Consider the following 57671-nt stretch of genomic DNA (forward strand, 5'->3'; position numbering starts at 1 on the left):
CACTTCTCTTTATAAACAAAAAGAGAAAGTGGCGTCCCGTAGGGGGTTCGAACCCCTGTTACCGCCGTGAAAGGGCGGTGTCCTAGGCCTCTAGACGAACGGGACACAATTAGCTTTTTTAGTGCTACAACTATTTATCATGACACTTTGTCAGTCACATCCTCTATTAAGAAGATGGAGCGGGAAACGAGGCTCGAACTCGCGACCCCAACCTTGGCAAGGTTGTGCTCTACCACTGAGCTATTCCCGCATTATGTACACCCTACTCTTTATTCGCATAAAGCAGTGAATGACAGCATTGCTTAACTTCACGTTTCAATACACTTCTCTTTATAAACAAAAAGAGAAAGTGGCGTCCCGTAGGGGGTTCGAACCCCTGTTACCGCCGTGAAAGGGCGGTGTCCTAGGCCTCTAGACGAACGGGACACAATTAGCTTTTTTAGTGCTATAACTATTTACCATGACACTTTGTCAGTCACATCCTCTATTAAGAAGATGGAGCGGGAAACGAGGCTCGAACTCGCGACCCCAACCTTGGCAAGGTTGTGCTCTACCACTGAGCTATTCCCGCAAAACACTTTTCACAATCAAGCTTTTCAAAGTAAACTAACCGTCCGTTTGAAAGGATGGCGTCCCGTAGGGGGTTCGAACCCCTGTTACCGCCGTGAAAGGGCGGTGTCCTAGGCCTCTAGACGAACGGGACAACGTTTTAAACTTGCTGTGTGAGCGGGTGCGTATATTACTGTTACTATTCTGAAAATCAACAGTTTTTTTAATTTATCTGTTAAGTTAAGCTAACAACAACTTGTTTTACAAAGACATTGTCTAATTTGGAGCCACTTATGTTTAAAGTTCGCCTTTTATTACCTTTATCCTTCGCAACTGTTTTGCTCGCTGGTTGTACAACAACACACTACATTCAAATCGAACCAACGGCATCAGTAAAGGAAGCTCACTTACAAAATGACAGAGCAATCAAAGTCACCACCAGCACGCAATTAGGTAATCATATAGGTGCTATCAAAACCGGATTAAATGAGCGAGCAGATATATTCACCACTAACGATGTCAAAGAAAGCGTCAATAAAAGTATTATCAATGGATTAACGCAATTAGGCTTCACACCAGATCAAGGCGTTTATCCACCAGCCGAGCTTAATGTTGTCATTACAAAGATGAGCTATACAACACAAGCAAAGAGCATCAAAACAACGGCCACACTTAATTTTCAATTAACCGCTACGGTAAATGCTAAAGGACAAACCTATAAAGCAAACTTTGGTTCTCAGAAAGTGGAGCAATACGGCACCCTTCCTTATCAAAGCGCCGTTCAAAATGACATGAACGAGTTAGCCAGCAAAACAGTTAACCGCCTGCTAAATGATCAAAATATTATAGCGCTGCTTAAAAAGTAGTTTTTAGATAAAAAAAGGCGCTCATCATGAGCGCCTTCTTATATACAACCATATTTCACTCCGATGTTTAACTCTCCTCTTCTTTAAAGAGTAAAGACGCAGAGTTAATGCAGTAACGCAGCCCTGTCGGTGGCGGGCCATCCTCGAAAACATGCCCTAGGTGTGCATCACATGTCGCACAAACGACTTCTGTTCTCTGCATTCGCCAAGAATTATCACTACGCTCTTCGATATTTTCCAAATGGCCACTTGAAAAGCTTGGCCAACCACAACTTGCATTAAATTTTTCGCCCGAATCAAACAACAAGCTACCACAACAACGACAACGATATTCCCCAGGCTCATAGAACTTATCGTACTTACCGGTATGGGGACGCTCTGTTCCTTTTAATCTAACAATATTAAAAACTTCCTCTGGAAGCTCTTCACGCCATTCATCTTCAGACTTAATGACTTTTTTATTACTATCTTTATCACTCATCTTGAATGCTCCAAAGTAAGGTGTAGAGTTAGTATATTCGCCTACCCCCCTGTTATAACAAGGAAATCCAGTGCAAATTCGCAAATCCAATAAATTGGCAAACATCTGCTATGAAATTCGCGGGCCTGTTTTAAAAGAAGCCATGCGCATGGAAGAAGAAGGCCAACGCATACTTAAACTCAATATCGGCAACCCTGCAACGTTCGGTTTCGAAGCGCCCGATGAGATTTTAGTCGACGTTATTCGCAACTTACCTACAGCACAAGGCTACTGCGAATCAAAAGGACTTTATTCTGCTAGAAAAGCCGTCATGCAAAAATACCAAGCCCTCGGCGTGAAATCAGCCGATGTGAACAGTGTCTGGATGGGGAATGGTGTTAGCGAACTTATTGTTATGGCCATGCAAGCATTATTAAATGACGGTGATGAAATACTTATACCCGCCCCTGATTACCCGTTATGGACCGCTGCTGCCACATTATCTGGCGGATACGTAAAACACTACCATTGTGATGAAGGTGCTGGGTGGCAACCAGATATACAGGATATTCGCTCGAAAATATCAAATAAAACTAAAGCCATTGTCATTATAAATCCAAACAATCCAACCGGTGCCGTGTACGAAAAAGGTATTTTAGACGCCATCATTGATATTGCCGAAGAGCACAAACTGCTCATTTTCTCTGATGAAATTTATGACAAAATCCTTTATGACGGCGCGCAACACATCCCTACAAGCACGCTCACAGAAGGTCGTATGCCTTGCGTTACTTTTGGTGGATTATCTAAAGTCTATCGCACCGCTGGTTTTCGTTCGGGCTGGATGGCAATAACAGGGGATAAAAGTGGCATCAGTGATTATATTGATGGGTTAGATATTCTTAGCTCCATGCGTCTGTGTGCGAATGTGCCTGCCCAACACGCCGTTCAAACCGCTCTTGGTGGCTACCAAAGCATTAACGACCTAATCATCCCTGGCGGGCGCTTCTATGAACAGCGCGCGGTGGCTTGGGAGGCGCTCGACGCTATTCCAGGCGTAAGTTGCCATAAACCCGAAGGCGCGCTGTACCTTTTCCCTAAACTTGATCCTAGTATGTATAAAATAACAGACGATATGAATCTAGTATTACGTTTCTTACAAGAAGAAAAAGTACTCATTGTTCAAGGCACTGGCTTTAATTGGCCTACACCCGACCATGTGCGCTTTGTCTTTCTGCCCCATGTTGAAGACTTGACACCTGCTATGGAGCGCTTTGACGCCTTCCTAGGACGATTAAGAAAACGCTAACACGCCGCTTGTAATTGAACTTTATGCCACTATCATGCTCCTAACAGTATTTCTAGGAGCATGAGCATGCGCATCATTCTATTTTTGTTGACCAACATCGCCGTTATGGTGGTTGCGGGGATTATTCTCAGCCTATTAGGCGTAAACGGCTATATGACAAGTAATGGGCTGAACTTCTCTTCCTTGCTCATTTTTTGTGGTGTCTTTGGTTTTACTGGCAGCATCATTTCACTGCTACTTTCCAAATTCATGGCTAAGCGTGGTACTGGTGCTGTTATTATCAAGCAACCTAGTAATCACAAAGAAGTTTGGCTGATTAATACAGTCACTGAACTTGCACGTGAAGCTGGAATTAAAACACCTGAAGTCGCTATCTTCCCTTCTCATGATGCCAATGCGTTCGCGACAGGCTGGAATAAAAACGATGCGCTCGTTGCCGTTTCTAGCGGCATGATGGATCGTTTCCCACCCGACGAGATCAAAGCAGTAATGGCTCATGAAATAGGCCATGTAGCCAATGGCGATATGATAACACTGAGTCTAATACAAGGTGTAGTAAACACCTTCGTTATGTTCTTTGCTCGTATCGCTGCCTACGCGGTTGATCAATTCCTACGCAAAAATGATGATGAAGGATCTGTCGGATGGGGTTATTACATTGCCACATTTATTTTTGAAATCATCTTTGGCATTCTAGCCTCAGTGATTGTGATGTGGTTCTCACGTTTTCGTGAATTTAGGGCAGACGAAGCCGGCGCTAAGTTTGCTGGCAAGGGCGCAATGATTGCTGCGCTGGCAAGATTGCAGCAAGAGCATGAAGAAAGTCATATGCCTGATTCCATGATGGCCTTCGGCATTAACAGAGGCAAGAAGCCAACGTTAGGTGAATTGTTCTCAAGTCACCCACCCATTGAAAAGCGCATTCAAGCCCTACAGGCACTGTAAGCGTTAACTATATAGCCAAGTACATTTGTCGAACCACAAAAAAACCAGCTAACTAGCTGGTTTTTTTACGCATATATAAATGGCGGTTTTGACGAAAAATATGCTCTAGAAAAAGCTTAACGAGCTTTTTTCTTGTGATTCTCTAAAATAAAGGCCGTTAATGGAATGACAGTTTCTTTATTTAGATCCTCAAACCTAAGCCCATAAACATAGAAATATTCTGAGTCCATTCTCGATAAGAAATCATTGTCGACAAGGGTTGCTTGCAATTGCTCGAGCATCTGAATTTCCTGTGAGCGAATTTCACAACTAATCTTAAAAAAGTGATTGTAACCGCTAATTTCTACATTCATTGCTAATCGCATTTTTTGCTTTACGGCACCAAAATCCTCTTTAGAAATCAACTTAGCGCCGCCCGCACTCATATCAACAATAATCCCAGAAGTGGCCTCGGGGATTGTATTCAGGGACTGATTCGGCTCAAGACTACAAATAAGCCTTGTTTCTACGCGAACCGTTTCTCGAACAACAGATGTTTCCACATAGGCAGGATAAGACAAATGAAGATGTGCCGCTGGCTCAAGATAGCTTTTAGCAACACGACTAGAGAAAGCACATACCGCCGTGCCGAGCATCAATCTAACATTGACCGCCTGCCCTTCACGTACAAATATTTTACGCCCTTTAGATGTAGGGCAAGAGACAATCAAAGATCGCCCAGGAATTGCCCCAAGCACTTTCACCATATGTCTTGCTGGAGGCGTAATAAATTCCAATTGAACGATCGTACCAATCGGTACATCTAGATCACCTAAGTCAACCTGTATAACGCCAGCCATCAGCAGCCCATTTTTTTGTTAAAATTATTATTTCACTTTAAAGCCAATGGCTTGCAGTGTTTTAATTGCAGCTTGCCCATCGTTAAGAATAACACAAGTATTAAACTCATCTCTTTCGACATAATGTTTTCTAAGCCAGTCAAATGTTGACTGATCCGCATTACCACGAAATTTACCACGCAGCCTAGCGTCGTCTCTAGCAACATCATAAATGGCATGCATCGAGCGAGCCAGCAACTCTTCGGTTATCAGATCTTCTTTTATATTGATGGATCGTATTCGCCCATCTGTAACCGCATCGTTAAGGCTAAGGTATTCAGTAAAGCCGAAATGCTCACAAAAAGCCTTATAAACCATCCAAGTACCCTTTTCGCGCCCTTGCTTACTGTAACCCGCAATATGCGGTGTCGCAATATCAACAATCGCTAATGTAGCTAAATCGATAATAGGCTCACCGTGCCATACGTCGAGTACCAAATTAAGATTGCCATTCAGTCTTGTATGAAGATCTTTCAGCGCTTGCTCATCAATGACACCGCCCCGCCCCGCACTGACTAAAGTTGTTCCTGCACACACACGCGCCAATAAACTCGCGTTAATCATACCTTCTGTTGGATGCGCTCCTGTTTTAGTTAATGGAGCGTGCAAAGAAACAACCTCACAACTTAATACGGCCTCTAACGAAACAAAGTTAGTCTGTGAGTTTTCTGAGTCCATTGCAGCGGCCTGCTTAAATGGATCATAAACACACACATTGCACCCTAACGCGACAAATCGATCATAAACAATTTTGCCAACGTTGCCGTAACCGATCACACCAATTTTTTTATGTAACCAAGTAAGTTCTTTGCTCAGGGACAAATACCCAAGCGCACTAAATACATAATCTGCTACCGCTTCTGCATTACAACCAGGCGCACTGGTAAAGGCGATATTTTGACGCGCAAGATAGTCTGTATCGATATGATCAACACCAATCGTAGCACTGCCCACAAACCGTACGGAGCTGCCTTCCAATAGCGCTTGATTTACCTTAGTGACTGAACGCACCAGCAGCGCATCAGCGTCTTTCACTTGAGCATTAGTCAGTGTCCTGCCATTCACCAATTCGACATCAGCAAAAGAAGAAAAAAGTTTTGCCACATTGGGCATATTTTCATCGGCTATTATTTTCATATTGTTTCTTTATAAAGTGATTGAAATCGGTATCAGGTAAGCGCTGGGCATGGAGATACTTGGCAAAAGTGAGCGCCCTTTCAGGTAGGCCAGAGCCAATATACTCAGCCACTTGACGAGAAACTTCTCGCTGAAAAGGTTTTGCGTCGTATTCGGGTAAAGCAAGATTGTCCACACTAACGCGAAAAGGCAGATTAGCCGCCCAGTGAAAAATACATTCAATTGCCTGAGGTTTAACTTCTACGCGCTCAAACAGCTTTTGCTGCTCCAGCGAACGCGAGTCGGTCTCATACCAGTAGCCATAATCTTCAAGTTGACGACGTTGCTTCCCCGCAAGGCACCAATGACTAATTTCATGCAATGCACTGGAAGGGTAATCAAATCGAAAATATAGAAAAGCGGGGGTATTTACATCCTTTGAGGGTACGTAAAGCGGCTCATCCGCATCGCCAATTAATTTGGTGTGGTAACTGGAAAGAAAGCAGGCGTCAAACGCATCAATCAGCTGTGTAGCAGTAAACAACGCTAATCCCCCAAAAAGACGGGATTATTACATATCTGTAAAAGTGGCGCTATGTAAACGCCACCGTCGCGACATTTACATAGCAGCTTTTACTGGTTAGCCGCGAAAGTACCCAGCAGGGACAAATGGCATTTTAGTTAATATAAGAGGAATGTTTTTACCTCGCACCAAAGCAAACAAAGGTTCTTCACTAGCAAGAGCCTCAGTTGACACATAGGCCATGACGATAGGCTGAGATAAAGAAGGAGAAAAACCACCGCTTGTTACCAACCCTTTTTCGTCGCCTGCTTGGTTAACAATTTGCACACCTTCGCGTACTGGCGCTTTACCATCGACCAAAAAGCCAACACGCTTACGAGCGGGTTTATTAGCAAACTGTGTCAAAATGATATCTGCACCGGTAAATCCCCCTTCGCGAGCGCCGCCTAAGCGACGAATAGGCTGAATCGCCCAATTCAAAGAGGCTTCAATAGGAGTCGTCGTGGTATCAATGTCATGACCGTAAAGACATAAACCCGCTTCTAGTCGTAAAGAGTCTCGTGCCCCCAAGCCAATCCATTCAACTTCTTCAAATGCCAACAAAGTCGCAGCAAAGGCTTCCGCTTGATCATTTGGCACAGAGACCTCATAACCATCTTCGCCAGTATAACCTGAACAACTCACCCACAACTCCACGCCTTGCCAATCAAACTTAAGGCTCTGCATAAACGTCATGTTGATCGCCTCTGGAATCAAACGAGCAAATACTGCTCGTGCTTTAGGGCCTTGGATCGCTAACAAAGCGCGATCATCTATTACTTCTACTTCGCACTCCGACAACGATGCTTTCAAATGAGCAATATCTTGGTCTTTACAAGCCGCGTTCACGACCACAAATAAATCGTCGCCCCAGTTGGCAAACATCAAATCGTCGGTAATGGTGCCTTCTTCCGTAGTGAACAAACCATAACGCTGCATATCCTCAGGCAAGCCCAAAACATCTACGGGTACAATTTTCTCAAACGCTTCTTTTACCTTATTACCTTTTAAAATCAACTGCCCCATGTGTGAAACATCGAACAAACCGGCATTTTCACGCACCCATAAATGCTCTTTTTTAACGCCTAGTGGGTATTGAACTGGCATCTCATAACCAGCAAACTCAACCATCCTGGCGTTCGCTGCAATGTGTTGTGCATAAAGAGAAGTACGTTTCATAAGATAAACCTTTGATTGGGTCGATGAGTGGAAGTTTCCGATTGGAAACAGATTATCTAAATTACAACCGAATTGACAAGTCATAAGGTCATTTAAATTTATAAAAAATCAAATTATGAGCGTTAAATTAACTAAAAACCTAAACAATCGGTCAAATATAATACTTATATTCTACCGTAAGATATTAAAATACATCTTTTCCAAATGTTTCCAATTGGAAACTTTTTCGATATGATACGAAAAATTGGCGCGAAGCAGACAATTATCGACGCTCTTAGAAAGATGATCTTTTTTCATCATCTTAAACTGCCCTAGTGTTATTATATAAAAGACTCTGCGTTTTTAATTGGGCAATACTGTTTATTTAAGAGGAATACACCATGGCAAATACCGAAGCCTTTTTCAGTCAATCTTTGGCTGATCGCGATCCAGAACTTTTCGCAACCCTTGTTGAAGAACAAGAGCGTCAAGAAACTGGTATCGAATTGATAGCTTCTGAAAACATTGTTTCTAAAGCTGTCTTGGAAGCTCAAGGCTCCGTACTAACGAATAAATACGCTGAAGGCTATCCTACTCGCCGTTACTACGGTGGTTGTGAAGCAGTCGACGTAACAGAACAACTTGCCATTGATCGCGCTAAACAATTGTTCAACTGTGAGTTTGTTAACGTTCAACCTCATTCTGGTGCTCAAGCGAACGGCGCAGTAATGCTTGCATTGCTACAGCCAGGCGACACCATCATGGGTATGACCTTGTCTTCAGGCGGTCATTTAACGCACGGTGCTGCGCCAGCGCAATCAGGCAAATGGTTCAATGCCGTACAATACGACGTTAACCCTGAAACCCTATTGATCGATTACGATGCGATTGAAGCACAAGCAATCGAATGCCAACCTAAAATGATCATCGCGGGTGGTTCTGCTATTCCTCGTGAAATCGATTTTAAACGTTTCCGCGAAATCGCAGACAAAGTCGGCGCTTACTTGTTCGTAGACATGGCTCACATTGCTGGCCTAGTAGCGACTGGAGTTCATCCATCGCCACTACCACACGCACACATAGTAACAACGACGACACACAAAACATTACGCGGCCCTCGTGGCGGCATGATATTGACCAATGACCTTGCTCTTGGCAAAAAAATCAACTCTGCTGTTTTCCCAGGCTACCAAGGTGGTCCATTGATGCACGTCATCGCGGGTAAAGCTGTAGCGTTTGGCGAAGCTCTGAAACCAGAATTCACTGACTACATCAAGCAAGTAGTCGCTAACGCAAAAACGTTGGCTGCTGTAATGATGGAACGCGGTTGTGATGTTGTTACTGGCGGTACGGATACTCACCTGATGCTGGTTGACCTGCGCCCTAAAGGCCTTAAAGGTAACGTTGCTGATCAAGCGCTTGAACGCGCGGGTATTACTTGTAACAAAAACGGCATTCCATTCGACACTGAAAAACCAATGGTGACTTCTGGTATCCGTCTAGGAACACCAGCCGCAACCTCTCGTGGTTTCGGCGAAGAAGAATTCCGCAAAGTGGGTCACTTAATCAGTGATGTTCTGGACGGCCTTGTGGGCAATCCAGACGGTAACCCAGAAGTTGAAGCTCGCGTTTTAGCTGAAGTTAAAGAACTTTGTAAGCGTTTTCCACTGTACCGCTAAAATCATCTACCCGAGGGCAACCCCCTCGGGTATTTTTTTAAAAAGAGGCATCATTCATGAACACAATTCCAGAAAATCTTAAATACGCTGACTCCCATGAGTGGGTTCTTGATAATGGAGACGGTACTGTCACTGTTGGCATTACAGATCACGCACAAGACCTTTTGGGCGATGTAGTTTATGTCGAATTACCTGAAGTAGGATTAGAAGTCACTGCGACTGAACAATTCTCTCTTGTTGAGTCTGTTAAAGCAGCCTCTGACATTTATGCACCAGTCTCAGGCGAAATCATTGAAGTGAATACTAACCTTGATGATGCACCAGAACTTATTAACGAATCACCTTTTGAAGGTGCTTGGATAGCGAAAATCAAGCTAGCTGAAGGCACAGACCTTAGCAAACTACTTGATGCTGATGGTTACGCTGCCACAATCGAATAACACAGTTCATTACTCTCTTGCTGAGCCCACAAGGCGCTAGCAAGAGAGCCTACTCCTTCATGTTTTCTTAATAGGTGATATAAATCATGACTTCGTGTATCCGTGATTTGCTAAGCAATGACGAATTTATCGCGCGCCATATTGGCCCAGACGATTCAGAACGTACCATCATGCTCAACACCATTGGCATTGATTCTCTTAACGCTTTGATTGAAAAAACCATTCCTCAAGCAATTCGCCAAGTAAACCTTGACCTTTCTGCTAAGCCTTCTAGTGAAAGCGATGCATTACGCCAGCTAAAAGTCATAGCGAGCCAAAACAAAGTAGCTCGTTCTTTTATTGGCATGGGATACCACGACACACTTGTGCCATCACCTATTTTAAGAAACTTACTAGAAAATCCTGGTTGGTACACAGCGTACACGCCTTACCAACCAGAAATATCTCAAGGTCGCTTGGAAGCACTACTTAACTTTCAACAAGTCATTATCGACCTAACGGGCATGGAAATCTCGAACGCCTCTTTGCTTGATGAAGCAACTGCCGCAGCTGAAGCCATGACGCTGATGAAGCGTTCTAACCGCAAAAAGAGCAATGCCCTGTTTGTTTCCGATCAACTATTACCTCAAACGATTGACGTGGTAAAAACCCGCGCCGAACTTCTAGACATAGACGTGATAGTGGATGCCAACGACAACCTTGCAAGTCATGATGTATTTGGGGCTATTTTCCAGTACCCAGGTATTAATGGTGAAGTAACCGATTTAACCGATCTTGTGGCACAAGCCCATGAACAAGGCGCATTAACCAGTATTGCCGTCGATATGCTTGCATTAGTATTATTGAAATCCCCTGGCGATATGGGTGCTGACATTGTATTCGGCAATACTCAGCGCTTTGGTGTTCCAATGGGCTTTGGTGGCCCTCACGCTGCCTTCTTAGCAACCAAAGACGCATTCAAACGCTCTATGCCGGGCCGCGTCATCGGTGTTTCCAAAGACAGCCACGGCAAACCTGCGTTACGCATGGCGATGCAGACTCGCGAGCAACACATTCGCCGCGAAAAAGCGACGTCGAACATTTGTACTGCTCAAGCCTTACTTGCCATGATGGCCGGTTTCTATGCGGTCTATCACGGCCCTGTAGGCTTGAAGAAAATCGCTTCTCGCGTAGCCGCTTATGCCAATTGCTTTGCAACAGCCTTACAAGCCAATGGCTTTACAACCAATGCCAACTACTTTGACATGGTCGTAGTAGACACCAATGAAAAAACCGCAGACATCATTGCTGCAACTCAGTCTAAATTAATAAACTTACACCACACGTCTGCAAGTCGTCTTTCTATCTCCTTTAGCGAGACAACCACCAGCGAAGATTTAATCGACCTTGCTGACTGTTTCGGCTTCTCTTTGTCTCAAGAAGACATTGACGCGACGGCGGCTAGCACAGGCTTTGATGCTGCACTATTACGCCAAGACGCTATTTTAACGCACCCAGTATTTAACTCTCACCATAGTGAGACTGAGTTGATGCGCTACATGCACCAACTTGAAGTGAAAGACATTGCGCTTAACCAAAGCATGATTCCGCTTGGCTCTTGCACGATGAAGCTGAACGCCGCGTCTGAAATGATTCCTGTGACTTGGGCAGAATTTGGTGGCATTCACCCGTTCGCACCAACGGAACAAGCCGCTGGCTACCACGCATTGCTTACTGAATTGATCGCTATGCTGTCAAAAGCAACAGGCTATGACACAGTATCATTGCAGCCTAACTCAGGTGCCCAAGGAGAATACGCGGGTCTTATCGCCATTGATAAGTACCACAAATCTCGTGGTGACCACGGTCGTAATATCTGTTTAATCCCAAGCTCTGCACACGGTACTAACCCTGCTTCTGCGGCATTGGCTGGTATGAAAGTCGTCATTGTAAAATGCGACGAAGATGGCAACATCGACCTTGTGGACCTCGCTGCCAAAGCAGAAAAACACGCAGCTGAACTAAGCTGCATCATGGCGACTTACCCATCCACACACGGTGTATTTGAAGAACACATCCGTGAAGTGTGTGACATAGTGCATAACTTTGGCGGTCAAGTGTACATCGATGGCGCCAACCTAAATGCCTTGGTAGGCATTGCGCCTCCTGGTGCGTTTGGTGGAGATGTGTCTCACCTTAACCTACACAAAACCTTCTGCATTCCACACGGTGGTGGCGGTCCTGGCATGGGGCCAATTGGTGTCAAATCTCACTTAGCGCCTTTCTTGCCGGGTCATGCTGTAGCACCTGTTATGGGCATGCAAGAGCAACATGGTGCTGTTTCTGCTGCGCCTTATGGCAGTGCAAGCATTCTTGTCATCACTTGGATGTACATCAAAATGATGGGCGACCAAGGGCTGCGTGATGCGACCTTTAATGCCATTTTGAATGCTAACTATATTGCCAAGCGCCTAGGCGAGCATTACCCAGTGCTGTACACAGGCAAAAATGGCACGGTTGCTCACGAATGTATTATCGACATTCGCCCGCTAAAAGCAGAGTCCGGCATTAGTGAAGAAGACATTGCAAAACGCTTAATGGATTTCGGCTTCCACGCTCCGACCATGTCTTTCCCTGTAGCGGGCACCTTGATGATCGAGCCAACGGAATCTGAAAATCTAGAAGAGCTAGATCGCTTCTGTGATTCGATGATTCAAATCCGCAACGAAATCAGCCGTGTACAAGATGGCGAATGGCCAGTGGAAGACAATCCATTGGTTAACGCACCACACACAGCAGACTCTTTGCTGGATATGGAATGGACTCACGCCTACTCTCGTAAAGACGCGGCCTACCCACTTCCTTGGATAAAAGCGCGCAAATACTGGCCACCAGTGGGCCGCATCGACAACGTTTACGGCGACCGTAACTTGTTCTGCGAATGCCCACCAATCGACAGCTACGAAGACTAAGTTGCTAACAATTAAATCGTTAGCTGTTAAGTCATTCGTCGTCACGGTATAAAACAAAAAGGCGACCCAGATTTGGGTCGCCTTTTTTAATGTTTATAAATTTAAAGGCATCTAGATTAATTGCGTTCGTTCTTGGTGGCACTTTTCTGTGTGTTTCTGTTCTTTTTTCAGCAATAACTGTTTTCGTTCTAACCCCCAGCGGTAGCCCCCTAAGCCACCGTCGCTTCGTAACACTCGATGACAAGGTATCAACACCCCGAGCAGGTTTTTTCCGCAGGCAGTGCCCACTGCCCGCACTGCGTTAGGGCTGTCGATGCGCTCTGCTACTTGCTTATAACTCATCACATCCCCTTCTTTAATGCTCAACAAAAATTGCCAGACTTTCATTTGAAAAGCCGTGCCTTTAATGTCTAACGGCAAATCCGGTCTAGGCGCACCAAGACTGACATGCTGATCTAGGGCTTCCATCCAGCGATCGAGCTCAGGACTTTCTTGTGCTGATGACAGCATCAATTCCGCATTAGGGTATTCCTTGTGCAGTGCCGTCACCAGCTCACTTTCAGTGTCGCCAAACTGAACACTACAGACCCCTTTATCCGTCGCTGCCATTATCATTAACCCCAGTGCTGTTTTACGGCACGCGTAGCTAATACGCTCTCCTTTACCACCAGTTCGATAAACCTTTGGGGTCATACCTATATGGCGATCTGCTTCGCCATAGACTCGACTAATAGAACCAAAACCCGCACCGTAAATGGCATCGGTTACCGCGTCACCGTTTTTAAGGGATTGCTTGAAACACCGCAAACGAACCGCATCTTGATACGCTTTTGGCGAAATAGAAAAAGCTTCTTTAAACAGCCTTTGCAATCTTGAGGCGGAGACACCAACAACCTCCGCCAAACTTGAAAGGGTTATCTTCTCATCAGAATGGGACTCAATATAGCGAGCGATTTCAACCAACTGGTCGGTACGAGTACCTTTATCGACAAAATAACAACGTTTGCAAGGTCGAAATCCGGCCAACATAGCAGCATCAATGTCCGCAAAAAAACGCACATTTTCAGGCTTAGCCGCCTTAGTCGGACAAGAGGGCAAGCAGAATACCCCTGTGGTGATCACACCATAAAGAAATTGCCCGTCAAAGGCTGGATCTCTTTCCGCTATGGCTTTTTTCATCTCAGTTTCTGAAGGCATTGGCATGATGGCTATCTCGATTAAACAATTGAACGGCTTAATAATTAAAGAATTGAGTTGAATCTATTGGTTACATTTCAGCATTTTTTAATCCGCGCAACCATCTGTTTATTGCTAACTTATTTGATTGCGTTGTCGGCCGAACAGAAAACGAGCAATATAGCGGAAAAGATCTGATCAAAAAAACAAAATACTGTATATTTATACAGTATTTAATAAAGCCCCACAAAAAGCCAAGTTTTACGAAGCCCTCCTTCCCAACCGCTTATGTGACGCACCCCAAAACATCAAAGTGACATTCGCATCAAAAAACCTTTGGTAACTCTTCCCATCTGGTTGTGTACGCTGGCGATAGGTACTCTCTCTTCATTGACCACTGAGCTGACACGCCTTGAGAGGCAAAGAAAACGTTGCCGAGGCCGCTGTGGTTTATTTTGTCCACGACGCCCATCAGGGCTTTTGAATTGGCCTTATTGGTTGATGGCCTAAAGAGATCTTCTTGAACGTCACCGTGTTCGTAGAAATCCGCAAGCATCACGCCAGCTTTTGCGTAGCGAAAGCCTTCTTTATAAAGTTGTTGAAAGATAGCATCGGTTACCTCTAATAAATTTCGTGTGTCGTCCGTTGGGCTGGGTAACTCTGCCGATTGAGTTTGTGAGTATTGCGGTTCACTGGGAATAAACGGACTGGTACGGACAAACACGCTGACCACGCGACAAAGGCGCCGCTCGCCTCGTAGCTTTTCGGCCGCTCTGGTGGTGTATTTGGCGATAGCCTCACGCAGCGCTTGCTTGTCTGTCACCTTGTGACCAAACGATCGACTACAAATGATTTGCTGCTTGGTTGGCCTTATACTTTCTAAATCCAAACAAGAGACACCATTCAATTCACGAACCGTGCGCTCGAGCACAACCGAGAATCCAGCTCGTATTTCTTTTGGGTTCGCATCGGCCAAGTCTAACGCAGTATGAATGCCCTTTGCTCTCAGCTTCTCAGTGGTCCGTCGACCAACACCCCACACATCACTCACATCGACCAGCGCCATCAATCGTCGTTGTCGGTCGCTATCCATCAAATTCACGACAGACCCAGTGGCAGGGTATTTTTTCGCGGCATAATTGGCTAGCTTTGCCAGTGTTTTAGTCGGCGCAATGCCAATACCCACCGCAATCCCTGTCCATTTGTCTACTTTGGCTTTTACCTGCCTCGCGAAGGTGAGTAAATCCACCACATGATCCACACCAGTTAAATCCATAAACGCCTCATCAATGGAATACACCTCCACTCGTAGCGCCTCTTCCTCAATGATCGTCATCACCCTATTCGATAAATCCGCGTACAAAGCGTAATTCGACGAAAAGCACACAATGCCGTGCTTTCTTATCTCGTCTTGAATCTGAAAGACCGGCACCGCCATTTTCAACCCCAGCGCTTTCACCTCCTTAGAACGCGCTACCACACAGCCGTCGTTATTCGATAACACCACCACAGGGGTATGTTTCAGATCGGGTCGAAACAGCTTCTCGCAACTCGCGTAGAAGTTATTGCAATCGACAAGCGCAAAGACAGTTTGCATTAATGACGATCATACTTACGAACCACACCCGCCACCACACCAAAGATTTCCAGCTCGGATTCCTCGGTAATAGGAATCGCCTTATAGGCCTTGTTCTTTGGGCGAAGCAATACGTTTGGCTTTAACTCCAGCATTTTTACCGTCATTTCCCCATGAATGCACGCGATCACAATATCCCCATGGCGCGCCGTTAACGACCGATCCACCACTAACACATCGCCCGACAGGATACCCACATCGATCATCGAATCCCCCTGAGCGCGCACGTAAAACGTCGCAGTTGGGTGAGCCACACAGAACTCATTTAAGTCTAAGGATTTTTCGACAAAGTCCTGAGCAGGCGATGGAAAACCCGCCGACACAGAATCCACATAAAGCGGAATTCGCACACTGTTACCAGCAATAAAAGAAGCAGACTCTGAAACACCAAGATAAGAAACACGCATAGGTCATCCTAAATACTGTATATATATACAGTATAGTTTCAGAGAAGACGAAAGACCAAGCGAATTTTTGTGAAAGGCAGGATTTCTGATGCTTCGGCGAGAAATGAGGCGCAATTAACTCTGTTGTCGATGTAGCGCAGCCCCAAGCCTTGAAAAATAGGCTTTAAAAGCAGCGCTTATGTGTTCACGCTGCTCACCTTGTGGGTAGAGTCCGGCTTTGGCTTCGTCTGAATAGCGACTGCCTTTCACAAGAAAACGACTTTGGGGCTTTTCATCTTCAATAAAGGCTTCAAAGGCTCTGGCGCACAATTCTTCTGGCTTGGCGTAATAGACAATATTTAATGTCTGGTCTGTTCGTTTCGAAGCATCAAACAGCGCACTTGGCGCGGTTCCCTGCGCATTGAGCATAATCACTTTAAAGCAATTTTCTAATAGTGTGTTTAGCGGATGAGGCTGCATCTTAGTCGCGGTTAACCAGTTGGATGAGGCAAAAGATTGCGCGCCCAAAACAGGAAACATTTTGTCCCCCATATAATGATCGAATGCGTGGTACCACTCGTGCGCGAGCGAACCCGCTCCGGCATTTTTTGCTAACGCTAACTGCCGTGTGGCTGGCATATAATGGGCCGCCACGCCGGGGCGTCCACCTTTACCAAATTGAAGCCCTAGGGTGCCACGCAATGAAATCAGTGTTTCAGGCCCCTGCAGCACGTCCATCAAGTCGCATAACGCTTGATAAAAATTCACTGCCGCTCGATCGCGCTCATCAGGTTTTACCCAGCGACCCATTTCAATACCACGAAAATCAAATTGACGACGAATCATCACAAAATTAGGCCGATCAAACTCCGAACTCATGTACAAACACCCAACATATTATGAAATATATCCCGCTAGATTATCACACCTAGCGCGCCCTCTCTCTTTTCTAACTCTCAGACTATTTCATTGATCTGACATAAAAAGATCATTTTGCTGTCACGAAAGCGTCATGGCCGACGTGATTTACTGCACCGGCAGTTATGAACCACTACTTTTGTGCTTTTTACTTTATTACGGGCAAACCCTGAATACAGAAAGGAATAATAACCATGAGTCAGTCAATTGATAACACCCGTCGCCGAATGCTGAGCTTTATGGCTGGCGCGCCATTGCTACCACTAGCTGGTGGCATGTTTAGCGCGAAAGCGTTTGCAGAAAACATGACAGAGGCGCCTTTATCTTCCGTCAGCTTTGTTCCTATGACAGCGCCCTCTCTTAGTAATCCCGCTGCCATGGCCACCGCTTACACCAACGCCGCCATGCAGTTGAAATTTGAAGATGGCTCTAGCCGCTTAGTGAAATTGGATTATCACGCTTTCTTTGTATCGGGTGACCGCGTGCCAGATGGTCAGGGCAATACACTCGTTGCGGGTGGTTATTATGATATCAATAATAAACCCATTACAGATCCTACTTTTAATAATCGTCAGTTCTTCTCTGACTGTCCCGATGGTTCTAGCCTACTGACCGTTAAAGACGCAAAGGTCGCTGGCGTATACGGCAACCACGTTTTTGCCGTGGTGCAGTTTGAATACACCAGTCGCGATGGCGCTGGCAATGAAATGTACGGTCGCCTACCTTCTCCTGTTGCCATCCTGACCTTGGATCAAAATCCAGAAACCGGTGAACTAAAGCTGGTTAAATACCACAACGTAGACACTTCAAACGTTGGCGGTTTGTGGATCACCTGTGGGGCGAGCTTGTCTCCTTGGGGCACCCACCTTTCCAGTGAAGAATATCAGCCAGATGCTTCAGACCCAGATAACAAACAATTCAAAGCCTACAGCAAAAATTTATTTGGCGATGAAAACAAAGCCAAACCTTACAACTACGGCCATATGCCAGAAGTTACCGTTAATAAAGACGGTACTGGCTCTGTCATAAAGCATTACTGCATGGGACGACTTTCTCACGAGCTTGTGCAAGTCATGCCAGATGAGCGCACCGTATTGATGGGTGACGATTTCACCAACAGCGGCTTGTTTATGTTTATTGCGGACAAACCACGCGACCTGTCAGCCGGTACATTGTACGCCGCAAAATGGCATCAAACGTCTGGCAAAGGACCGGGCGCAGGCAACCTAACGTGGATCAAGCTCGGCGAAGCAAACAGCGACGAAATCCAACGTCTTGTAGACGCCGGTATCAAATCAAGCGACATCATGGAAATCCATAAAAAAGACCCTAAAGACGCCAGCTTCACCAAGATTGGCTACAGCGGAAAAACCAACTGGGTAAAATTGAAACCTGGCATGGAAAAAGAAGCCGCTTTCCTAGAAACTCACCGCTATGCGGCTTTGATTGGCGCGTCTCTAGGCTTCACTAAAATGGAAGGCACGACCGTTAACATCAAAGATAAAAAAGCCTACTCGGCGATGTCTTACATCTACAAAACCATGACAGATGGCAGTACAGACATTCATGTAGAAGGCCCAAAAGCCGGTGCGGTTTATGAACACACACTAACCGGTGGTCAAAAAGACAATCATGGCCACGCCATTGACAGCGAATGGGTATCGGTTCGTATGGAAGCGCCAGCGAACTTGATCGGTGAAGACCTAGTGGTGCCTGATGCACTTGGTAACACGGCGCATGCAGACCGCATTTCCAACCCAGATAACCTTAAGTATTCTGAAGCATTGCGCACCTTATTTATCGGTGAAGACAGCGGCAATCACGTGAATAACTTCTTGTGGGCGTATAACGTTGACAGCGGTGAACTAGCGCGCATTTTATCTACCCCAGCAGGCGCAGAATCAACCGGCTTGCACGCCGTCGATGAACTCAACGGCTGGACTTACATCATGAGCAACTTCCAACACCCAGGTGACTGGAGCAGCCCACTGCATGATAAAGTAAAAGACGTATTAGACCCGTACATTCGTGCCAATTACAAAGATCGTTACGGCGCAGCGGTTGGCTACCTAACCGGCATTCCTAAATTGTCGTAAGGTAAACAAAGCATAAAAAGGGTGACCTCGTGGTCACCCTTTTTATTGAATCTATTGTTAGCCAGTTACTGTCCGTCATTAACCACTGACTGTATTGATATTACCAATACCCTAAGACTTTCCACCAAAGTCCACCAACGATTCCCCAAACGGCTAAATTCACGACACTCATAATAAAGCCCATGATCCACCAATCTTCCATGGAAACATAGCCTGACCCAAAGATGATGGGCGATGTGCCGGTGGCATAATGAGTCAAAGACATCATTAAAGAAGATGCTCCCGCAAGTAATAAACCAAGATATAAAGGCGGTGCGCCTAGAGCCAACCCAGCGGCATAAAAAGCGGCAAACATGGCGGTGATATGAGCGGTCGTACTGGCAAAAAAGTAATGCACATAAAAATACACCGCGACTAAGATGACGACAGACACTCCCCAACTCAGATTGAATTGCTCAATATTGCTTTGCACCACGGTCGAGAACCAATGCACCAAGCCAAGCTTGTTTAAAAAAGTAGCCATCATCACCAAAGCGGAAAACCACACTACTGTGTCCCAAGCGGATTTTTCTTTCAGTACATCCTCCCAACTCAAGACGCCGCTAATCAACAGCACAGACAAGCCTAAAAAAGCCACCGCCGTCGTGTTTACCGCAAACTCAGGACCCAATAACATGGCCGGCACGCCAGCCCACAACAAAAGCAGCAGCGCAAATACCGCTACCATAACTTTTTCGCCGTAACTCATGACCCCCATCTCTGCCAACTTGGATTTTGCGTAACGACTGGCGTCTGGCGTACTTTTGATTTCAGGTGGATAAATGGCGTAAATCACTAAAGGCACCAAGGCTATACACACCAACCCTGGCAACAAAGCAGCCAACGCCCAAGTTCCCCAAGAAATACTAATACTGGCTCCGGTCGCATCGGCAATCAGTTTTACAATAAGAGGATTTGGCGCGGTCGCGGTAATAAACATAGCCGATGTAATCGGGTTTATATGGTAATTCACCAAGGCAAGATAATGGCCTATTTTACGAGAGGTGCCGTCTTCTGGAGAAGAGCCAAAACTACTGGCAATGGATTTCATAATCGGGTGAATTATACCGCCACCACGTGCGGTATTGCTTGGCGTCACTGGCGCAATCACCAATTCAGACAATGCCAGCGCATAACCAATGCCGATGGTTTTTTTACCAAATAAAGAAATAAAATAATAACCAATTCGGTTGCCCAAGCCTGTTTTAGCCAACCCACGCGAAATAACAATCGCAATACCGATCAACCAAATAAGAGAATTGGAAAAGCCACTTAGCGCATCTTTAATAGCGCCTGAGGGGCTGTCATTCGTCACCCCCGTTATCGCAACCAGCGTGATGGCTAAAATCGCCAACGCACCAATCGGCATGACCTTCCCGATAATGGCAACCACAGTAGCAACAAACAACGCCAATAAATGCCACGCATTGACTGACACACCTTCAGGGACTGGCACGACAAACCAAATTAACAACGCCAAGCCAACAGAGACAATACCGGGAACAATTTTGACACCACCCGCCTTCATACATACTCCTACACCAAGATGACCGTCAAAAACGACGAATACCGTCGTTGAATGTTAGCGATTTTTCACCATCATGGCGCTGACATGCATCACTCAAACGAGCATCGCTCAAACGAAGGGCAGAAAACACAAAGCAAAAAAAAGAGCGGGTAATTATCTGGTAATAATTATCCGCTCCTTTGATCAATTTTCGTTAGTCAGACGCTTTATGGAAACACCGCGTCTAATTTTTCATTCATTAACGCCTGCCATTCTTTGTCCAATGGCGCTTCAAACAACATGCGTTCGCCATTAAGCATGATGTCCAAGCGCGTTGCGTGCAGGCACAATCGTTTAAAGCCAAGGGCTTTAGTTTCTTTCAATGATTCAACCGGCGAATATTTATCATCACCGACGATCGGATACCCAGCGTGCAAAGCATGCACTCGAATTTGGTGAGTACGCCCTGTTACTGGTTCACACTCGACCAAGCTGTAGCCTTCAAATTGACGAACCAATTTAAAGCGCGTTAAACTTTCTTTGCCGTCAGTATGAACTTTCACAACACGCTCACCGGATTTCAGCTCGTTTTTCAGCAACGGAGCATTCACCTGAAGTTTGCGTTTTGGCCAGCTGCCATACACCAACGCAAGATAGGTTTTTTGCACGCCTTCTTTTTCACGAAGCGCCGTATGCAGTTCTTTCAGTACGCTGCGTTTTTTGGCAATCATGATCAAACCAGACGTATCACGATCTAATCGATGAACAAGCTCAGTGAACTTTTCTTGTGGCCGCATTTGACGAATCACTTCGATAAGACCAAAACTCAAGCCACTACCACCATGTACCGCCAGCCCTGAAGGCTTATTCACCACGATCAGGCCCTTATCTTCATAGATGATACGAGACTCTATGCTGTCCTTTAGCTTATCTGACAGGGTAGGTTTATCCGGTATTGGCGCCAGGACAATAGGCGCAATCCGTACAATATCATCGTGCTGCAATCGATAATCCGGTTTGGTGCGTTTTTTATTAACGCGAATTTCCCCCTTGCGCAAAAGGTTATAAAGCTTACCTTTAGGTACTCCTTTTAGCAGAGTAACAAGGAAGTTATCGATTCGTTGACCAGAATTATTCTCGTCAATCGTCACATAGCGTACCGCTGGTCGCTCTGTGGAATTTTGATCTGAGTCCGACATAACCAAAGATTGCTTTCCTTTATAATTGAAGCACTTAGTTTTTACTGTTATATTCACATTCACAGAGGGTAAGAGGCAACAGAACACCTCGAAGATAAGACACTGAGAATTGAATGAATACTGCCGAAGCGACACTTCGGCCCTCTATCTTACCTCTGTAACAGTTAATCTTAAATAATAAACCGCATGATTCGGATAAATCTGTGTCAGTGGGAAGGAAATCTCATTAATTGCTCGGCCGCGCGTTCGCGTTGTTTCGTAAAAAAGCAAAAAAACGAGACCAGTATAGGGACTTTTTGTTATTGATTTGGCGGCGACCGCATAAAATCGTTTTTATTTTTATAAACGCATCGCGCACTCCATTTGCCTAAACACTACGAATCGTTGTCACTATTCTGGGCTAAAATCTTAATTAGCTCCTTTTCCTGTGCATTTGTTCGCATCAGCCAACAGAGTTCACACTTATAATGATTAGAATGCTAATAAATGCAACTCAACAAGAAGAGTTGCGGGTCGCCCTTGTCGATGGCCAACGTTTATACGATCTTGATATCGAATCTGGTTCAAGAGAACAGAAGAAAGCAAACATTTATAAAGGCCGCATTACTCGCATAGAACCGAGTTTAGAAGCTGCTTTTGTAGACTATGGCGCAGATCGCCATGGGTTTTTGCCTCTTAAAGAAATCTCAAAAACCTACTTTTCTAAACGATCTAACCATGACGGTCGCATTAATATAAAAGACGTATTAAGCGAAGGTCAGGAAGTTATTGTTCAAGTAGATAAAGAAGAGCGAGGCAATAAAGGCGCCGCATTGACGACGTTTGTCAGCTTAGCGGGTCGCTATTTGGTATTAATGCCAAACAACCCACGCGCTGGTGGTATTTCTCGCCGCATTGATGGCGATGATCGCTCTCAATTAAAAGAAGCCATGTCAGGATTAAACACACCAGAAAATGGTGGATTAATTGTACGTACAGCTGGCGTTGGCCGTTCTACCGAAGAGCTTCAATGGGATTTAGACTACCTAGACACGCTATGGTCTTCCATTACTAAAGCCGCAACTGAAAAACCTGCTCCTTTCTTAATCTACCAAGAAAGCAACATCGTTATTCGTGCCATTCGCGATTACCTACGTGAAGATATTGGTGAAGTTCTTATCGATGAGAAAGACGCTTACCAAGATGCTATCAATTTTGTAATGCAAGTAATGCCGCATTTCAAATCACGCATCAAGCTTTACACCGATTCAACACCACTATTTAACCGCTTCCAAATCGAAAGCCAAATCGAAACCGCTTTCCAACGTGAAGTTCGCTTACCTTCTGGTGGCTCGATTGTTATCGACCCGACGGAAGCACTTGTTTCTATCGACATTAACTCGGCTCGCGCGACGAAAGGCGGCGATATCGAAGAAACCGCACTGCAAACCAACGTAGAAGCCGCAGACGAGATTGCTCGCCAATTACGCCTTCGTGATATTGGTGGTTTGGTTGTTATCGATTTCATCGATATGACACCAGTACGCAACCAGAAAGAAGTCGAAACTCGCATGAAAAATGCGCTTGAAGCTGACCGCGCACGGGTTCAAATCGGTCGCATTTCACGCTTTGGCTTATTAGAAATGTCTCGTCAACGCCTACGCCCTTCTCTTGGCGAAACAAGCGGTATCGTTTGTCCTCGCTGTAATGGCCAAGGATTTATTCGTGACGTTGAGTCTTTAGCTCTTTCTGTGCTTCGTCTTATTGAAGAAGAATGTTCTAAAGAACGCACTGCACAAATTCGTGCTGTACTGCCAGTTTCTGTTGCGACTTTCTTGTTAAACGAGAAACGCACCAACATCGCTAAAATAGAAAAACGCAACAACGTTCATATTATTTTAGTACCTAACCCTCATATGGAAACACCTCACTTTGAAGTAGAACGTATTCGTGATGACAGTACGGTTGCTGTACAACATGAAAATAGCTACTCGATCGTTGAGACACCTGAACAACCTCCTTATGAGCCTAGACAAGTAGATGAAAATGCTCGTCCACAAGCGGCTGTAACGAGCATTGCACCTAAATCTCCTGCGCCAGCACATGCTGTTGCCCCAGCGGCTAAAGCACCTGCAGCAGCAAGCAAAGCTAAACCAGGCTTGATTAAACGCATCCTTACCGCTCTATTTGGCGAAAGCAACGCGACAGAAACCAAGCCAAAAACATCAGCAGTTAAGAAAACTACTGTTAAGAATACTAATACAAACCAAAGAGGTGAGCGTAATTCAAGCGAACAACGTCCTTCTGCTAGCAATAATGCGAACCGTAACAATCGCAACAAACGCAGCAAGCACCAGAACTCAGATCGCGATGTAACGAAGACTAGCTCAAGCACTGAAAATACTCGATCTACTCGCCAATCTCGTCGCGAACAAGCTGAAGCAACAACGACATCTGCTGAGAAAACAAATAACCGCAATAATCGTTCACGTAACAATAAGCCGGATAACAAAGTAGACCACCAAGAAACTAGAGGCGAAAAAAGGGAAGTTACCGCTAAAGCCGCTCCTAGAGAAAAGGTCGTTCCTGAAGTTACTGAGCGTAAACGCGATCGTAACGACAACCGTCGTCGCAATGGTAAATTAAAAGAAGACATTCAAATATCAGAAAAAGTAAGAGAGCAAGAAGAAGTTGCATTGGCAGAAGCCGCTACCCAAGCTGCTGAAGAAGCTCGTAGCGCTGATGGCGATTCAGAAGATGCGCCTCGCGAACAACGCCGTTCACGTCGCTCTCGCCGCTCTCGTCAGCGCCCTCAAAAAGCAGACGAAGCAAATACCGAGAACACTGAAGCCACTGCTGAAACTCAAGCTAAGCCAGTTATTGAAGTACAAGCTGAACCAGTCGTTGAAGCACAAGCTGAGCCAGTTATTGAAGTACAAGCTGAACCAGTAGTTGAAGCACAACCTGAGCCAGTTGTTGAAGCACAACCTGAACCAGTAGTTGAAGCACAACCTGAGCCAGTTGTTGAAACACAAGCTGAACCAGTTGTTGAAGCACAACCTGAGCCAGTTGTTGAAGCACAACCTGAGCCAGTTGTTGAAGCACAACCTGAACCAGTAGTTGAAGCACAACCTGAACCAGTTCTTGAAACTCAAGCTGAACCAGTTGTTGAAACTCAAGCTGAACCAGTAGTTGAAACTCAAGCTGAACCAGTGATTGATGAGACCAAAACAGCTAGCAACACCCGCGCACCACGCCGTGGACGAGGAAAACCTGCTACTAAGCCAGCGACTGAAAAGAAAGCTGCTGTAGAGCTGCCTGAAGCAATCCTTGCTCAACAAGAAAAGATGAAGCAAGACCTTGCCGAAAAACGTCAAGCTACAGCCTCTCGACGTCGTACAACGTCAGCTGGTCGCGTCAAGAATGACCCACGAATAGCTCGTGAAGAAAGCAACACTTCGCAAACAACAGAAGAGTCTTCTTCCGCTGAATAAACCACTTATTTAGAGCAACAAAAAACCCGCTTAATGCGGGTTTTTTATTATCTATTGTTTAGTGCTTATTGACTAAGCCGAGTCAGGCAGGAGAGCAATAACGTCGAGTAAATGGAAGAACAACACTTCCTATTATTCGTTAATAGAAATAATTTTAGTAATTTTAAACGGAGAGATTAATACTTTTTTTAGCCGTAATAGAGTCTCGATCCTCTATCCAACTGGTTAACCTATCCATATTATCAAGCCCTTTCGTACTGATAACCTCAATGCTTCCTTTGGTGACACTAGACAAGAGTGCGGGGAATTTAGTTGGGTATGTTTGATTTAAGCGTCGCACTAGCTGAGCAACAACGCCTTCACTAGGTTCTATAATTTCACAATCAGGACCAAGCTCTGCGGCAAATAACTTTTTTATTAAGGGGTAATGCGTACAGGCCAACACTAAGGTATCAATGCCTGATTCAATCATTTTAAGGCACAACTTTTTGACTGTTTCTTCCACTACCACTTTTGATTGCGGCCAAGCATCAATATCAAAAGCTAACGTGGGACTAGACATAATGTGAACATTACTGTCTTCACGCCACAAGGAAATAAGTTCTTTAAGTCGCTGACTATGAGCCGTAAGTGGCGTTGCCAATACAGCAACATGTCTTGTCTTACTCACCCTAAAGGCAGGCTTAACTGCTGGCTCGACACCAATGACTGGCAAAGCAATTCTAGCCCGCAATGCATCGATAGCAATCACAGTGGCGGTATTGCACGCAACCACAATAGCATCCACATTTTGGCTCTCGAAAAAACAGCCAATACTAACGACTCGTGATTGAATATCTGCCGGGCTTCTCTCACCGTAAGGTGCAAAAAACTCATCCGCGAGATAAACCAAATCAAGCATAGGGATTTTCTGACGAATCGTATTCAGAATCGTTATCCCTCCCGCACCTGAGTCCATCACTCCTATTTTCAAGAGAACGCCTCTGCATCACTTGAAGTCACATTGAAAGCATCAGGCAACTCTACTGGCTCTCTTTCTAACCAGACGCCATAACGATCGAAGACAGATTGCTTTATTAAAGCCTCTAACTCCAACAAGGATGCCGCTTGGTTTTCAGAGCAATTAACCAGAACCAATGCCTGATGCTCATAAACCCCAACACCTTGGTGACGAATGCCTTTCCAACCTGCTTGGTCAATCATCCACCCCGCCGCCAGCTTGTAGCCACCGGCAAAAGAAAAAGACACTAATTCTGGAAAAATAAGCTTAAGTTGATCATGCTTTTCGACACTTACAATAGGGTTCTTAAAGAAGCTTCCTGCATTGGCAATAATATTAGGATCAGGAAGCTTGCTACGACGTAAGGAGCATACTGCCTCGAATACCGATTCAAGCGTTAACTCACCTTCAATCTCCCCCTTCAACCCTCCGTAGCTAAGGATAAACTGAGGCGAACGAGATAAGCGCATCTCGACAGCAGTAATAATGTAGCGCCCTTTCCATTTCCCTTTAAAGTGACTATCACGATATGCAAAGCCACAATCCTTAGCAAGCAACCACAGCAATTGACCACTTATTAGATCCAAAACCTGTATGCGCTCGAGAACATCCTTGGCTTCAACACCATAAGCACCAATATTTTGCACTGGCGCAGCCCCTACCGTTCCCGGAATAAGCGCTAAATTTTCTAGCCCAAACCAGCCTTTATGAACGGTATAGTCGACAAGATGATGCCAGTTTTCACCCGCTGACACACTTAAAATCAAGTTGTCGCCTTCATCTCGTACAAGTTGCTTTCCCTGTAATCTGTTGACGATAACCAGCCCTGAAATATCATTGCGAATAAGTAGATTACTACCGCCACCAATAATAGTAATGGGCATTTCACGGGCCTTCGCCCAAGCAATGGCAGCTTTCAGAGAAACAAGGTCTTCTACTAAAGCAAAATATTGCGCCTGATAAGAAAACTTGAAGGTATTAAAAGGAGAAAGAGAAACATCTGTTTGAATTAAGTCCGGCATGTCACCGATTATTTTTTCTCGAATATTCATTATGAACGATGTAGATCCTGTTCAGACGACATAAGATGATGAATAAAACTTTCCGCTATTACTTGCAACTTGTCCCTCATCTTAATAAAGCCATCTTGCTCGCCATAATAAGGATCTTGAACTTCACCAAAAGTAACATCAGGACAGTACTGTCCAAATAAAACGACTTTAGCTTTGCTGCATTCAGGCTGGATTTTTTGTAAGTTTGAAAGATTTTCTGCATCCATTGCTAAAATCCAATCAAAACACTCAAAATCCTCTAACGAAATTTGACGAGCATGTTGACCTGAAATATCAACGCCAACCTCTGATAACACCTGAATTGAACGTGAGTCTGGGGAATGCCCTATGTGATAAGCCGCTGTACCTGCTGAATCCACCTCTAAAGCCAACCCCTTACAAGATTCAGCTGTAGATTGTAAAATCCCCTGAGCGGCTGGTGAACGACAAATATTCCCCAAACAAACAGTCAGTATTTTGACCTTTTTCACTTTGCTGAGCCTGAATCCAATCTTTCTTCAGCATTTAATGTGCGAGCCTCTGTCTCCAAAAGGACAGGAATGCCATCGCGAACAGGATACGCCATACCACCCACCTTGCTTATCAACTCAGTACCATCTTCACTTAACGTCAGTGGCGCTTTAGTCACAGGGCAAACCAAAATATCTAATAAAACTTTATTCATGTCGTTTCTCATTGTTAATATGCTGTAATTTTTGTAGAAATGTTGCTGTAAATGTCTCTGGTAACGCTAACGAGACAGGCAAATACCAAATATCTAAATTTTTTATCGCTAAGGCCTGACACTTTACGGCGTCTTTCTCTGTCATAATGACACGCCCATGCTCTGGAATATCATTTTCAATGTAGTTATGATGATCACCAAACCAACAAACTGATTTGGGTTTATTTAACCCTAACGCTTTTAGTGTCGCTAAAAAACGATCTGGGTTACCAATTCCTGCCATTATGTGCCAATTCTGATCTTCACGAAAAGCGTCAATAAAAGACAATTCTCTTTTACCGTCAAGCGACACCAAGTTTGAAGAAGAAAGAGAGGCAATTAAAACAGCTTGATTAAGATCAGACAATATTTGTGTCATGCCATCCGCAACACTCACGACGTAATCAACACTATCCAATCGACTAATAGGTTCACGTAATGGACCAACCGGTAAGAGTTGACCGTTGCCAAGCCCTCTTTGTGCGTCCACCATAGCAATTTCAATATCCCGATTTAGACCGTAGTGCTGCATCCCATCATCACAAACAATGACATCTACGTCAGTAGTAGCAAGTAACTGCTTAATCGCTTCTGCTCGCTGAGGGAAAACAACAACAGGACATTGCGTCCTGCGGGCAAGCATAACGGGTTCATCACCAACCTGAGAAGCCAAACTGTCTGAATTAACCGCAATGGGATTAATCAGCTTAACGCCATGACCACGCGAAATAATCCCAGGTTTAAATCCATGACCAATCAGGAATTTACATAACGCCACAACCATTGGTGATTTTCCAGTCCCACCAACGCTGATATTGCCCACGATAACGACAGGAATCGGCGCAGTATAAGATTGATTGGGATTCGCTAAAAATGCAGCCCTTTTTTTTTGAATCGCATTCTTAATGAAAGGCATAAAAGGAGAAAATACCTTCGTCCAAGGACAGCTTCCATACCAAGCACGCAGAAATAACGACTCTACATTCACTTAGTTTGCTCGCTTTGTGCAGTATGAGCAATTTTAGCGATACCTAGTTGCGCAGCGGCATCGTAAATTTTAAGCACCATTTCATAAGGCGCTTTAGCATCAGCCGTGATAATAAGAGGACGCTTAGTGTCACCTTGCGAGACTTCTTGAATGCCTTTAACTAACGTGTCTACTTTCTCATTAATTAAAGTTCTGCCGTTAATCACATATTGGCCATCACTGGTAATGACAATTTCGACATCCTGACTTCGATTGGCCATCGCCTGCCCACTGGTTGCGGATGGCAAGTCTATCGTTAACTCAGAACTGTGATTAAACGTGGTACTGACCATAAAAAAAATCAGCAACAAAAAAACGACGTCAATCAAAGGCGTTAAATTGATTTGTACGTCATCTATTTTTTGACGACGAAATTTCACTTACTTACTCCCGACTTCGAATCTCTGTCGCCATGTAATGCGTCAGTTAACTTGGTCGATTGCTGTTCCATGCTAACAACAAGATCATCTATTCTACGGCTGAAAAAACGATGGAAAACTAAGGCGGGAATAGCAACACCAAGACCAGCAGCAGTAGTTAAGAGCGCTTCAGAAATACCACCCGCTAATAAAGAAGTATTACCTGCACCATGTTCCATTAGAACAGAAAACACTTTTATCATACCCACAACAGTTCCCAGCAAACCAAGCAATGGAGAGACCGCTGCGATGGTACCAAGACTGCTCATGAATCTTTCTAAATCATGTATGACATGGCTTGCCTCGCCTTGCATGCTTTCTTTCATGGTCGTACGGCCGTGCTTTGAGTTCATTAAACCCGCCGCGAAAATAGAAGATAGACCAATTTGGGCTTGCATAGAACGAATATAATCAAGAGACATTCTGTCATCGCGCAAGCGTGACATAACGTCAAGTAACAAATTTTTCGGTGCGACTCGCGACTTCCGTAATGTCCAAAAGCGTTCAATGATGATTGCTAGCGTAAGAATAGAACAGGCCAATAAAGGCCACATGAAAAAACCACCAGTTTGAATAAAGGTTAACACCGCGAACTCCCTTTTAAATGTGATGTTAATTTAACATAAACTCTAACGTTTCAACACGCTTACAAGCGTCAGATTTAAAGAGAAAAATCGAAAAAGAACAGGCTAAGTGGCGAATCGAGACGCGGTTATTGTATTGACGAAATAGCAACGATTCACCAGACTCTATAGAAAGCCAATGTATATTTAAGCCTTTTAGCATGGATTGTAACGACTCCGATGGCTTGCTTTTAAGTAATACCCAATCAATGTTATTTTTCAGAAGATTTGAAGGAGAAAGTTCCTCTAGATTTCTGGCTAGCAATATTACCGGATAATTTCGTTTATTTGCGTCGTTTAGCGGTGTTATCAAGCGCTTAGATAAATCATGCTTTGACCAATTACTCGAGTTCTCAATGTCATAATCACGTTCAAAAACCAGCTCATTGCCATTATTAACTATACGAGACTGATACCCAGAGACATCATCCCTTGGCAACAAAAGCACACACCAAATGAGTAACACACACCCTATTCCTCTCTTTAATGGCGCTTGCCAAACCCAAAAAACAACCATACACAGCAACATAACTTTAGTGGTGCTATTGAGGTAAGTATCAAAAGTCAACATAGGCAGAGTAAAAGCCAAATACTCTAGCAAGCTGACAATCAAAAAAATGCCGCTATCTAAAACGTAATACAAATAGGATGTTTGTATTAATAGCACCTCAACACTGGCTAAAATTCCAATCGGAAACCATAAAAAAGCAGCCAATGGAATCATCAACAAATTCACTGGAATTGAGAGAATCGAAATAGACAGTTGCCACCCCCAGATGAGCACCATAGAGGCGGTAGAAAGCATAAGCTGGAGAAGTAAAAAACGTGACCAGCGCCTAGCAGGTTGACTAAACGCAATAAGAAAACAGACCAAACTAAATGACAGCCATAAACCTGGCTGTAACACCCCTCTTGGATCAAACATCAAAATCCCCCACAAAGCAAAAAGAATGACTTTATAGGGCGATGTCTGTGTAAAAAGCACTTTTGATAATAAATACAGGCTTAACATAATGGCTGCGCGCACCACTGGCGCACCCCAATCTGTCAAATAAGCATAAAAGAATAAAATAGGAATAATGATAATGGCATCAACAGACCAACAATTAACACCAGAAAGCACCCATTTATCGGGTGAAAAACGCCATAAAAAGCGGCTTAACAAACGTCCAAAAACAAATACAAAGCCCGTATGTAGCCCAGACACGACAAATAAATGCGCCAAGCCTAGCGATCTAACAATCCATTTGTCTCGATCATCCCAGCCACTATCATCACCAAGCAGCAGAGCCTTTGAAAAACGCCAGCTTGAATAAAAAGACAAAACACCTTCCAGCCGAGCATGTATGTATGACCTGATGGAATGCTCTCTTACCAATGGATTTTGAAATTTTGAATCAGACTGTATATCCAGTTGCGCAGCTTGCCTTTGCGCATAAAGCCTCCGCTCCAACCAACTACCGTCTTTGGAAGCAAGCACAAAACGCTTCAAGGTAACCTCTATTGACGAAGAAGATGCTTGTGACAACGGTTTAATTTGAACATTATTAAAATTTTGTTTGCCGCCCTCAATATGACTTAATCTTACTAAAAAAAATCTTTCGTCAATCTTCTCAAGTGCCGCCACGTCACTCACATAAAGCTGGTTTAGCTCTGGGCTAAAGCGCATTGGCAGATTTTTATCAAAAGAAATGTCGATGACATTATCTACTTCACTAAGATATACAACAATCAGGGAAACAAAGGTCAAAAGTAGCATCAAGAAACGATGTGTACAGATTAAATAGAGACACGCCAGAATGATATGAGTAGAATACAGCCACATATATTCAGTTGGCACCAAAATGGCGCCAATCAAGATTAAAACACTTAGTAACATAAGACCTCCGTGTCTTAGATTGCTAACCTGACTTATACTTGCTTATGCCGAAGCGTTACATAAAAAAATTCATCCCAAATCCAGAAAAATTAAAAGAAAACAAAGCGCTTAAATTATTAGGAACACAGATTTACGAGCCTGATCTATGGCACTTAAATAGACGTTCTGTCGCCAAAGCTTTTTTTAATGGTTTGTTTTGGGCATTTATTCCAATGCCATTTCAAATGGTCGTATCTGCTCTGCTGGCCATTCCATTGCGAGCCAATATCCCATTGTCCATTGCGCTTGTTTGGATTACTAACCCACTCACCATGCCGTTTGTTTTCTACTTTAATTATAAAGTGGGCACCATGATTGTTGGTGGAGACAAAGGGAAAGACTTCCATCTTTCTGTCGCGTGGATATGGGCAAAGCTAGAGCACATATGGCTCCCGTTATACGTAGGCTCCGCAGTATCAGGATTAGTATTTGGCGCTATTGCATATATGACTATCTTGGTAGTTTGGCGGTTCCACGTAATAAAACGCTGGAAAGAGCGAAAACTAAGAAGACGCTAATATTTTCAAAAAATTTGCCAAAAAAATAAATACCTGATTAACCACTAAGCCAGCGCCAAAACCACGCTGGCTTTTTTATGCCTTGCTACTCCCCTTCGTTAAATTCCAGCACCCCATTACTACCTACTGTTGAGAACCACTGTAGTAAGCTTAGTACATTTCACCCTTAGAGCCCTATATTCAGTCTCTAGAATCATAGCCATGTAGATTTCCCTCAACACACAGACAACTTTCGTGTTACTGACGATCCGACATCTCAGCAATATAAAGAAACAAAAAAAGCCCAAATTCCACAAGGAATTTGGGCTTTTACATCACATTAACACTGAGTCTAAGTACAAAACATTGGTGTGATGTTATTTACTCAGTTGAACAATCAACTTATTCATACGACTAACAAAGGTTGCAGGATCTTCAAGCTGACCACCTTCAGATAACGTTGCTTGCTCAAATAACAACCAAGTCATGTCAGAGAAACGCTCTTCATCGGATTCAGAATCCATTTTCGCCACAATTGGGTGATCAGGATTCACTTCTAAACTTGGCTTAGAGTCTGGCAATTGCTGACCCGCTTGCTCAAGCAAACGACGCATTTGCAAGCCCATGTCATTCTCACCAACCACAAGACACGCAGGAGAGCTGGTTAGACGGTCGGTGCTCTTAACATCCGCTACTTTTCCGTCCAATACTTTTTTCATGCGCTCAAGCAAAGGCTTGATATGCTCCGCCTTCTCTTCTTTCTCTTTCTTCGCTTCTTCACTGTCGTCTTCAGCGATATCCAGTTTGCCTTTAGTCACATCTTGGAAAGATTTGCCATCAAACTCTTGTAGAGAAGACATCATCCATTCGTCGATACGATCACTCAATAGAAGCACTTCGTAGCCTTTCTTACGAAGAATTTCTAAGTGAGGGCTGTTTTTCGCCGTGTTATGGCTTTCAGCGTAGATGTAGTAAATCTTATCTTGGCCTTCTGTCATGCGCTCAATGTAGTCAGCCAAAGACACTGTTTGCTCTGGTGCATCGGTTTTCGTCGTACTGAAACGAATTAATGCAGCAATTTTGTCTTTGTTGCCCATGTCATCTGCAGGGCCTTCTTTGATCACATTACCGAATTCATCCCAGAATTTTTGGTAATCTTCTGGCTCGTTTTTCGCCATTTTCGCCAGCATATCCAATACGCGTTTCGTCAATGCTGAACGCATAGAATCAACCGCGTGGTCGTTCTGTAAGATTTCACGAGACACATTCAAAGACAAATCGTTTGAATCCACCACACCTTTTACGAATCGCATGTAAGGAGGTAGGAAGGCTTCGGCTTCATCCATGATGAAAACACGTTGCACGTAGAGCTTTAGACCACGCTGCATGTCGCGGTTCCAAAGGTCATACGGCGCTTTGGATGGAATGTACAATAAACTTGTGTATTCCAACTTACCTTCGACTTTGTTATGTGACCATTTCAAAGGCGCTTGGTAGTCATGAGAAACGTGCTTGTAAAACTCTTCGTACTCTTCTTTGGTGACGTCGTTACGAGGACGAGTCCACAAAGCTTTTGCAGAGTTCACTGCTTCAAATTCAGGCGCCTTGGCTTCATCAACAGGTTTTGGATTGCCTTCTTCGTCCATTTCTGGGTAAACCGGCTTTTCCATTTCCACAGGGATAGAAATATGATCTGAGTATTTAGTCACCAAAGAACGAAGACGAAAATTATCCGCGAAGTCTTTTTCGTCTGCTTTCAAATGCAAAGTAATGCGCGTACCGCGAGTGGCTTTGTCGATGTTTTCAATGGTGAATTCACCAGAACCATCAGACACCCAACGTACCGCTTCGTTTTCAGTGGCACCAGCACGACGTGTTTCTACTGTGACTTTATCTGCAACGATGAAAGCTGAGTAAAAGCCCACACCGAATTGACCGATCAATTGGCTGTCTTTTTTCTGGTCGCCACTTAATTGCTCTAGAAAAGAAGAAGTACCAGACTTGGCAATGGTACCTAAGTTAGTGATAGCTTCTTCACGAGACATGCCCACACCGTTGTCATCGATAACGACGGTGTTCGTGTCTTTATCAAATTCAATGCGCACACGTAGGTTTGGATCTTCAGCGAGAAGGTCTGCGTTAGCGACAGACTCAAAGCGAAGCTTGTCTACTGCGTCAGACGCATTAGAAATGAGCTCTCTTAGAAAAATTTCTTTGTTGGAGTACAAAGAGTGGATCATCAAATGAAGTAGTTGTTTTACCTCTGTTTGGAATCCTAACGTTTCTTTTTGAGTATCAGTTGCCATGTTATAGCTTGCTCCTATTTGAATGAACCCTCAGATAAAACCAAGGGTGTATTTCTTAATACTTGTGCAATCTAAATAAAGCCTCTTCAACGAATTTCAAGAGGCGTATTTATAAAAAAGAAGCAAAAACCATAAAATACAGCATTCTAGAAGCTCGCTGCCCAGCAGGAAGGGAAATATCAGGAGAATTCGGTGTTTTTTCGTACTAGCGTCAAACCATCACCAATGGGAATCAAAGACAACTCGACCTCAGCGTCCTGATGAATGGTTTTGTTTAACTCACGTACCACACAGGTGTCTTTGTCATCAAACGCCTCGTCGGCCACATTGCCCCACCACAAGGTATTGTCGATCAATAGACAGCCACCAGGGCGCAGCAATTGCTTGGCTAAATGGTAGTACGCCAGTAAGTTCTTTTTATCCGCATCAATAAAAATGAAATCAAAGGTGCCCGCTTCATCCAGCAAAGATTCAAGCACTGGCAACGCCTTATCGCAATGAGTAGTGACGCGATCCAGAACGCCCGCTTCCTCCAAATAACGAGACGCAATGTCCAGCCACATCTGCTTCTTTTCAATCGCAACTAGTCTGGCATTGTCAGGCATCGCCATCGCCATCGATAAGGTGCTGTAGCCGGTAAAGACGCCAATTTCTAATAATTTTTTCGGCGCTTGCAGCTTAACCAGCAAACTCAACAATTGCCCGACTTCGGGAGAAAGCTGCATTCTGGCCATATGATATTGGGCGGTTTCACGTCGTAAGGCTTTTAATATGTCGCTCTCACGGACGGAGACATCGATTAAATATTGATACAACCTGTCATCAACCTTAACAGTACGGTTGGTGGGGTTGTCATGATCGGGTAATGGTTTAGGAAAATTAGGAAGCATGGGATTTAATAACGAGCCCTCGACTCAATGTTTTAAAAGTTTTTGATCTGAATTCTCGACGGTATAAAACAGCAACAACCATAACACTCGCCGCCATGCAGAAATATGGCCCAAGAAACCAAGCACTAAACGCCATGGAAAAATAGAATGCTCGCAACCCGTAATTAAACTGATTGGCCGCCAAACTGCATATTTGCGCCATATACATGGCATACAACTCCCGCTCACTATCTTCAATACCGCGTTCAGTCGCCAATGGCGCACTACCCACTAATACTGAGCAAAAATTATATTGTCGAACCGACCAAGTAAAAGTGAAAAAGGCATAGGCAAAAATAAGCACTAGCACAATGATTTTAAGTTCCCATTCTTGGCGACTACTCGGCGCCATTAAATAAAAGTCCGACAAGACTTCAAGCGCCTCACTGGAATACTTAAAGCCAGCAAATAAACCGGCAATAATCAGCAATGAACTCGAGGCAAAAAACAAACTACTTCTTTCTAGGTTCGCCATAACGGACGCATCAGCAATGCGATTATCACGCCTTAATAAGCGCGACATCCACGCCAGCCGAAATTGATGCAACACACTCACAAGACAAGGACGGCGCTTAGCGTTATAAGTCGCATAAAAAGCATAACCACCCCAACAGGCAATAAATACAAATAAGGTAACAAGATCAAGGGGGTCAAGAAGCGAAGAAACTGAGCTGCTTTCCATTTTGAAACTCTATCTAAAGGCGAATAAAAGAGGATCTTTATTAAATCACTTTTTGTGTGCTTTGTCCTTGCTAGGGCGGGCAATAGCCAAAAAGAAAGCCGTTGCTACCCACTCAAATAAAATTAAAAAATCTTGCATTACAGCTAGATATAAGTATTATGCACGCGTCAACACGACATGCGGATGTGGTGGAATTGGTAGACACGCTGGATTTAGGTTCCAGTGCTTCACGGCGTGAGAGTTCGAGTCTCTCCATCCGCACCATTTAATACCTCTCCTAGTAATTTCTTGCTCTGCTTTATTCATAGATCTTTCAATACTTTCAAAACAACTTATCGTCACCAGCCATGAATATATTTTGAAGATGCATTCAACCTTTGGCTAACACTCAGTTTTTCACATAAAAAAAGCCAAACCCATTACTGAACTCGACCTTTCTTTTCATTCTTTTCACTCTATTGCTTAGCGCCTTGCAGACACTATTTCAACTTCCAATTCACTTGCTTGCCAGCAAAGAAAGGCACAATTGAATCACCATTTGGCAAAACAATGCTATCAGGCACTTGCCACGCTTCTTTTACCAAGGTGACGGTTTGCGTATTACGAGGCAAGCCGTAAAAATCAGCACCATGCAAGCTAGCAAAGCCTTCCAACTTATCCAACGCATCTAGCTCATCAAATACTTGCGTGTAAAGCTCAAGGGCAGACCAAGCACTGTAACAACCAGCACAGCCACAATCTGACTCTTTACGATGCTTCGCATGTGGCGCCGAATCTGTCCCTAAGAAAAACTTAGGAGAGCCAGATTTCACCACGGCACGCAGTGCCTCTTGGTGAGTGCTGCGCTTTAACACTGGAAGGCAGTAATTATGTGGACGCATGCCGCCATCTAACATGTCGTTGCGGTTCAACAATAAATGCTGAGGGGTGATAGTCGCTGCAACACCATCACGGGCCGCCAACACAAAATCGGCCGCATCTTTCGTCGTAATATGCTCAAACACCACCTTTAGATTTGGTACTCTCTCAACAATATTAACCATATGCTGATCAATAAATTCTTTCTCACGATCAAAAATATCAATGTGCTTTTGTGTCACTTCACCGTGAATCAGTAACAACATGTCGTTTTCTGCTAACGCTTCAAATACCGGATACAATGATTCTAGTGAATTCACACCAGAGTCGGAATTCGTGGTTGCGCCAGCTGGGTACATTTTAGCCGCCAATACACCGGCCTTTTTTGCGTCCTGAATATCTTCCACCGAGGTTTTATCAGTAAGATAGATCGTCATCACAGGCGTGAAGGTGCTCCCTTCAGGTCGAGCCGCTAGAATGCGCTCTTGGTAGCTCAATGCCAACGCTGCTGTGGTCACAGGTGGCACAAGATTCGGCATCACCACCGCACGCTCAAAACAGCGCGCCGTGGCCGGTACGGTTTCTAGCAGCATGTCGTCATCGCGAAAATGTAGATGCCAATCATCTGGCTTGATTATAGTAATTTCGTTCATCACAGGCCTTTTGGTCAAAAAAAGAAAGCAAAAAGATTCTAACAGATTCACAACACAGAGACAGCGTAAAGCAGAGCATGGCTCTTTTCATACAGCTATAAAGACCTTCATCTCGTCAATAAACACCTTTATCCAATCATAAAAGCTTTTACCTAGCCATAAAAAAAGGCCGAGCAACATAATTGCTCAGCCTTTTTAAAATATCACGCTACAAAACAGGATTAGCTGTCTTTGCGAGGTGCTCTTGGACGACGATCACCACGATTATTATCGCGATTAGCCGGACGACGGCGATCACCAGAACCATTGCTACTTGGACGACGACGCGCTGGCGCTGCCGCAAGCTTGTTCAATGCATCCGCATCTTCAAGTTTAGCAATCTCAGAACGCTGACCACAAATACGAGTCTTGTTCAGCTTATCGATTGCTTCGGATTTAAGATTTGTTGGCAAATCAACCGTTGCAAAGTTTTCGTAGATTTCGATATGACCAATGTAACGGCTTTCGATGTCCGCTTCATTCGCAATCGCGCCTACAATGTTACCAGGCTTAACGCCATCGCTGTAACCAACTTGAACCACATAACGAGTCATCTCGGTATTTGGATCGTCTTTCAATGGCATTGCATCTTTAGTAACTGGGCGTTGCTTACGTTCACGTGGCGCGCGATCTGGACGATCACCGCGATCTCCACGGTCTGGACGATCGCTACGCTCAGAACGTTCGCGACGCTCTTGACGCACTTCCATCTCAGACAATAGCAAAGGCGTTTTGCCTTGTGCCATATGAGCCAAAGCAGCGGCCATTTTCAACGGATCAACTTCGTTTTCTTTCTGGTAGCTTTCTACAAGCTCCAAGAAGAAATCTAGGTTTTCGTTATCCATTGTGTCTGTAATGCGCTGTTTGAAACGACTTACACGCTGCTCATTAATATCAGAAGCAGTAGGTAAATTCATTTTCTCAATCGGCTGACGAGTCGCACGCTCAATAGCTTGCAACATACGACGTTCGCGTTGAGCAACAAACAAGATCGCAGTACCAGCACGACCAGCACGACCAGTACGACCGATACGGTGAACATAAGACTCTGTATCGTATGGAATGTCGTAGTTGACTACGTGACTAACACGCTCAACATCCAAACCACGCGCCACAACGTCTGTCGCAACAAGAATGTCGATTTGACCTTTCTTGATACGATCAACCGTACGCTCACGTAAATTCTGGCTAATGTCACCATTCAAGGCTTCACAAGCATGACCACGAGCCGTTAGCTTCTCAGCCAATTCAACCGTCGCCGCTTTAGTACGAACAAAGATGATCATGCCATCGTGTTCGCTCATTTCAAGAATACGAGTCAAGGCGTCTAGCTTATGCAGACCACTTACTTGCCAGTATTTTTGAGTAATTGTTGTTGCTGTCGATGTTTTCGTAACGATTTTAATTTCTTTAGGGTTCGTTAGGTGACGGTTAGCCACTTGACGAATCACTGCAGGCATCGTTGCAGAAAACAAAGCAATTTGACGAGTTGGTGGAGTCTGTTCAAGAACCCATTCAACATCATCGATAAAGCCCATGCGTAACATTTCATCGGCTTCATCAAGAACTAGCGCTTTAAGGCCATCTAGTTTTAATGTTTTACGACGAATATGGTCCATCACACGACCAGGCGTACCAACAACAACTTGAACGCCACGCTTTAGCTGACGAAGTTGAGTGTCGTATGACATGCCGCCGTAAATTGGCAAAACATGAAAATCTGGAAGATGGCGAGCGTACGTTTGAAATGCTTCAGCAACCTGAATAGCAAGTTCACGTGTTGGAGCCAATACAAGTAGTTGTGTCGTTTTGTCTGTAACGTCTATGCGAGACAGTAGCGGTAGCGCGAACGCTGCCGTCTTACCAGTACCCGTCTGCGCTTGCCCCAGAAGATCACGACCTTCTAGTAAATATGGAATACTTTGCGCTTGGATAGCTGAGGGTTGCTCATAACCGAGATCGGCAACCGCTTTAAGAACAGGGGCAATTAAGCCCAACGAATCAAATGTAGGCTGAATTTCAGCGTCAGACATGTAAATGTGTACCTTTTTTGGTGGGAGCAAGGCCTGTAACAATTTACATGCCTTAACGAAATTTTTCTGGATATTCTCTGAGGAAAACCTGATCGCGAATTATATACAATTTAAATAAATTTAGCCAGTATACAAAAAGCAGAACAGTTACTAGAGAACCCATACGTTCACGTATTGATGCTAATACAAAATAGTTATTTAAATACTTAATAGCCAAACATTATTTAAACAGAAGCATCACTTATGATGTCGACGTTAAACAGCTGCTAAAAACTTAAGTATGACAATCAAATATTAAAAACATCACTAATAATAAAATATTAGCATACGAGTAGGCGTTCAGGACTGGAGTATAAGGTGGCATCTCTACCAGCCGCACCTCGGCACACAAATCCATCGCTGTGGCTGCTTCCTTCCGGATCTGACCAGATTAACGACTTATTGTTGCGAGGGGACCAGCAGAGACACCATAAAGGAGGCCTGTTGACCTTGGAGCCGAATTATACGCAGCTATTATGAAATATCAACAACTTTTGCTTCGTTTTTCAAATGCTTAGCAAAAAAGCATTTTCGCCCACTGATTTAAACGCTTTATAAACACCACCCTACCCCTTGCGGGGTTTAAAATTAGTACCCGTTTCGCTATTTACGCTAATATATTCGCCATTATATTTATAGGAGTGACTGCTTGAAGTTGTTTGTTGAAAACCTGACCCATATTGACCTGTCTTACTTTGACGCTGAAAGAGGCCTTTTAGGTGAAAGCTGGCAAGCCGATATCACACTAACGGGCAAACTAAATGATGAAAGCATGATATGTGATTTCAGCATCGTAAAAAAACGCATTAAAAAATGGCTAGATGAAAACATTGACCACATGCTGGTTGTGCCAGCAGAGCATAAAAGCTCAACCATAACCACACTCAACAACAACCGAGTATCGTTTCAATTCAAACACGATGACGGTCGACACTTTCAGTGTGACGCCCCTACTCAAGCTATCTGCGCATTGCCAACAGACACAGTCACACCAGAAAACGCTGCGAGATGGATTGAATCTAAAATATTAGATTTATTGCCAGTCGAATTGGAGGCCATCAGCCTACAACTTTCATCAGAACGCATTGATGGTGCGCAGTATCAATATAGCCACGGATTAAAAAAGCATGCAGGAAATTGCCAGCGTATTGCTCATGGTCATCGATCAACCATTAAAATTTATCTAGATGGCATCCGCTCACCTTCTTTAGAGCAAAACTGGGCGCAGCGCTGGAAGGATATTTATCTAGGCACAGATGAAGATTTACTTGGCATTATTCAAAAAGAGAGCAAACAGTATCACCACTTTGCTTATGAAAGCGCCCAAGGTCTTTTTGAGCTTAAAATCGACAGCAAACAAGTCTATATGATTAATGAAGACACCACAGTAGAGTCTCTTTCTGCACACATAGCAGGCATATTGGCTACAGAAAACCCTGGCAAGCACCTCGAAGTTTATGCCTTTGAAGGCATTGGCAAAGGTGCTATTTCAGAAAAACAAACAGCAGAATAACTAATATCAACAGAGCTAACATCAATAGAACAGGAAACACAGCATGAGTTTGAAAGCGTTTGAAACAATGAACAAAGGCGAGAGCATCCCCTTAGAAGAGGTGCTTGCCAATTTAAAAACAGACGATGCCGGCTTAATTGCCACCATAGCCCAGCAGCATGACACCGGCGAAGTGCTAATGCTTGCTTATATGAATGAAAAGTCGATTCGTGAAACACTAGCAACAGGTCAAGTCTGCTACTGGTCGCGATCACGCCAAACTTACTGGCGCAAAGGTGAAAGCTCTGGGCATCGCCAAACCTTAGTTTCTATGTCATTTGATTGCGACGGTGATTGCATACTGCTGCAAGTAAACCAAAACGGCCCCGCTTGCCATACTAATCGTAGAGATTGTTTTTTCTTTCGAGTAAATGGCGATCAGGTCACTATTAACTCTGCACCAGAACAAAACGCCTAATAACATTCAAACGCCCCATAAAGAAGTGCACATTAAATTTCATTATTTTGCGCTTCTTTTTCATATAAGCTTTAAACACAAAACCAACCTGCCAAATAACCAGTTTGAAGACATTTCTTATTGAACATAACACTCCCGCCATTGAAAGACGTTATTACTCAGCGCCTTTCCTTATGCTCACAAACATTCTGTTCAGATTTCAACCAGATAGACATTCACTGCACACAAGCATTAAACTGATGAAAAGATACAGTTAACCCTCTATCTCTTGGCATATGTTTTGCTAAATATAAAAAACCATCGTCTCCATAATAACAATTAGGTCAATACATGCTAAATCTGTCTGTACGCTCTAAAATACTTTCTCTTATTGCACTGTTTTCGATTGTGATTATTGGTGTTAGCGTTAATTCCGCCATATCGAGCAAGACTATTTTTTCTGAACTTCAAAGACTATCCACACAAAACTTAGATTTGATGAGTAATCTAGAAAAAAGCCGTCAACTGTTACTTCAACAATCAGTCGAATTCGAGCGTGGTTTTTTCCAAGTATCCATTGCTAAATCAATGAATGGTTATGGCACCGAACAAATCAAAGCATCAGAAAACAATTTCAAAAAATACACGGCTGATTTAATGCTGAGCATTAACAATGTAAAAAGCATTTTAGCCACAATGCCAAAAAATAAAGACATCACTGAACTTTTCACAAAAATTAGTAGCTTAGAAGATCAGCAAACCTCTTTTCTTAAATCAAGCACAGAAACCTATGCTTGGTGGACTAAATTAAAAACGATGCAAGCAAACAAGTCTCGCCGTGCAGCAGACGCCAGCTTAAAGTCAATAAACACTCAAATGGCTGACATCATTAAAACCATTCACACTTACAACAACAAAGCCATGTTGCAGCAAGAAAGCATAATGAACAAAAGCACCTACGCTAGCGCGATTATCGCCGCTGTGCTTATTGTTGTTGGCATTATTATCAGCTTAGTGATTGTGAATGGCATCTGCGTCCCTCTTCGTAAGGCTGTTCAACGCGCAGAAGAAATCGCATCAGGCGAACTCGTACGAAAAGAGTCTCACTCATCGCGTAAAGATGAGATTGGCATGCTTGAAACAGCGATGGATAAATTGGTTTCTCAATTAAGCAGCATTATTAATGAAGTAGCACAATCAAGTAGCATGTTGACAAGTTCTGCTACGGCCTTAAATCGTATTACCGATGAATCGTCTGAAATGGTGGAACGCCAACAACAAGAAACATCGCAAATATCTCAAGCGGTACAAGAAATACAGGCGACTGCCATTCATGTTTCTGAATCTACCAGTGAAGCAAGCCAAGCAGCCCACGATGCTGAACTTGCAGCCAATGAAGGCGCGAAAATTGTTGCAAACACTATTGTCAGCATCCAAGAATTAGCTGAAGATATCGCCAGTTCTGCGACTATAATTAATGAACTGGAAACGAATACCAAAGAAATCAGTAATATTCTTAATGTCATTCTCGGCATTGCAGATCAAACTAACTTATTGGCCTTAAACGCAGCGATAGAAGCGGCACGAGCAGGCGAACAAGGTCGTGGCTTTGCCGTGGTGGCCGACGAAGTAAGACATCTGGCACAAAATACTCAGGATGCCACACAACAAATTGAAAAAATGATCACGCTATTGAACACTGGCACCTCTTCTGCGGTTAAGGCGATGACATCAAGCCATCAGCGTTCAACAGAAGCCGTTAACCAAGTTAAGCATGAGGAAACGTCATTAGAAAATATCAATTTGTCTGTGTCTAAAATACGAGATATGAACGATAGAATTTCCAGCACAGCAGAAGAACAAGCAAGCGTTACCTCAGAAGTTAGCCGCAACGTCACTAATATTACTGAGATTGCTTCTAAAACAACGGAGTCCATTCACTCTATCAGCGAATCTGCAGAGCAACTAGCCAATTTAGCGACTCAGCTTGCGACCAAGATTAGCTATTTTAAAATGTAATATTACATAGAAACAATAATCACAAAGGGGAACGCTCCCCTTTCTACTTTAGGAGATTTAAATGTGTCGTTGGATGGCGTATCAAGGTGACTCTGTATACCTTGAGTCATTATTATTTGAACAGGAACACTCTCTTATTCATCAAAGCCTTAGCGCAAAGAAATCCGAAGTGACAGTAAACGCAGATGGCTTTGGATTAGGCTGGTATGACGAACGAGACGAGCCAGGTTTTTATCATGAAATATTACCCGCATGGAGCGACTGCAATTTAAAAAGTCTCGCTAAACACATCAAAAGTGGTTTATTTTTCGCTCATGTTCGAGCCTCTACCGGTACTGCAACCAATCGTTCCAATTGCCATCCGTTTGGCTATAAAAACTGGCTGTTTATGCATAACGGTCAAATTGGTGATTATGAGACATTACGCTGGCAGTTAGACAGATTAATCCCTGAATATCTGTATAACGAACGACGTGGCGCGACCGACTCTGAAGTGATCTTTTTGCTAATGGTGGCCAATGGCTTAGAGAAAAATCCAGAAAAAGCCATTTCAGACACCATCTCTCAAATCCTTAACTTGATGGCACAAAGAAATATCACCGAGCCATTTCGTTTCACTGCTATTTTATCCAATGGCACGGAAATGTTTGCAATACGCTTCTCAAGTGACGATCACGCCCCAAGCTTGTACTGCAAAGAATTTGAAAAGCATATCGTTATTGGCTCTGAGCCGTTAGATCTTTCAAGTGATGGATGGGCATTGATTCCACAAGGCCATATGGCACGCATTAAAAACAATAAATACCAAGTTGAAGCCTTACCAAACCTCATGAAGATGACCGCTTAAGCGGCCATCTTCATTGTCTTTCTTAAAGCTTATCTTTGGCGTATCACCCTGACTCTCTTACTTTCACAATGACCTGCTCTTTATGACTGCGCCTTAAGCTTCTTTTTCACGATAAGCATAAGTCGCATCAAAGCGAGACTGAATCCAATCGCCACTTAATATCGGCTCATACTTAGCAGGCTTATCGGGTGATTGACAAGACTCAACGCAGACCACATTGGTTTCGTAATCTGGCTCTACAAAAAATGGAAACGAATAACGATGTACACCCTCTAGCGGAGACACCACTCGGTGCGCCGTAGACACGTATTCATCATTGGTCCAGCGCTGCATTAAATCGCCAATATTGACCACTAAGGCGTTTTCAATCGGCGTTGCATCAACCCAACAACCTTGACGATTTTTGACCTGCAATCCGCCAATTTGATCTTGCAACAATAGCGTTACACAACCGTAGTCAGTATGCGCACCTGCGCCATTATCGTGATCGTTTTGTGGGCGCGGCGGATAATGAATCATTCGCAGTACCGTCACATGGTCGGTAAAGCAACGTGTAAAAAAGTCATCTTCAAGAGACAAGGCTTGCGCCATGCTGGTCAGCACTACTTTTGCTACGTCAAAAGCCGCCACGTAATAATCTTGCAGCACTTCCACTGCCGATGGATCACTTGGATTTTGATTTGGGCCGTACATTTTAGGGTATTTGGCCACCAGCGGATGCGTGACAGGTAAATCCAACGCCATATCAAAGGTTTCTTTCCAATCCGCATGGGAAACTTCGTCTAACTGTTCTTCACCAATACGCCCATAACCGCGATGATTCGGGCTATTTTTGATATCAATAGCTCGCTTGACGTCATCAGGCTGATCGAAATAGCGCTTCGCTGTCGACATAAGCTGGTTAAACAAGGTCGCGGGGATACCGGTATTCACCAAGTAAAAGAAACCAATTTCGCGGCAGGCTTTGTCCAGCGCACCCACTTCTTCTAGGCGTATCGAATCATTACTGTGCGTTAGCTTTGCTAAATCAATTAACGGGATAGACACGGTTGGGTGCTCCAATTTAATCATTGTGTTTATAGGTGAACCAGCGGCATCTAAGCACACTAGGTTCGTGACGACAATTTCACCAGTTGAGTATGTTGTGGGTTAAATCGCTTCAACCCTTCTTCACCAAAATCGACAAAAATCATCCGTTTACCGTCGGCTTCCTGACGCACAACTACCCCTTGACCAAATTGATCATGGCGTACCTTATCGCCGGACTGTAAGCCTTTATTGTTATCGCTCATTTGATGGCGAAACACCAGATTCGGAGAAGGCGTCACACGACTCAAATAACGCTGAAACAAGGTGCCTTTCTCTGTATCGATGGGTTCTTCGCTGGCGCCTTCATGCCACAGCTGAGTAATTTTACTGACCGCATAAGGCTGCGCTTCAAACACAAAACGCGACAGCGCAAGATTTTTTAAGGCCGCGCGCGGAATGTCGCCACGTTTCATTTTTTTACTTTCTTCTGGTGTCGGTGTTTCTAGCAACACCAGCTTTTGCTTAGCACGGGTAATCGCCACATAAAACAAACGCCGCTCTGAGGCCATCTGACTGGCGGCTTTTTTATCAATCGCACTCAAATCTTCATCGTAATACGGGAAGCGCCCTTCTTGTAAACCAGACAACAACACCAAATCGAATTCCAGCCCTTTAGACTTATGGATCGTCATTAGGTGAATGCCGCGCGCATCATCCGCTTGCTTTTCATTCAGCGTCGCCAGTTGCGTTAAGACACTTTCGGCGTCGCCGCCCACGCCACGCACATACGCCATAAAGGCATCACAGGTGGCGATTTTTTCTTGAGTTTGTATGTCTTTGTTACTGGTGCTTTCGAAATAGCGATAAATCCCCAGTTTTTCGAGAGTATGCGCCAAACCTTGTGCCGGGTCCGAGCGATAAATACTCAAGCTGCGCAGCCAATCGGCGCGCTCATAAAGCTTTTTAGCCCGCCAACCTTCACTTTGCTCCGCCATGGTTTCGATAATTTGCGGCAATAAATGCGGCGATTGCCTTGCTTGCTGGATCAAGGTATTTCGCTGCGCTACCGAGCCACCAAGACTTGGCACACTCAATAAAAAATCCACATCGTCACGACGAAAAAAGAGCGCCGGTTTTTCTAATGCGCCTGCTATCACGGCGAGATACGCCATCAACATGCGTATTTGTCGATTCTCCAACAGCGGCGAATCGCCATGTAATTGGTAAGGTACGCCCTTGTGCATCAGCGCCAGCTGCACCGGTACCATGTCACTGTACAAACGCACCAAGACCGCCGATTCATTTAAGGCGCGACCGGATTCTACCCACGCTTTTAACTCACCCAATAAGGCTTTGCCTGTTTTCGGCGCGCGCGCGAAGGACACTTGTGTGCTCTTCCCTTCTCCAATCACCAAGGCGTCTGGGTCATTTTCGCTGATCACACTCGACGCCATCAAACCGATTGCATGACCAAAACGAAAACTACTACTCAAGGGATACGTTTCCACCGCAGGGAAATCACGATCAAACTGACTCGCCATAATCTCCGGGCTGGCACCGCGCCATTCATAAATACACTGCTGCACATCCCCTACAATCATCCACTGGCAAGGCGCCGGATAAAGGATTTTGAGCAATTCGTACTGACAGGGATTAATGTCTTGAAACTCGTCAATCAAGAGATAACGAAAGTTCGGCACAAAACCGTGAACTTGATGACGTTCTGCTTCATCAAGGTCTAATAACAAGGCATAAGGATCGGCCAATAGATCCGCAAAGAAACGCACGTTATTGCGTTTTCGCAGGTCTTCAAGCTCATCGTACAAAGCAGGAAAGAACTGCCGCTCTTTTGACCAACCAAGGGATTCAAACACCACACTGGCTGAGGTCGCAGAGGCCTTCACTTGATCAATAAACAATAAGACGTCTTCCAGCCAATCCTTTTCGTCTTGTAAGGTGATTTTTTCCCCTTTGCGTACCAAGCGATTTAACGCTTCACGCAACATTTTCACCAAGCTAAAGTCGTCCGTTAGCAATTTAGCATTGGGCAACCAAGCTTGCTGCTCCAAACGCCGACAAAGCTTTAAGCCAAAACCATGAAAGGTCATCACACTGGGGGAACGCATATGACCAGTGTTGTTTAAATGCTGGCTTAAGCGCTCACTAAATTCTTCTTGAGCGCTTTTGTTGAACATAAATACACCAATTTCAGACGCATCGACGCCCTGCTCAAGCAAAAATTCTATACGCGAAATCAAGGTGGTTGTTTTACCCGCCCCAGCCACCGCAATGACTTTGGCCGGTGAGCTAATATTGTGCTCTACCACAGCAAGCTGCTCGGCCGTCAATTGGCGTGGCGCCACTTGCTGATCTATCAAAGTCTCATCCATCAAAATACGTTTGCCTAGTCTTCAAATAAGTTGCCGATCTCACGAAACGCCAGATGCTCACGACCTGCAATTTTTGCGATCGATTCACCACGCACCACCAAACGACGCTGTACACGAGCAAAAAACACACCATCGGCTCGGGCCACCAACGGGTAACGAGACGCATCGACATCGTCGGCCATTAAGTCCACTACCTCACCAATGACTTCACCCGCTTCCACCGTATCACCAATGTTTTTACGATAACAAACAATGCCGGCGCTCGGCGCCTTTACCAAATCCATTGCGTCTAATGGGTAATACACCACGGCGCTGTCATCGATCACAGACGCCTCACCAGCAATCACGTTGCGTAACATTAAATACGCAAACAATGCCTGTGCATCTTGAGTGGCGTATTCGTCCGATATGTCATTTTCGCCTCGTAACTCAACGGTTAGAGAACGACAGCCCCAAGGTATTAAATGAGCGTAGTCAGATTTAAGTGTTCGCCATACGCTAACATTGGTTTCATCAAAAGACGCCGCACCTGTTTCTAATTCAGACAAGCCTACTTTTGCACCCAACAACGCCAACAACGGTTTAAAATGCTCTTCAAATTCTTGCGCTACGTACGCGTGCATGCTCGCTTCACCAGAACAATGCAGATCCAGCACTTCATCCGCATCCATAGACAAGGCCAGTAACGTTTTCTTCATGCCTTGTAATTCGGTGTTTTCCGGCAGCGCAGCCAACTCTTGAGCCATGATTGAGCGCACCAAAGAGACATTTTCTTGGCCATCTGCACTGACTTCGCCTTTAAGACGCTTTTTTACTTTCTCGCCAAGCTGAGGCCAGTTGCGGTTAAAATTACCGCCACCATCAGAAAATGCAAAACGACCAGGAATATAGCCATGGAAATTTTGTGCCAAGCCTATCGGATTCGCCACAGGAACGATAATAATCTCTCCTTGAATCAAACCCTTCTCATCGGCGTCTTTAAGCAACTTGATCAAACTATTAAGCACCAAAAAACCCGGCCACTCGTCGGCATGAAGCCCAGCTTGTAAATACACTTTAGGTCGTGCACCTTGCTCGCCAAAATGATGCGCCTTAAGAATTCGCTGAGTACCCAATGTTGCACTCGGTAAAGTATGGGAATAAATTTGATATGACATAATAACTCGTATAGTTCGGTGAAATACGCGCCCACATTGAACAGGCAACAGAGCAGGCAACATGGTACGCTAAAACATATCTATAATAAAAACTTCTCAGTATTAAAAAATACTGTAATAAATGACCACTCTACTACGTCTATATAGTATTCACTGTCATATAAGCCATCATTAAGGAAGAAAGGAATGCTCAAATCTTTGATCGCCGCATCAATAAGCGGTGCTTTATTATTCACCAGCATCCACGCACAAGCTGATTGGCAAGACACGCTAAAAGAAGCCAAAGGCCAAACGGTCTATTTTAATGCTTGGGGTGGTGCGGACAATATAAACGATTATATTCGCTGGTCTGCTAAACACATCAAAGAGCAATACGATGTGACCCTCAAACAAGTAAAACTGACTGACACATCTGATGCGGTGAATCGCGTTCTAGCCGAGAAAGCAGCCGGTAGAAATACCGATGGCTCGATTGATCTTATCTGGTTAAACGGTGAAAACTTTCGCGCAATGAAAGACAACAACCTTCTTTATGGCCCATTCAGTACCGAGTTACCAAACTATAAAAAATATGTGAATGAGCATGCTCGACAAAGTATTACTCGTGATTTTGGCACTCCTGTCGATGGCATGGAATCCCCTTGGGGAATGGCCCAAGTTATTTTCATGTATGATACCGCCACATTGAAAAATCCGCCCAAATCCATGCCAGAATTGCTCGCTTATGCGGAACAACATCCTGGGCGAATTACTTATCCAGCACCGCCGCAGTTCCTTGGTGTCACATTTTTAAAGCAAGCTTTGTATGAACTAACACCCTATAAGCAAGCACTTTCTCAGCCTGTCGATAAAGCCGATTTTCAGAGAGTCACAGCGCCATTATGGGCATACTTAGATAAACTCAACAAAGTAGCATGGCGTCATGGCGTAATCTTTCCCACTGATTCCTCCCAAATGATTCGCTTACTGGATGATCAGGAAATTGATGTGGCACTAAGCTTCGATATTTCTGCCGCCTCTGTTCAAATTCAACAAGGCAATTTACCTGACACGGTTCGCTCATACGTTTTCACCAAAGGCACTATAGGTAACACACATTTCCTTGCTATCCCTTATAACAGCAGCGCCACTGCAGGCGCTGAAGTCGTGGCAAATTTCATGCTGTCTCCTGAAGCACAAATGCACAAGCAAACTCCCACTGTATGGGGTGACTTAAGTGTATTGTCATATGATAAATTGTCGCCAGCTGACCAAAAGAAATTTGATGCAATACCACGAGGCATCGCGACTCTTAGCATAGCCGAGCTTGGAAAAACCTTACCCGAACCTCATAGCAGTTGGGTAAAACCTCTTGAGCAAGAATGGCGAAAACGCTATGCACAATAGTGAGTAGTGTTTCGTATGATTTCTTGTTACTGAATTGAAGTACTGTTAACGCTTTATTAAGCAATATTTTGTAATCAACCATGTAATCTAAAAGTAGAGTATGTAACCCCGAATGCCATTAAAAAGCGTACGATTTATCACTTGGTTGGTCGCAATATTGCTTGCCGTTCCAGTTCTTATTGGATTAATTGGCACATTATTACCCGCGTTTCACTATTTCCCACCACTTGGCGAATACCATGTTACCTTCGCGGCTTGGATCAGCTTACTTCATAGTAGCGAGTTTTATTCAAGCTTAAAGCTGACCCTAGCCACTGGGATTATTTCACCCATTATTGCGTTATGGATGGCTTTGTCTTTATTAGCCTGGGGATACCAACGACCATTTTTTCAAAAAATTGAAAATCTGTTGGCACCAATACTCGCTATACCACATGCCGCCATCGCCATAGGATTACTTTTTTTACTGAGTCCATCTGGTTGGCTTATGCGCCTATTTAGCCCTTGGTTAACAGGCTTTGATCGTCCACCTAATTGGATTACCGTTCAAGATCCTTATGGCTTATCTTTAATCTTCGCCATCATAATGAAAGAAATGCCTTATTTACTGTTCATTATGTTGGCAAGCTTGCATGCGATTGATGCGAGAAAAACACTCGAAGTATGCCAAACACTGGGCTACAAGCGTTTGACGATATGGCGAAAGGTACTCATCCCACAACTTTACCCAATTATTCGCATGCCTATTTTTATTGTTATTGCGTTTAGCCTCACTGTCGTAGATCTAGCTCTTGTTATTGGCCCAAACACCCCATCGACTCTTGCTGTCACCTTATTTCGTTGGTTTAATGACCCATCATTATCTAAACGCTTTATTGCCAGCGCCGGCTCAATTGCATTGGTTCTGGTTATTGCTTTCGTCATATTTGGTTGGGAGATGGCTCACTACTTTTTCACTCGACTCACCAAAGCCGAACGCAGTAATGGCAAACGTTCGGGGCCAACAGACTACTTTCTGCGCTTGGGCGTGGTATTAGGCCTCATCACCTTATCAAGTGCTTTTGTTTCCCTTGTCATACTACCCATTTGGTCGCTAACACGTCGCTGGCGCTTTCCTGATGCTTTACCGGCGTCATGGACACTAGACAATGTCCAACACGCTTATCCGTTACTTTTAGAGCTGTCTAGCAACACACTCATAATCGCTATTGTCGCGACCGTTATTGCCTGCCTAATGAGCGCGCTCATGCTAGAAACTAAACGTCTCTCAAAGACAGCGAAAAACCACCCTTTTGATTGGCTCATTTATGTTCCTATTTTATTGCCGCAAATTGGTTTTTTGTTTGGGCTGCATATACTGCTAATTCAAATCAATCTAAACGGGACACTCGTAGCGATTATTGGCCTACACCTAATGTATGTTTTACCCTATGTGTATTTGTCATTAAAAGGCCCTTACTTAGCGTATCAAGAAGACTACCTAGTGCAGGCTAATCGCTTAAATAATCGACCTTGGCGTAACTATTTTTTCATCAAGCTCGCCATGCTCAAACCAGCAATACTCACCGCTTTCGCCATCGGCTTTTCAGTGAGTATCGCCCAGTATTTGCCCACTCTCATTGCAGGTGATGGACGATACAGCACACTCACCACAGAAGCGGTGGCACAAGCGGCCTCCGGCGATAGAAAACAAGTTGGGAGCATGGCATTACTACAAGCATTCTTCCCCGTTTTCATATTCTGGCTAGCTCACGCCTTACCGCCGCGCTGGACAAAATGGCGCCTATCTATCTATTTACGTATCAAAAAGTGTTACAAACAAATTCCTAAACAATCGTTAAAATGAACAACGTACATCATGCAGCTCACGGGAGAGAATGTGCTCATTATTAAAAATTTTTCGTTGTCATTAGCGAATAAAAAACTAATAACAGATCTCAATGTAACAATAGAAAATGGACAAGTGGTTTCTATAATGGGACCCAGTGGCATTGGTAAATCGAGCTTATTAGGTTTTTTAAGCGGCACCTTGTCTTCTGGGCTCAACGCCCAAGGAGAAGTATTTTTAAACAATGTTGCGATTCATAATAAGAAAGCGCAAGACCGTCGAGTTGGATTACTTCAACAAACACCCTTGCTATTCCCACATATGAGCATTCTAGAAAACCTTAGCTTTGCTATCCCTGCTAGAGTAAAAAAATGCGATCGACTCGAGCTCGCTTTTGAGGCGTTAGAAAAAGTAGGTATTAAAGACAAGGCAAATGCCACTCCAGAGCAACTTTCCGGTGGTCAACAAGCGCGTGTTGCGTTGCAACGCACGCTACTGTCTGAGCCTAAATTTCTTTTACTTGATGAACCTTTTAGCAAGCTTGACCCTGCATTACGTCGTGATGTGCGAGCTTTTGTATTGGATGAAATTCGTAAAGCCAACATTCCAGCCCTACTCGTCACCCACGACGCCGAAGACGCCAAAGCCATGGAAGGGTCTTGTATTAATTTAGACGCACCAGAGTAACCACAGAAAGCAGAAAGCAGAAAGCAGAAAGCAATTAGAGTATTAGTAAAAATACTCTAAACTTTCCAATCACTTCTAAACATTTATAAACGCCTAAATATTTCTAAATAAAGGCTTCACGGCAACCTCTTGGATCATCGCTCGATACGTCGGCAACAGACCCTTTATTTGAAAAGGCTCAACAGAGGGTGTTTCCAGTCTTTCTTTCATTATGTTAACAATTAAGTCGACAGCGCTTTCGGCCTCATCATCTATATTCAAAAGATAACTTTGATACAAGTATTGGTCGCCAAAGAGTTCAGGATAAACTTGCCTATTGGGCAGCACTGGGACACAACCAAGGGCGACGGCTTCGAGCACAGCCAATCCTTGAAATTCATGCAAAGCAGTGGATAAGACGATGTCAGCAGACGCTAAGCAACTAAGGTAGTCCTGTCTACTTTTAGCGTAACCGAATTGGGTAATTTGCTCTGGAAAAGCTTGTTGAATCTGTTCAAATTCTTTAGGTATTGAGCGAAACTGTTCGCCTAGAATGGCGATTTCAAATGGCACATGACGAACGTTTAATACTTGAAGAATCGCTAATAGACGATCTGGCCCTTTGTCATATTCCCACCTTGCTGACCAGACTAACCGAACCGGCACCTGCCCTCCTTGCTTATCGTTTTTCAATTTTTCCATCGAGCTGGGCACTGAGACAGGCACCGGCACTACGCAGGCTTTTTCTTCGGTCAAATTTAACCAATCGGGAGACACATAATCAGGCAGTTTTTTTAATAAGGCTCGTGCGCCAGAGAAAAATGACGCTTTATTAAACTGGCTGTTAAACACACACTGATCCGCCGCCAACGCACTGTATAAGGTCACCATCTGCATTTCGACCAAGCCCTGTTGTTTATCACTAGGTGGATAGGCAAATTGGTTTTCGTGAAAATAGAGTAACCAAGGGATATTTTGTAAATCAGGACAAAACGCTTTCAGACCCACACAATCTGTCATCGAGGTAGCGATGATCAAATCATAAGGTTTTTCTAATAAGGGTTTAAACTTAGGGTCAAAAGCAAAACTCATGGCATTGCCGCGAATCCGCCAAGCAAAATGCCGCGGTGGCAATGCCATATAGCTCCAATCATGCTCTGGGAGTTGATCCATCAAAGTTTGCGCCCACGCCTTATGGCTGCTCGCTTCGTAAGCACTAATTAATAAAATTCGCACAAAATACCCTTATTCGGTTTCGATAGCATGGTAAGTACTGGCTCATCGTTGTTGGGTCGAATATCATGTCAACCATAGTGGTTTTGCCATCCTTGTTTAACGCTTATTCCCACTGTATTTCATCAGACACTGACATTAGGAAAATCATGATTATTCACAAACACGATCAGGATCTTAACACGCCGACAGGCACCATGCGCTGTACTGTGTACCGCCCGCAAGCCGAAGGCCGCTTTCCTTGTATTTTCTTTTATTCTGAAATTTTTCAACAAACCGCTCCGATCGCACGTTCAGCAGCCATTATGGCGGGGCATGGTTTTGTCGTAGTCGTTCCCGAAGTGTTCCATGAATTAAATCCCATTGGCACTGTATTGGGTTATGACGACGCGGGTAAAGACAAAGGCAATGAAGATAAATTCACTAAGACGTTAGAAGCTCACGATACAGACACCATCGCCATGTTGGATTACTTTGCACAGCAAGAATATTGCACAGGGCAATTTGGCAGTATGGGCGTGTGTTTGGGTGGTCATTTGGCGTACCGTGCGGCGCTTAACCCACGCATTCAGTCCAGCTTTTGCCTATACGCGACCGACATTCATTCCAATACCATCCCTTGCGATGAAGGCAACGATTCCTTTACTCGCACTAAAGACATTCAAGGGGAATTAACCATGGTATGGGGCAAACAAGATCCGCATGTATCTACCCAAGGCCGTCAGAAAATTTACCAACAATTACTGGATACAGATCGAAACTTCACCTGGTATGAGGTCAATGGCCAACACGCCTTTATGCGTGATGAAGGCGATCGATATGATCCGGCTCTTGCTTTAGAATGTTACGCAAAAGCCGTGGCGCTGTTTCAAAAGACTCTGCACAAAAGCTAATCTTTTTGCCTTGTCATCTTTAAGGCGTTAACTGGTTGAGGTGAGCTTAGGGCTCGCCTCGCCAAATTGGGTTCAAGGTGCATTCCCCAAGCTCACTAGACATCCACATTTCACCATCTTGAATAGTCACATTAAGTTGCATAGAGCGAGCACACAACGCAGACAATTTTTGCACTTCTGCTTCGACAAATTTTAGGGTACGCAGGTTACTGAATCGACTGGTCTTGCCTTTATTTTGTTCCCACCAAATGTCTGATTTGTCATTGTAATTCACCACGATCACTTGCTGACCACGCCCACACGCTTTGCGCAGGCGTTTCTCATCTGGTTGTCCTAGCTCTACCCAGATCAAAACTTCGTCTGAAAAGTTCTTTTGCCAAAGGTCAGGTTCATCTTCGGTGCTAATTCCCTTAGTAAAACTAAGCTGCTCAACACCCTCTTTTTCATCCGCTAATAAAGCAAACGTGGCTAAACGAACCATCATGCGTTCTTGTGTTTCTGATGGATGTAGCGCCAAGGTTAAATCGTAAGTTTGATAATGATTGCGGTCCATATCGGACACTTGTAGAGAAGCTTTGTAAACGGTTGCTTTAGTCGCCATGGTATAAAAATCACTTACTGCATAAAAGTGGAGAAATCGGCATCGATCTTAGTAAAAGGGACACACGATAGAAAAGGTGCGCGAATTGTACAGGAAAAGCGCCTACCCATCATAAGTAAAACTCTGATAGTGAAATAGCGCCCATAAAAAAACGCAACCTAGGCTGCGTTTTATCAGAGCTATTCAGACTGTGCACAAAAAGAATTACTTCTCAGCACGACCAGCGAATTTACGTTCTTCAACGTTCACTTTGATCTTATCACCTGTCGAAATATGCTCAGGCACTTGAATGATCGCACCAGTAGCAAGCTTCGCAGGTTTGTTACGAGACGTTGCAGAAGCACCTTTAATAGAAGGATCTGTTTCAATGACTTCTAGCTCAACGTTAGTCGGCAATTCCAAGGTAACAGGTACGTCATCAACCAAGACAATTTGAATGCCTGCTGTGGCTTCATTGATGAACAGCAATTCTTCTTCGATTGACGATTTGTTCAAGCTGTAAGGTGTGTAGTCTTCGTTGTCCATGAAAACGCATTCTTCGCCATCGGCATAAGAAAACATAACCGGACGACGTACTAAATCTGCAAGATTCAGCATATCTGAATCTTTAAATGTTTCATCAATTTTGCGATCCGTCACAACATCATACATACGCATGCGGTAAAGACTGCCACCAGCACGACCTTGTGGTACAGAACGCTCAATGTCTCTCACAATGTACGTTTTGCCGTCGTATTCGATGGCCATATTCTTTTTAATGTCACTCGCCTTTGGCATTTTCTACATCCTAAACTGTCATGTTATTAAATAGGTAAGTTTTATCTTTTTTGGCACCATGCTAATCACCTATTACGGTGCCAATCAATCGCATTCTAAGGCGATATTTTCGCCGCTGATGCTAATCCAGTTAACGAAATACTGCTAGCAATAATTCACTCTATAGAGCCAATTACAGTCGCTAATACTGATTGTACTTTTTCGCACTGCCTTTTACTTTGTCTATTGGATAATGGCGTGCGTTTTTCTCGATTTTCTGCTCCGCCGCCGCCATTAAATCAATATTCAACTTGTCTGCCAAGCGCACGGTAAAGAGCAAAACATCTGCCAGCTCTTCTTTTACCGCTTGGGTTTGTGACTCGTCTAATTGGTAAGACGCCTCTTCCGTGAGCCAGCGAAAACAATCTAATAATTCTGCGGTTTCCCCTGCGAGCGCCATAGAAAGGTTTTTCGGAGAGTGGAATTGATCCCACTCTCGCTCCTCGGCAAATTGACGCATTGTCTGTTTCAGTATTTCAAGAGAATCCATTACTCACTATCGACTTTCATATATTTGCTATTAAGCACATGGTAGATAGGATACAAGGCATCCGCGCCTAATATTTTTGCACGTTCAGGCGACCAACCTACAATCTCATCAGGTAAATTCTGGTTATCTTTAAATGGCATTTCTAAGGTAAAAGAAAGGCAATTATAGGTCTCACCAACCCATTTGGTCGCTACGGTTAGATTAGCCTCGCCAAACTGATCTGGC

Annotated in this window: 49 protein-coding genes, 6 tRNA genes and 1 other RNA gene (1 of these 56 running past the window's edge); 18 read left to right on the forward strand and 38 right to left on the reverse strand. The window is 44.2% G+C overall.

Features of this window, described 5'->3' with window-relative positions; translation table 11 throughout:
• Positions 1 to 29: 29 nt before the first annotated feature.
• From V6259_RS05770 to V6259_RS05790, 5 genes are all read right to left on the reverse strand, one after another.
• Positions 30 to 105, reverse strand: a tRNA-Glu gene (locus V6259_RS05770).
• 70 nt (positions 106 to 175) lie between these two features.
• Positions 176 to 250, reverse strand: a tRNA-Gly gene (locus V6259_RS05775).
• A 100-nt stretch (positions 251 to 350) separates the two neighbouring features.
• Positions 351 to 426 (reverse strand) — tRNA-Glu (locus tag V6259_RS05780).
• Positions 427 to 496: 70 nt separating this feature from the next.
• Positions 497 to 571 (reverse strand) — tRNA-Gly (locus V6259_RS05785).
• A gap of 56 nt (positions 572 to 627) precedes the next feature.
• Positions 628 to 703 (reverse strand) — tRNA-Glu (locus tag V6259_RS05790).
• 139 nt (positions 704 to 842) lie between these two features.
• Here V6259_RS05790 and V6259_RS05795 point away from each other — a divergent pair.
• A complete protein-coding gene (locus V6259_RS05795; protein WP_341583692.1) occupies positions 843 to 1415 on the forward strand; it encodes a YajG family lipoprotein in 573 nt (190 codons plus the stop codon).
• 67 nt (positions 1416 to 1482) lie between these two features.
• On the opposite strand, the gene msrB is transcribed toward V6259_RS05795, so the two are convergent.
• On the reverse strand, positions 1483 to 1896 hold the full coding sequence (msrB, locus tag V6259_RS05800) for a peptide-methionine (R)-S-oxide reductase MsrB (RefSeq protein WP_133011469.1): 414 nt from the start codon (positions 1894 to 1896) through the stop codon (positions 1483 to 1485).
• 70 nt (positions 1897 to 1966) lie between these two features.
• Between msrB and V6259_RS05805 the strand changes: the two genes are divergently transcribed.
• Positions 1967 to 3184 carry a pyridoxal phosphate-dependent aminotransferase gene (locus V6259_RS05805; protein ID WP_341583693.1) on the forward strand — a complete coding sequence of 406 codons (1218 nt, stop codon included), beginning with the start codon at positions 1967 to 1969 and terminating at the stop codon, positions 3182 to 3184.
• A 66-nt stretch (positions 3185 to 3250) separates the two neighbouring features.
• Positions 3251 to 4129 (forward strand): protease HtpX, encoded by an 879-nt coding sequence (gene htpX, locus V6259_RS05810; RefSeq protein ID WP_341583694.1) that lies wholly within the window; start codon positions 3251 to 3253, stop codon positions 4127 to 4129.
• 116 nt (positions 4130 to 4245) lie between these two features.
• On the opposite strand, the gene V6259_RS05815 is transcribed toward htpX, so the two are convergent.
• The 4 genes from V6259_RS05815 to gcvT form a co-directional block, all read right to left on the reverse strand.
• The gene (locus tag V6259_RS05815; RefSeq protein ID WP_341583695.1) at positions 4246 to 4968 is read right to left on the reverse strand and encodes a flagellar brake protein; all 723 of its coding nucleotides are present in this window, start codon (positions 4966 to 4968) and stop codon (positions 4246 to 4248) included.
• A 27-nt stretch (positions 4969 to 4995) separates the two neighbouring features.
• Positions 4996 to 6144: a 4-phosphoerythronate dehydrogenase gene (locus tag V6259_RS05820; RefSeq protein ID WP_341583696.1), complete on the reverse strand. Its 1149-nt coding sequence runs from the start codon at positions 6142 to 6144 to the stop codon at positions 4996 to 4998.
• Entirely contained in the window at positions 6125 to 6667 is a 543-nt protein-coding gene (locus tag V6259_RS05825; protein WP_341583698.1) for an elongation factor P hydroxylase, read from the reverse strand. Before V6259_RS05825 ends, V6259_RS05820 begins: the two co-directional genes overlap by 20 nt.
• 96 nt (positions 6668 to 6763) lie before the next feature.
• On the reverse strand, positions 6764 to 7864 hold the full coding sequence (gene gcvT, locus V6259_RS05830) for a glycine cleavage system aminomethyltransferase GcvT (RefSeq protein ID WP_341583699.1): 1101 nt from the start codon (positions 7862 to 7864) through the stop codon (positions 6764 to 6766).
• Between the two features lie 380 nt (positions 7865 to 8244).
• On the opposite strand from gcvT, the gene glyA reads away from it, so the two are divergent.
• From glyA to gcvP, 3 genes are all read left to right on the forward strand, one after another.
• Positions 8245 to 9522 (forward strand): serine hydroxymethyltransferase, encoded by a 1278-nt coding sequence (gene glyA / locus V6259_RS05835; RefSeq protein ID WP_133011462.1) that lies wholly within the window; start codon positions 8245 to 8247, stop codon positions 9520 to 9522.
• Between the two features lie 56 nt (positions 9523 to 9578).
• Positions 9579 to 9962 carry a glycine cleavage system protein GcvH gene (gene gcvH / locus V6259_RS05840; protein ID WP_133011461.1) on the forward strand — a complete coding sequence of 128 codons (384 nt, stop codon included), beginning with the start codon at positions 9579 to 9581 and terminating at the stop codon, positions 9960 to 9962.
• 86 nt (positions 9963 to 10048) lie between these two features.
• Complete coding sequence (gene gcvP, locus V6259_RS05845; protein WP_341583701.1) at positions 10049 to 12913, forward strand: aminomethyl-transferring glycine dehydrogenase; 2865 nt, start codon at positions 10049 to 10051, stop codon at positions 12911 to 12913.
• A gap of 111 nt (positions 12914 to 13024) precedes the next feature.
• Here gcvP and ada read toward each other — a convergent pair whose 3' ends face one another.
• The 4 genes from ada to V6259_RS05865 form a co-directional block, all read right to left on the reverse strand.
• Entirely contained in the window at positions 13025 to 14116 is a 1092-nt protein-coding gene (ada, locus tag V6259_RS05850) for a bifunctional DNA-binding transcriptional regulator/O6-methylguanine-DNA methyltransferase Ada (protein ID WP_341583702.1), read from the reverse strand.
• Positions 14117 to 14414: 298 nt separating this feature from the next.
• A complete protein-coding gene (gene umuC / locus V6259_RS05855) occupies positions 14415 to 15686 on the reverse strand; it encodes a translesion error-prone DNA polymerase V subunit UmuC (protein WP_341583703.1) in 1272 nt (423 codons plus the stop codon).
• Positions 15686 to 16132, reverse strand: coding sequence for a translesion error-prone DNA polymerase V autoproteolytic subunit (gene umuD / locus V6259_RS05860; protein WP_133011456.1), 447 nt, complete (start codon positions 16130 to 16132; stop codon positions 15686 to 15688). Before umuD ends, umuC begins: the two co-directional genes overlap by 1 nt.
• A 114-nt stretch (positions 16133 to 16246) precedes the next feature.
• A complete protein-coding gene (locus V6259_RS05865) occupies positions 16247 to 16990 on the reverse strand; it encodes a CLCA_X family protein (protein ID WP_341583704.1) in 744 nt (247 codons plus the stop codon).
• A gap of 233 nt (positions 16991 to 17223) precedes the next feature.
• Here V6259_RS05865 and V6259_RS05870 point away from each other — a divergent pair, with 233 nt between their 5' ends.
• Positions 17224 to 19125 (forward strand): PhoX family protein, encoded by a 1902-nt coding sequence (locus tag V6259_RS05870; protein WP_341583705.1) that lies wholly within the window; start codon positions 17224 to 17226, stop codon positions 19123 to 19125.
• 100 nt (positions 19126 to 19225) lie between these two features.
• Here V6259_RS05870 and V6259_RS05875 read toward each other — a convergent pair whose 3' ends face one another.
• Both V6259_RS05875 and rluC read right to left on the reverse strand, forming a co-directional pair.
• Positions 19226 to 20692: an anion permease gene (locus tag V6259_RS05875; RefSeq protein WP_341583706.1), complete on the reverse strand. Its 1467-nt coding sequence runs from the start codon at positions 20690 to 20692 to the stop codon at positions 19226 to 19228.
• 206 nt (positions 20693 to 20898) lie between these two features.
• A complete protein-coding gene (rluC, locus tag V6259_RS05880; RefSeq protein ID WP_133011451.1) occupies positions 20899 to 21870 on the reverse strand; it encodes a 23S rRNA pseudouridine(955/2504/2580) synthase RluC in 972 nt (323 codons plus the stop codon).
• A gap of 467 nt (positions 21871 to 22337) precedes the next feature.
• Between rluC and rne the strand changes: the two genes are divergently transcribed.
• A complete protein-coding gene (gene rne, locus V6259_RS05885) occupies positions 22338 to 25343 on the forward strand; it encodes a ribonuclease E (protein ID WP_341583707.1) in 3006 nt (1001 codons plus the stop codon).
• 163 nt (positions 25344 to 25506) lie between these two features.
• On the opposite strand, the gene murI is transcribed toward rne, so the two are convergent.
• The 8 genes from murI to V6259_RS05925 form a co-directional block, all read right to left on the reverse strand.
• The gene (gene murI, locus V6259_RS05890; RefSeq protein ID WP_341583708.1) at positions 25507 to 26316 is read right to left on the reverse strand and encodes a glutamate racemase; all 810 of its coding nucleotides are present in this window, start codon (positions 26314 to 26316) and stop codon (positions 25507 to 25509) included.
• Complete coding sequence (gene murB, locus V6259_RS05895; protein ID WP_341583709.1) at positions 26313 to 27395, reverse strand: UDP-N-acetylmuramate dehydrogenase; 1083 nt, start codon at positions 27393 to 27395, stop codon at positions 26313 to 26315. Before murB ends, murI begins: the two co-directional genes overlap by 4 nt.
• Positions 27395 to 27886 carry a low molecular weight protein-tyrosine-phosphatase gene (locus V6259_RS05900; RefSeq protein ID WP_341583710.1) on the reverse strand — a complete coding sequence of 164 codons (492 nt, stop codon included), beginning with the start codon at positions 27884 to 27886 and terminating at the stop codon, positions 27395 to 27397. The genes murB and V6259_RS05900 overlap by 1 nt, the downstream gene beginning before the upstream one ends.
• Complete coding sequence (locus V6259_RS05905; RefSeq protein ID WP_341583711.1) at positions 27883 to 28080, reverse strand: Trm112 family protein; 198 nt, start codon at positions 28078 to 28080, stop codon at positions 27883 to 27885. Before V6259_RS05905 ends, V6259_RS05900 begins: the two co-directional genes overlap by 4 nt.
• Complete coding sequence (gene lpxK / locus V6259_RS05910) at positions 28073 to 29035, reverse strand: tetraacyldisaccharide 4'-kinase (RefSeq protein WP_341583712.1); 963 nt, start codon at positions 29033 to 29035, stop codon at positions 28073 to 28075. The genes V6259_RS05905 and lpxK overlap by 8 nt, the downstream gene beginning before the upstream one ends.
• Before the next feature lie 68 nt (positions 29036 to 29103).
• Positions 29104 to 29526: an ExbD/TolR family protein gene (locus tag V6259_RS05915; RefSeq protein WP_133011445.1), complete on the reverse strand. Its 423-nt coding sequence runs from the start codon at positions 29524 to 29526 to the stop codon at positions 29104 to 29106.
• On the reverse strand, positions 29523 to 30152 hold the full coding sequence (locus tag V6259_RS05920; protein WP_133011444.1) for a MotA/TolQ/ExbB proton channel family protein: 630 nt from the start codon (positions 30150 to 30152) through the stop codon (positions 29523 to 29525). The genes V6259_RS05915 and V6259_RS05920 overlap by 4 nt, the downstream gene beginning before the upstream one ends.
• Positions 30153 to 30177: 25 nt before the next feature.
• Entirely contained in the window at positions 30178 to 32067 is a 1890-nt protein-coding gene (locus V6259_RS05925) for a ComEC/Rec2 family competence protein (protein ID WP_341583713.1), read from the reverse strand.
• 44 nt (positions 32068 to 32111) lie between these two features.
• Here V6259_RS05925 and V6259_RS05930 point away from each other — a divergent pair, with 44 nt between their 5' ends.
• Entirely contained in the window at positions 32112 to 32624 is a 513-nt protein-coding gene (locus tag V6259_RS05930) for a DUF2062 domain-containing protein (protein WP_341583714.1), read from the forward strand.
• A 356-nt stretch (positions 32625 to 32980) separates the two neighbouring features.
• Here V6259_RS05930 and htpG read toward each other — a convergent pair whose 3' ends face one another.
• The 3 genes from htpG to V6259_RS05945 all read right to left on the reverse strand — a co-directional run bounded on the left by htpG (position 32981) and on the right by V6259_RS05945 (position 36520).
• Positions 32981 to 34909: a molecular chaperone HtpG gene (gene htpG, locus V6259_RS05935; protein WP_341583716.1), complete on the reverse strand. Its 1929-nt coding sequence runs from the start codon at positions 34907 to 34909 to the stop codon at positions 32981 to 32983.
• A 179-nt stretch (positions 34910 to 35088) separates the two neighbouring features.
• Positions 35089 to 35799 (reverse strand): O-methyltransferase, encoded by a 711-nt coding sequence (locus V6259_RS05940; protein ID WP_341583717.1) that lies wholly within the window; start codon positions 35797 to 35799, stop codon positions 35089 to 35091.
• Positions 35789 to 36520, reverse strand: a complete 732-nt coding sequence (locus tag V6259_RS05945; protein ID WP_341583719.1) for a DUF599 domain-containing protein — start codon at positions 36518 to 36520, stop codon at positions 35789 to 35791. The genes V6259_RS05940 and V6259_RS05945 overlap by 11 nt, the downstream gene beginning before the upstream one ends.
• Positions 36521 to 36699: 179 nt before the next feature.
• On the opposite strand from V6259_RS05945, the gene V6259_RS05950 reads away from it, so the two are divergent.
• A tRNA-Leu gene (locus V6259_RS05950) sits at positions 36700 to 36784 on the forward strand.
• 215 nt (positions 36785 to 36999) lie between these two features.
• Here the strand turns inward: V6259_RS05950 and pyrC are convergent.
• From pyrC to ffs, 3 genes are all read right to left on the reverse strand, one after another.
• Positions 37000 to 38031, reverse strand: coding sequence for a dihydroorotase (gene pyrC, locus V6259_RS05955; RefSeq protein ID WP_341583721.1), 1032 nt, complete (start codon positions 38029 to 38031; stop codon positions 37000 to 37002).
• A gap of 221 nt (positions 38032 to 38252) precedes the next feature.
• Entirely contained in the window at positions 38253 to 40103 is a 1851-nt protein-coding gene (locus V6259_RS05960; RefSeq protein ID WP_341583722.1) for a DEAD/DEAH box helicase, read from the reverse strand.
• Positions 40104 to 40467: 364 nt separating this feature from the next.
• An RNA gene (ffs, locus tag V6259_RS05965) (signal recognition particle sRNA small type) lies at positions 40468 to 40564 on the reverse strand.
• 227 nt (positions 40565 to 40791) lie between these two features.
• Here ffs and V6259_RS05970 point away from each other — a divergent pair.
• From V6259_RS05970 to V6259_RS05985, 4 genes are all read left to right on the forward strand, one after another.
• Complete coding sequence (locus tag V6259_RS05970) at positions 40792 to 41655, forward strand: 6-carboxytetrahydropterin synthase (protein WP_341583723.1); 864 nt, start codon at positions 40792 to 40794, stop codon at positions 41653 to 41655.
• A 43-nt stretch (positions 41656 to 41698) separates the two neighbouring features.
• On the forward strand, positions 41699 to 42112 hold the full coding sequence (gene hisI / locus V6259_RS05975; protein ID WP_341583725.1) for a phosphoribosyl-AMP cyclohydrolase: 414 nt from the start codon (positions 41699 to 41701) through the stop codon (positions 42110 to 42112).
• A 330-nt stretch (positions 42113 to 42442) separates the two neighbouring features.
• Entirely contained in the window at positions 42443 to 44110 is a 1668-nt protein-coding gene (locus tag V6259_RS05980) for a methyl-accepting chemotaxis protein (RefSeq protein ID WP_341583726.1), read from the forward strand.
• Positions 44111 to 44171: 61 nt separating this feature from the next.
• Positions 44172 to 44957 (forward strand): class II glutamine amidotransferase, encoded by a 786-nt coding sequence (locus V6259_RS05985; protein WP_341583727.1) that lies wholly within the window; start codon positions 44172 to 44174, stop codon positions 44955 to 44957.
• A 93-nt stretch (positions 44958 to 45050) separates the two neighbouring features.
• Here V6259_RS05985 and V6259_RS05990 read toward each other — a convergent pair whose 3' ends face one another.
• Genes V6259_RS05990 through V6259_RS06000 form a run of 3 tightly spaced genes read right to left on the reverse strand, consistent with a single transcriptional unit; the run spans position 45051 to position 49533 of the window.
• Positions 45051 to 46004 (reverse strand): isopenicillin N synthase family dioxygenase, encoded by a 954-nt coding sequence (locus tag V6259_RS05990; protein ID WP_341583728.1) that lies wholly within the window; start codon positions 46002 to 46004, stop codon positions 45051 to 45053.
• 59 nt (positions 46005 to 46063) lie between these two features.
• Positions 46064 to 48376 carry an ATP-dependent helicase gene (locus tag V6259_RS05995; protein ID WP_341583729.1) on the reverse strand — a complete coding sequence of 771 codons (2313 nt, stop codon included), beginning with the start codon at positions 48374 to 48376 and terminating at the stop codon, positions 46064 to 46066.
• A gap of 14 nt (positions 48377 to 48390) precedes the next feature.
• The gene (locus tag V6259_RS06000; protein ID WP_341583730.1) at positions 48391 to 49533 is read right to left on the reverse strand and encodes a succinylglutamate desuccinylase/aspartoacylase family protein; all 1143 of its coding nucleotides are present in this window, start codon (positions 49531 to 49533) and stop codon (positions 48391 to 48393) included.
• Between the two features lie 186 nt (positions 49534 to 49719).
• On the opposite strand from V6259_RS06000, the gene V6259_RS06005 reads away from it, so the two are divergent.
• The 3 genes from V6259_RS06005 to V6259_RS06015 all read left to right on the forward strand — a co-directional run bounded on the left by V6259_RS06005 (position 49720) and on the right by V6259_RS06015 (position 53434).
• Positions 49720 to 50919 carry an ABC transporter substrate-binding protein gene (locus V6259_RS06005; RefSeq protein ID WP_341583731.1) on the forward strand — a complete coding sequence of 400 codons (1200 nt, stop codon included), beginning with the start codon at positions 49720 to 49722 and terminating at the stop codon, positions 50917 to 50919.
• A gap of 112 nt (positions 50920 to 51031) precedes the next feature.
• Positions 51032 to 52765, forward strand: a complete 1734-nt coding sequence (locus tag V6259_RS06010; RefSeq protein WP_341583732.1) for an ABC transporter permease — start codon at positions 51032 to 51034, stop codon at positions 52763 to 52765.
• A 33-nt stretch (positions 52766 to 52798) separates the two neighbouring features.
• Complete coding sequence (locus V6259_RS06015; protein WP_341583734.1) at positions 52799 to 53434, forward strand: ATP-binding cassette domain-containing protein; 636 nt, start codon at positions 52799 to 52801, stop codon at positions 53432 to 53434.
• A gap of 93 nt (positions 53435 to 53527) precedes the next feature.
• Here V6259_RS06015 and V6259_RS06020 read toward each other — a convergent pair whose 3' ends face one another.
• Positions 53528 to 54649, reverse strand: coding sequence for a tRNA-queuosine alpha-mannosyltransferase domain-containing protein (locus tag V6259_RS06020; RefSeq protein ID WP_341583735.1), 1122 nt, complete (start codon positions 54647 to 54649; stop codon positions 53528 to 53530).
• Between the two features lie 146 nt (positions 54650 to 54795).
• On the opposite strand from V6259_RS06020, the gene V6259_RS06025 reads away from it, so the two are divergent.
• Positions 54796 to 55539, forward strand: coding sequence for a dienelactone hydrolase family protein (locus tag V6259_RS06025; RefSeq protein WP_341583736.1), 744 nt, complete (start codon positions 54796 to 54798; stop codon positions 55537 to 55539).
• 46 nt (positions 55540 to 55585) lie between these two features.
• Here V6259_RS06025 and V6259_RS06030 read toward each other — a convergent pair whose 3' ends face one another.
• The 4 genes from V6259_RS06030 to V6259_RS06045 form a co-directional block, all read right to left on the reverse strand.
• Positions 55586 to 56140: a YaeQ family protein gene (locus V6259_RS06030; protein WP_341583737.1), complete on the reverse strand. Its 555-nt coding sequence runs from the start codon at positions 56138 to 56140 to the stop codon at positions 55586 to 55588.
• A gap of 204 nt (positions 56141 to 56344) precedes the next feature.
• Positions 56345 to 56917, reverse strand: coding sequence for an elongation factor P-like protein EfpL (gene efpL, locus V6259_RS06035; RefSeq protein ID WP_341583738.1), 573 nt, complete (start codon positions 56915 to 56917; stop codon positions 56345 to 56347).
• Between the two features lie 181 nt (positions 56918 to 57098).
• Positions 57099 to 57446 (reverse strand): nucleotide pyrophosphohydrolase, encoded by a 348-nt coding sequence (locus V6259_RS06040; protein WP_341583739.1) that lies wholly within the window; start codon positions 57444 to 57446, stop codon positions 57099 to 57101.
• A protein-coding gene (locus tag V6259_RS06045) for a M14 family metallopeptidase (RefSeq protein WP_133011420.1) crosses the window boundary here: on the reverse strand, positions 57446 to 57671 show its 3' portion. 932 nt of this gene lie beyond the right edge of the window; the window shows 226 of its 1158 coding nt (coding positions 933–1158); its start codon lies off the right edge, out of view; the stop codon is at positions 57446 to 57448. Before V6259_RS06045 ends, V6259_RS06040 begins: the two co-directional genes overlap by 1 nt.

Origin of the sequence: Marinomonas sp. TI.3.20, from assembly GCF_038155025.1 — a bacterium.
Lineage (GTDB): Bacteria > Pseudomonadota > Gammaproteobacteria > Pseudomonadales > Marinomonadaceae > Marinomonas > Marinomonas flavescens.

Excerpts from the sequence above, each read along its gene's own strand:
- V6259_RS05795 (WP_341583692.1), top strand. The coding sequence starts at position 843 with ATGTTTAAAGTTCGCCTTTTATTACCTTTATCCTTCGCAACTGTTTTG.
- msrB (WP_133011469.1), bottom strand. The coding sequence starts at position 1,896 with ATGAGTGATAAAGATAGTAATAAAAAAGTCATTAAGTCTGAAGATGAA.
- htpX (WP_341583694.1), top strand. The coding sequence starts at position 3,251 with ATGCGCATCATTCTATTTTTGTTGACCAACATCGCCGTTATGGTGGTT.
- V6259_RS05815 (WP_341583695.1), bottom strand. The coding sequence starts at position 4,968 with ATGGCTGGCGTTATACAGGTTGACTTAGGTGATCTAGATGTACCGATT.
- V6259_RS05820 (WP_341583696.1), bottom strand. The coding sequence starts at position 6,144 with ATGAAAATAATAGCCGATGAAAATATGCCCAATGTGGCAAAACTTTTT.
- gcvT (WP_341583699.1), bottom strand. The coding sequence starts at position 7,864 with ATGAAACGTACTTCTCTTTATGCACAACACATTGCAGCGAACGCCAGG.
- glyA (WP_133011462.1), top strand. The coding sequence starts at position 8,245 with ATGGCAAATACCGAAGCCTTTTTCAGTCAATCTTTGGCTGATCGCGAT.
- gcvH (WP_133011461.1), top strand. The coding sequence starts at position 9,579 with ATGAACACAATTCCAGAAAATCTTAAATACGCTGACTCCCATGAGTGG.
- gcvP (WP_341583701.1), top strand. The coding sequence starts at position 10,049 with ATGACTTCGTGTATCCGTGATTTGCTAAGCAATGACGAATTTATCGCG.
- ada (WP_341583702.1), bottom strand. The coding sequence starts at position 14,116 with ATGCCAATGCCTTCAGAAACTGAGATGAAAAAAGCCATAGCGGAAAGA.
- umuC (WP_341583703.1), bottom strand. The coding sequence starts at position 15,686 with ATGCAAACTGTCTTTGCGCTTGTCGATTGCAATAACTTCTACGCGAGT.
- umuD (WP_133011456.1), bottom strand. The coding sequence starts at position 16,132 with ATGCGTGTTTCTTATCTTGGTGTTTCAGAGTCTGCTTCTTTTATTGCT.
- V6259_RS05865 (WP_341583704.1), bottom strand. The coding sequence starts at position 16,990 with ATGAGTTCGGAGTTTGATCGGCCTAATTTTGTGATGATTCGTCGTCAA.
- V6259_RS05870 (WP_341583705.1), top strand. The coding sequence starts at position 17,224 with ATGAGTCAGTCAATTGATAACACCCGTCGCCGAATGCTGAGCTTTATG.
- V6259_RS05875 (WP_341583706.1), bottom strand. The coding sequence starts at position 20,692 with ATGAAGGCGGGTGGTGTCAAAATTGTTCCCGGTATTGTCTCTGTTGGC.
- rluC (WP_133011451.1), bottom strand. The coding sequence starts at position 21,870 with ATGTCGGACTCAGATCAAAATTCCACAGAGCGACCAGCGGTACGCTAT.
- rne (WP_341583707.1), top strand. The coding sequence starts at position 22,338 with ATGATTAGAATGCTAATAAATGCAACTCAACAAGAAGAGTTGCGGGTC.
- murB (WP_341583709.1), bottom strand. The coding sequence starts at position 27,395 with ATGAATATTCGAGAAAAAATAATCGGTGACATGCCGGACTTAATTCAA.
- V6259_RS05905 (WP_341583711.1), bottom strand. The coding sequence starts at position 28,080 with ATGAATAAAGTTTTATTAGATATTTTGGTTTGCCCTGTGACTAAAGCG.
- lpxK (WP_341583712.1), bottom strand. The coding sequence starts at position 29,035 with ATGCCTTTCATTAAGAATGCGATTCAAAAAAAAAGGGCTGCATTTTTA.
- V6259_RS05925 (WP_341583713.1), bottom strand. The coding sequence starts at position 32,067 with ATGTTACTAAGTGTTTTAATCTTGATTGGCGCCATTTTGGTGCCAACT.
- V6259_RS05930 (WP_341583714.1), top strand. The coding sequence starts at position 32,112 with ATGCCGAAGCGTTACATAAAAAAATTCATCCCAAATCCAGAAAAATTA.
- htpG (WP_341583716.1), bottom strand. The coding sequence starts at position 34,909 with ATGGCAACTGATACTCAAAAAGAAACGTTAGGATTCCAAACAGAGGTA.
- V6259_RS05940 (WP_341583717.1), bottom strand. The coding sequence starts at position 35,799 with ATGCTTCCTAATTTTCCTAAACCATTACCCGATCATGACAACCCCACC.
- V6259_RS05945 (WP_341583719.1), bottom strand. The coding sequence starts at position 36,520 with ATGGAAAGCAGCTCAGTTTCTTCGCTTCTTGACCCCCTTGATCTTGTT.
- pyrC (WP_341583721.1), bottom strand. The coding sequence starts at position 38,031 with ATGAACGAAATTACTATAATCAAGCCAGATGATTGGCATCTACATTTT.
- V6259_RS05960 (WP_341583722.1), bottom strand. The coding sequence starts at position 40,103 with ATGTCTGACGCTGAAATTCAGCCTACATTTGATTCGTTGGGCTTAATT.
- hisI (WP_341583725.1), top strand. The coding sequence starts at position 41,699 with ATGAGTTTGAAAGCGTTTGAAACAATGAACAAAGGCGAGAGCATCCCC.
- V6259_RS05980 (WP_341583726.1), top strand. The coding sequence starts at position 42,443 with ATGCTAAATCTGTCTGTACGCTCTAAAATACTTTCTCTTATTGCACTG.
- V6259_RS05985 (WP_341583727.1), top strand. The coding sequence starts at position 44,172 with ATGTGTCGTTGGATGGCGTATCAAGGTGACTCTGTATACCTTGAGTCA.
- V6259_RS05995 (WP_341583729.1), bottom strand. The coding sequence starts at position 48,376 with ATGGATGAGACTTTGATAGATCAGCAAGTGGCGCCACGCCAATTGACG.
- V6259_RS06000 (WP_341583730.1), bottom strand. The coding sequence starts at position 49,533 with ATGTCATATCAAATTTATTCCCATACTTTACCGAGTGCAACATTGGGT.
- V6259_RS06005 (WP_341583731.1), top strand. The coding sequence starts at position 49,720 with ATGCTCAAATCTTTGATCGCCGCATCAATAAGCGGTGCTTTATTATTC.
- V6259_RS06010 (WP_341583732.1), top strand. The coding sequence starts at position 51,032 with ATGCCATTAAAAAGCGTACGATTTATCACTTGGTTGGTCGCAATATTG.
- V6259_RS06025 (WP_341583736.1), top strand. The coding sequence starts at position 54,796 with ATGATTATTCACAAACACGATCAGGATCTTAACACGCCGACAGGCACC.
- V6259_RS06030 (WP_341583737.1), bottom strand. The coding sequence starts at position 56,140 with ATGGCGACTAAAGCAACCGTTTACAAAGCTTCTCTACAAGTGTCCGAT.
- efpL (WP_341583738.1), bottom strand. The coding sequence starts at position 56,917 with ATGCCAAAGGCGAGTGACATTAAAAAGAATATGGCCATCGAATACGAC.
- V6259_RS06040 (WP_341583739.1), bottom strand. The coding sequence starts at position 57,446 with ATGGATTCTCTTGAAATACTGAAACAGACAATGCGTCAATTTGCCGAG.